Raw genomic sequence first — 54,979 nt, forward strand, 5'->3', positions numbered from 1 at the left:
TTGCTGCACCATCCCGTTTGCCGCGGCCGGCGCCCAATACTTTGCCCGCGCCCGCACAGCTTCCAGCGCCACTAGCGCCTGGCGTCCCCGACCTCGCCGCTTTTCCGTCCGTGCAATGGGGCAGGCTGCTGGCAAGCGCTGCCCGACACCTACCGGGCGCTGAGCTTGGGTATGACGCGCCATTCGGCTTGCCAGCGCTGGCCAAGGCCATCCTCGCCCATATCGCGGTGACGCGGGGAGTTGCAGCCGAGCCCGAGCAACTCTTAATATTTCCTTCTACCCGTGCGGCCATTGCCTTGCTGTCGCGTACGGTATTGCGCCGCACGGCACCGGACACCGCACCAGTTTGGATCGAAGATCCCGCCTACCCGAGTGCGCGTCAGATCCTGCGCGAAGCGGGCGCCCGGCTTGTGCCTGTACCAGTTGATGGAGAGGGGATCGACGTGCTTAAGGCTGCGGGATTGCCGCCGCCGTGCCTTATCTACGTCACCCCGTCACATCAATATCCGACCGGCGTGACCATGAGTCTGGCGCGACGCCTTAGCCTACTCGAGCTGGCGCGGCAGACCGGCGCGTTCATTCTTGAAGATGATTACGACAGTGAATTCCAGTTCGATGGTCGCCCGATCGCTGCGCTGCAAGGCATCGATCAGGTTGGCACCGTCATTTATCTCGGCACGCTTTCCAAGGTGTTGGCGCCAGGTCTACGGCTTGCTTACGCCATCGTGCCCCACGGCCTGCTAGCGGAGGTTCAGCGGGGCGTGCGGCTGGAGGGCCTCGCTGTTTCGGTCCATATGCAGGCGGCCTTTCTTGCCTTCCTCCGCGAGGGGCATTTTGGTGCACATATAAGACGCATGAGCACGCTTTATGCCGCTCGCATGACGCGTTTCCGGGAAGAGGTGCAACGAGCTTGCGGCGCGGTTGCCGAACTTGGCCCAGGTACAGGCGGGTTGCAACTGGCCCTATGGTTTAGGAACCAAAATGTCGGTGATGGCGCTGTTGCGGCAAGCATGCAGCGTCAGGGATACGCGCCGCAGCCGATTTCGCCCATGTATCTGGGGGCGCCGCGTGCGGGCCTGTTGTGCGGAATTGCAGGGCTGATGCCAGAACGTGCACGGACTGCTGCAGCCGATATCGCAGCCGCGGTCGCACTGTAGAAAGCTGCCTTTCTTCAGCATTAGAATCTAACACGACGTAGCTCTTAATCTGTTGCGTAGCGCATAAAATAGGGGCAATGGATCGATATTGCCGTGCCGAACATCTGGTACAACCAGCCGGTCGAGTGGAACATCGAGGCGATGCTGTTCTATGCGCGCCGGGCCGAGGAGCAGGCGAGCCACCTGGAAGCCGAGGCGGAAAATCCGCCGCACGGTGTCGCGGATCCGGACTGGCACCGCCGTGAACATCTGCTCCGCGCCGCGGACGCCCGTACCTCCGCGGCGCGCTGTCTCAGGCTGGTCGACCGCATGCGGGAAGAAGGTGTTCCGCTCCGGGAAGGTGCGCCCGAGTCACAGGATGCTGCTGATCCGGAGCCCGGCCCCTGAGACGGGCGCCGTTGCGCTAAACTTTTTTGTATCCGGTAGGCGGCGAGATCGTGTCGCCTGGCGTGGCAGGAGCTGCCCTGCCGGATGGTGGTGGGGCGGGCGGCGGCTTGCTTGGGGCGGCGTAAGGCTGGGTGGGTGCTGGCGAATAGGGTTGGGTTGGAGGCTCAGGTGTGCGCGCCTCAATCGCTGAGATGCACTTGCCGAAGACCTCGGTCGCACCGGCCGATCCAGCGAGGCTGATGACCCACGGCGGCTCGTTGCCGCCTCTGAAGGAAATCACAAGTTCGCGGCCTTGGGCAAACTCGCGCGCGTAGTTTCGAAGAACCCGACCCTGGATCCTCCACTTCACATTGTCGCCGGAGCCAGTGCCGACCGCCACGAAAGGGGCGTCCTCGTCGACTTGAATTTGAACATAGATATTGGTGCCAGGAGGAATAGACCAGCTCTTCTTCTGCAGATCGGCGACGATGAACGGCGTGCCCCTTACGCTCAGGTAGGCAATCGTCTTCTGGCCGCGTCCACCGACCATCATGCAGATTGGACGCTTCTGCGGTGACAGGCCGAAAAGGGTCGACCACGCGCCATTGGAATAGAGAATTTTGATGTTCGAATTTGCAAAAATCGGATTTAGCGCGGATGTGGTCATAATTCCGCCCAAGGCTCCGACCAAATACCAAATTCTTCTCATCACACTATCACTCCCATAGCCAACCTGAAAAATTCAATTTTCTTGAGGGGTAAAAGTCAGCTCACTTACTATTTTCATGAGAAATATAATTTCCCGTAAAATTTGCCAAGGGCGGTCGCATGAGCTGCACGTCTCGCCAGAGCGATCATAAAAGAAAATCGAATTTCCCGGCCGAAAGATTCCATAAATCCGGGCAGGCATTGTATAATATAATTGAAACCACTGTCCTCACATAGTATTCTATATGGCGATTGAATTTCCTATTTTGCTAGGATTTAGAGGGTGGCCAGGCTCTGGATTTTTTCCGACATCCATGCGGAGTTCCGGCGGGGCAAGACACCGGTCGAACAGCTTACGCGGCCGGAGCGCGCCGACATCGCCGTCATTGCGGGAGATGTCGATCACGCGAGGCACGCTGTGGCCACGGCCCGCCGCCTAGTCGGGCATGGCCTGCCGATCGTCATGGTTGCCGGCAACCATGAGCACTACGGAGCGCTGCAGACCGTGCCCCGGGGAATCTCACTGATGAAGCAGGCCGCGCTCGAGGACGGGAACACCTTTGTGCTCGAGAACGACGTCGTGGAGATCCCCGTTCGCGGAGAGCGAGTCCGGTTTATCGGTGCGACGCTCTGGGTGGATTTCGGGCTTTTCGGCGAGCCTGGACGCCATGCCGAATATGGCCGCCGTGGCCTGAACGACTTCTCCGAGATCATCAGCGAGGACCCGTCCCTGTTCGCCATCAGGCCGGTAGACATGACGCGCTGGTTCTCGGCCTCCCGCGCTTTCATCAAACGGGAGCTTGGGAAGCGCCACGACGGGCCGACCGTCGTGATCACTCATCACTGCCCCTCGATCCGGTCGGTCGCCCAGCGCTACCTGAAAGACCCGATGACGCCGTGCTTCGCCTCAAATTGCGACGACTTGCTGGATCTTGGCCCCGATCTCTGGGTGCACGGCCATACCCACGACAGCTTCGATTACCAGGCTGGCCGGACGCGGGTGATCTGCAACCCGCACGGCTATGTTTATGGCGGCAAGCTCGAGAACCGGTCATTCAACCCGGCCCTGGCCGTCGATGTCGGGCAATCGCCATGAGTCGCATGACAGGGCCTGCCAAAGCGGCGCCGCTCGGCGGCATCCTGTTTTACGGCGATCCTCACGGGGAGTGGCGTCCGCTGGTTCGCGCGGTCCTGGAACACCGGCCGGCCGCGGTCGTGATCCTCGGCGATTGCGGCCTGGACGTGCCGCTGCGCCAGAAGCTCGCCTCAGTCTGGGACCTGGTCCCGAGATGGCGCTGGATCATCGGCAACCACGACGTCGACAGCATCGCCGAATACGAGTTTCTGGTGGAGAGCCACCCGGATGGCGACCTGGGCGGGAAATGGGCGGAGCTCGACGGGGAGATCGTCGCGGGTCTTGGTGGCGTCTACGCGGCAAAGGTCTGGTACCCGAAATTCGGCGGCGATCATGACGATCCGCCAAAATTCCGGACCAGGCAGGAAATGATCAAGCAGACCGCACGGGCCGACCGGTTCAAAGGAGGCGTGCCGCGGTCATCGAGGGCGACCATCTTCCCGGAAGACCATGAGGCGCTGCGGCGTGTCAGGGCCGCAATTCTGGCCACACACGACGCCCCGACCTCCCACCGGCACGGCTTTGCAGCGATCGACGAGCTCGCGCGCGAGATGGGCGCCGGCCTCGTCGTCCATGGTCATCACCACCACAGCTATGTGGGGCAAACGGCGGACGGCATCCCCGTCCGGGGGCTGGACATCGCCGAGCCGTGGCTCTGGAAGGAGGGTGAATAACCGCATACTGGAGATGGCCTGAGCGTCGGAATCTATCCAGATCGGTGCCGTTCCTATTTGTATTGTATCAAGGATACTGTTTTTGTAATCTGACATACGCGCTCTGAAGCCAACTTCCATGGCGGAGCCCGAGGAACGCCCGGATGACCGTTTTCGTTGACGATGTCCGCCACCCGTTCGGCCGTATGGTGATGTGTCACATGTGGGCGGACACGCTCGACGAGCTGCTGGCCATGGCCGACCGTATCGGCGTTCAGCGGAAGTGGCTGCAGCAGCCGCCCAAGGCATCCTGGGTCCACTTCGACATCAGCCTCGGCAAGAAGGCCCAGGCAATCGCCGCCGGCGCGATCCTGACTGACCGGTTTGGTCCGGTTGAGCACGTGGCGCGGCTGCGCGGCGATCACGCCAAGATCGCGACGATCGAAGCGATACGCGCGAAGAGCAGGCAGGAAGCGGCCAATGCCTGACGACCTGGTGGCCGTCTGCGCCTTCGCCCGGAAGCACAACCTCCGCGCCATCGATCTGCACGGCCTCTCCATGCTCGTGGAGATCTACGGCCAGCCGGTGCCGGCTGTCTCGAATGGCGCGGCGATGCTCTGCGATCTCGCCGTCGCACTGGAGAGGAGTGGGCACCCCTGTCCGGGGGCGGACGACCCGCCCCCCGGTGGAGATGGTCCTAAACCTCCTAAACTGCCTAAACTGCCTAAACTCTCCAAGACGGCGGATCTCGGTGGCCACCACCCAGCGCCGTTCCTTTCACATCTGGCGCGCATGATGAGCGGAGCAGATCCTCGATGGAGGCCCGCATGCAGACGCCGCTCTCATACGCCGAAGTCGCCGCGAGAATACGGCTTCGCCCGTCTGCCCGTCCCCCCGATCCGTCCGCCGCGCAGAGCCTCGAGAGCTTCCGACGCTTCACGGCCGCGAGCGAGGCTGGCGACCTGGTGGCGGTGAGGAGCGAGAGCGGCGGCCAGGTCCGGTTCTGGCTGACGGGCATCGACGGGCTTTCCCGCGCGCGCGGCCTCCTCTTTACCGAGGACTGTCCGGAATTCGGCGACCATGCCTGGCTGCTCGCGACCGGACGGAACGCCTTCTGCCCGGACGGCCAGGACCGGCTGGTCATCCCGACCGCGGCGGTCATCCGCTTCATCGAGGAATTCCCGCACGGCGTCGCGATCGATGCGTCATCGAGCAGGGCCGCGCTCCTTTCGCCCGACATGGCCTCCGGCTAGGCTGGGCCATGGCCAGATCGCGCTCCCGTCGCCGCCGTTCAGGATCCGAGCCGTTCGCGGCCCTGGCCGGCCTTGTCGCCCTGGCAATGGCCGGCAAGGTTCTTGCTGCCATTCAGCATGATGGCGATCAGCTTGGTGCCGTTCTCCGGGGGCTTGAACTGCCCGCCATGGTCGCGCTGCTCATCATCGTCGGCCTGCTCGTGCTGGCGTTCCAGCTCCGCCGGCGCCGGCGGCGCGCCTACCGCGAGGCGATGCTGCGCATCGGCGGCAGTGACCCGCTCTCGCTATCGCCGGTCCAGTACGAGCATTTCTGCGCCTTCCTGCTCGAGCACTATGGCTGGAAGACCGAGACGACCCGGGCGTCCGGCGATTTCGGGGCCGACATCATCGCCCGCCGCGGCGGCGAGGTCATGGTCGTCCAGTGCAAGCGCTACGCCCAGCCGGTCGGCGTGAAGGCGGTGCAGGAGGCTCATAGCGCCGCGTCATTCTACGGCGCGGGCCGCACCGCGGTCATGGCATGTCGTGGCTTCACGCGCGCCGCGCACGCACTCGCCGGCAAGACGGGGACGGTCCTGGTCCAGGTGGGCGAGAACGACGCCGCCACGTTTCGCTGAGCGCCCGGATCAGGGCGCTGGTTCGGCCGGCGGGTCGTCGGCCGGGTCGCCATTCTGGTCTGAGGGTGCAGGAGAGGTGGGCAGCCCAGCTTCTGGATTGCACGGCGTACGTCGCGAAGGCGGCGGTATGATGTCGTCGATATCCGGCACGCTCATGGCCTCCTCTGTAATCTGCGCATCGTCGCTGTGCGCTTCCGGCTCCCTGATTTCGATGCCGAGATGCCGCATCAGGTTCAGGGCCAGATCGAGGTGGATGTTCAGTCGGCCGCGCTCAAGTTCGGATATTGTCGCCTGGCGTGTTCCAACCATGGCCGCCAGGTCGGCTTGACGGACACCGAAAGAGATGCGGACTTTCCGGATCAGCTGTCCGAAGTGGATCAGTAGATCTGCAGAGCTCTCTTGGTCGATCATCGCGCAGCCTCCATCTCACGGCTGAAAATACGTCGAGACGTATATGATATGATATACGTCTGGAAGTATATTCAATCACAAGCGCCGGGATGCTTGTGATCCGAAATCCCCGCAATCAGAACCCCGGTATTGGCCCGTCATCCTCCCGGTCGTCGTAGTGGACATGCTGGTCTGCCTTCTCCATCCACGCGGACACGGCGGCTTCGACGGCCGGCCCGGCCGCCTTCGCCAGGCGGCCCAGCCGCTCCCGGTCCAGTGTTTCGAGGTCGATGTCGTGGATTGGCGGGAGGTGCATGTCGGATCGGGGCGAGCTGCCGAGGTAGATCCAGTCGATGAGCGCCTTCTCGGGCGTTGCGATCGGCATGCGTCCGGGGAATGGCCGATTGAGGGCCTCCAGACGGTCCTCTTCCTCACCAGCCGCCAGCACCGCGGCGGGGATCCCCTTGAAGACGAACACGCCGGCCTCGGTCGCGCGGTGCCCAAGGGTTGGCGGCGGATGGCCGGTCCTGAGCGGCACGACCGCGGTGACATAGGCGGACGGGTTGTTCAGGATGCCGTGCGCGCCGAGGACGCGCTGCAGAGACACGATGGCCCCCGGCTCGAGGTGTTCGGCCGCCTCGTCCGGCCCGGCCGCCGGGGATGCCTCGCGGTTCAGGTAGAGCCGGCGGTTGACTGGCCAGATGCACCGGGCATCCGCAAGGTCGCCCACGAGCCGGCGGTATCCGCTCGTCGACAGCATTATGCCACCACCCGCGAAGAGATCTTCGAGCCCGCGGCGCGTGATGACGCGCGGAACCCCGAGCCCCCGGAGGAGCTCGATCGCGCGGATGACCGTGCTCATGGTGTCGGGCCTGGCTCCTGGTTATCCGGCCGGCGATCGGGGCTCCGGTCTCCGTCGGCCAGCCATTTCTCGACGGCGAGCGCGACCCGGACCTTCATCTCCTCGAACGCATCCCGGTCCAGCGCCTCCGCCACGCCGGCCGGCAGGGTCGGCAGCACCTCCTCGCGGAAGAGCTTCCAGCTCATGGTGTCCAGCTTGTCGAACAGCGCCTGCCGGGCACGCTCTGTGCGCAGGTGATCGATCATGTGCGGCGGCGGCTCCGCCCGCATGGTGATGAGGATGTCGAGGTCCCACAGGTCACGCGGCGCCAGCCGGTTCTCGCTGAGCAGCGCGATTGTCTTGGCTCCGGCCATGGCATCCGCGGAATAGGTGTCGACCATCACGAGGGCGCCGCCGATTTCGGCCGGTGGCTGCATCTCCATCCTGGTCAGGCAATCATCCCCCGGCATCGGCCGGCGCGACACTTCGATGGTGAGCGCGACCTGAGAACCTCCGACAGTCCGGCCGCCGATCTTCCACCGCGCCACGGTGTCGGTTTGCTTCGGCTCGCTGATCCGGACATCTTCGAGAATGCCCGTGGCTACGGCGTTGCGGATGGCCGACCGGATCAGCGTCTGGGTGCGCGCCAGGTTGGCCCGCCGCGCATCGTGCTGCAGGTCGATGTCCTTGGTGTGCCGTGCGCTCCCGAACAGCGCGCGCATGGCAAATCCACCCTTCAGCGCAATCTCCCGCTCGGTCGATTTCACGAATATGCTCCGCACAACCTCGTATTGAAGCAGTTCCCGCGCGACGTCGGCATCGTTCGGGGTATCCCTGATTAAGCTGGAAACAGTCATTTTATGCCCCTTTTCAGCTTAATCAACCGAGGCTACGGCCGAGGCTGGTGGAGCGGCGATGGGGCGAACGCGGCGGGTCAGCCCGATCCGGACAGCACCGCGCAGGCGGCGATCGATCCGGATCAGCTTTTTCAGGAGCCAGATTTCGGCCGGCGCGAGCCAGCCTGATCGTCTCAGGGTCACGGGTATCTCCGCTCGTTTTTCCGATCCTGGTGGGCGCGATGTGAAACCAACAAGCCGCGGGATGCCGGATCGCTGCCGTCGCCCGCCCGGCCCCTATGTCAGCTGCTCGAAGCGATAGCCGGCGGCGTGGTATTCGCTGGGGCTGGCCGTGGTCAGGTAGCGATCGTTCCAGTCAGATTCGCCAGCACGCGCGATATCTACGGGCCCGTTGATCCTGACAGCGAGCCGGCCTGCCCGTGCCCGGATGGCCTGGTCGCTCGGCGCCTGGACGAAAGTCCTGTCCTCGGGGCCCATCGCTTCATTCGGAAAGGCACGCAACTCGAATTGCAGCATGATGTGCTCCAGAGCCCGCCGCAGTGGCCGGCGGCAGGCGATTGAATGCCTGATATAGCAATACAACTATGATTCTATCGGTTCAATAAAAAAGGAGAGGAGCTGCCACCGCCTGACAGGGTGGGCGATACGCCGCGGCAGGTCTTGAGGACGCCGGCATTTCGGGCATTAGGACCCGGGGCGCGGTCTCTGCCTGAATCAGAAGGCGGATGGTGCCTCGACCGGATCGCCCACCGCCCGCGTCTCTGTCGTCGCCGCGCGGTCATTCCTGGTCGGCTGATGCTGCAAGACCTCGAGATAGATCCCCGCGGCGCGCTTGTAGGCCCTATGTTGCAGGCGTCCCGCTTCGTCACCTGTCACCGGGCGCTGGATCTTGGCCGCGGCGATGACGAAGCGCCCGACGGACTCCATGAACTCGGCCAGGCCGGGCTCTCGTGCCTGAGCGGCGATCGACAGAGCCCGAAATGCCAGCCGGTCGCGAGGAGTCGGATTTTCGCAGTGTGTCCAGAGCTTTCCGGAGATTGCGGCGCACGCCGCCCCCTCGGAAGCGATCCTGTCCCGATCACCTGTCCCGAGCGCGGCCTCCATGTCGAGAAGGGCACCCCGGACAAGCCAGTCCTCCTGCCGGCAGATCGGCAGCAAAAGAGAACGGATGACCTGGGCGGCGACCATGCGAGCAACAGCCTGATCCGATCTGCCGCCGGGATCCCTTTCCTGGATCCGACGGATGAAGGATTCGGCATCGCCGGGGGCGGCGCTCATTCCTCTGAACAAGGCGCTTGCGGCGGCCCCGATGCGCATTGCCTGCCGGTCGTCCCGCCCGCCGATTATCTGGCCGAGATTCATCGTGGCACTCCTTCAAATGCTTCCCGGAGCTTGTTGACCAACTGCGTAACCAACAAGCCGGCCACGGGATTCCCCGGGGCAGAGGCATTCGCTTGAAAGTGCTCTCGATGTCTTGATTCGAGATTAAGATCGGCGCGCCTTCAGGGCGCAGGCATGTCATCCACTGCATCATCCGAGCGGGCAGCATCAAGGATTTTGGCCTGAGTAGCAGCTGCCGGCATCTGGAACAGGCGCGGGAAGATGAGATCGGCCTCCTCCAGCGGAAAGCCTATCGTGAAGGGGGCCGATCGACCTTCGGATTCAAGGAGGCCCCGCTCAACCAGCGGCGTGACGATGCGGCGCGCGTGCCGTTCGGACACACCAAGCAGGGTTTCGACCTCTCCCTTCGGTACATGCCCACGCAGATAGGCCAGCTCGAGAATGGCGAACGCCCGGGGATCGAGGCGCCCGGTCTCGGCCTCATGCTGGACGAACAGCCTGAGCCGCGGAAGCAGGGTGTCCGGAGCCAGCATGTCACGCATGAACCGGACCTGGTCGAGAGCGGTCACGAGGAAATACGCGCAGAACTCCGCGAGGCCAGACGCGGATAGCGTGCCGCGGCCATCGGTGCCCCCCTGTGGCGGATAGTCGGCCCGCGCAAGCTTGGCGCGGTAATCACCGAGCGTCCTGGCCAGGCCCCGCGACACCGACCAGAGATCCGCCCCCTTCGTGAAGCGCCTGAACCAGGCATGGGTGTAGAGGCGCGCGGTGCGGCCATTCCCGTCGAGGAAGGGATGGATCCAGGCCAGCCGGTGATGTGAGGCCGCTGCGGCGATCAGGGAGAAGGCGGGTCCGACGCCTCTATAGCCGGCCTCGAAATGTGCCATGAACCCAGGCACCATCTCCGGCGCGACCGCCTCGTGACGTCCCACCACCACATACAGGTTCCGGAACTCGCCCGGCACGACGCGGTGCCGAACTCCGTTCAGCTCCACTGACCTGAACGATTCCGGCATGTGCAGGTAGAAGTCCTTGTGGATCGACCTGATCAACTCCGTGCCGAGACCAAGGCGATCATAGGCTCCATCATCGATCCGTTCCTGGACCTTGATATGCGCACGCGCCTCCACCTGCTTGTCCCGGACGGCCGGATCAGACGAGTAATTCTCCGACAGGGCGCGCTGGATGTCTTTCGGATGGGTGTTATGGCCCTCTATCAAGTTGCTGTAGTAGCAATTCATCGCTCTAACGAGACGGGCAATCGCGAGCCTCGGCGCATCAGGTATCATCCCGCCCATTTCGGCCGCCTCAGATGTGATGCGGAAGGACAAATCGAGTAGGTGCCTGGATTCGGCACGCCCCTCCTCCGGCATCAAAGTCAGGGAACCAGGAAATTCACGCATCTTTTTGACCTATAATATGTCCGGTCTCTTGTCCAAAACTGGATATCATAATTCCCTGCATATTACTATTATTTTTTATTTTTCGGAATAAATTCGGCCGCTATGATGTCCGAATTTTTGACCGCAACAGACACTCGATTTCGGACGCTCATTGGCCAGGCGCCGGCATGTCGTCCACCTCGGGTCGAATCTCCGGCTGTCCGTGCACCCGGACCGTCCGCCCGACCGGCGCGTCACCCACCCCCATGCGGATATGTGGCCGGCGCCAGAAGATGGTCCCGCCACGATGGACCAGATGGCCGCGCACCCAGTGCGTCGCGCGCGGACCTGCCGCACCACCTGCGGCCACCCGCCGGCGCTCGGCACGCTCCTCCGGCGAGACGTTCATCGACACGACCAGGTGATCGAGCAGGGGGCTCCGGCCCGATTTCACCCTGGCCTTGTTGAGCCGGGCGCGGTCGACCGGGGCCGTTCGCACCGCTTGCCGGGCATTCATCATCGCCGCGGCGGGGACCAGCATGCAGTACTCCGACCAGATGTCCGCGACGGCGTTCGAGACGAATTCGACCGGATTGTAGTGGCCCAGATGAGCGATGAGCTTGGCGACACCGGAGTTGCTCCAGTCCATCATCATCGTGGCCCGTATCCGGTCCAGGTAGCGAGCTCGCCCTGGTTCAAGCTCATTGTTGAATCCGATCTCCGGGATGGGAATCCCGGTTGCACGCTCGAGGGAAGCGGCTCCGACCATGGCCCGGGCGTCGAGATCCTGCCGGTCGAGGTCGAAATGGATTGTGGGCAGGTTCGACATCACCATGCCGTCGTAGTTGCTCGTCAGGCCGCCTTTGCCGTCGGATTCCGGCACCGGCCAGAGCACGGAAATCTCGCCTCTCCGACCGCTTTCGTCGGTCTCGACGATGAAGCCGACCCGCTTCGGCATGAAATTGTCATCCTGAACTCGCTGGCGGACATGCGCACGCCGCCAGGTATCCCGGGCGAAGTCGTCGTCCCACTCGAACCAGGCGCACCGCCACGGAATCCGGATCGCATCGATGCAACCGGTGAGCGCCTCGGGGTAGTCGATCGAGCTGGTGATCAACGCCTCCGTTACGTCGTTGGCCAGGATGAAGCGCGGCGCCGAGGGCAGCGTGTCCGCGACCGAGACGATCCGCTGGATCGAGGCAGTCGCCGCTTGCAGTGCTCCCGGGACAGCGAGGATCCTGTTCCTCATCGCGACGACCTGATCACACAGAAGCATTCGACATCTCCCGACCATACTCGATAGAGCGGCGCGCTCACCGCACTTACAATACAAAATTGGTGAGTAATTATGAAGTTTCATCTTCGTTTTTTGCACATTCAGGATGTAATCTGGCTGGGAAACCCGGAGATGAATCAATGAGCGGTCAAAGCCAGTCCGGCCAGGCCCGCCCGGAAGCGGGCGATCGCGAGCACTATGCGTGGCACCACATGCGACAGCCGAACGGCTTCACCTGCGGTTCGACCTGCGTGGGCATGCTCTCCAGTATCCTCCTTGCCGGCGAGCCCGATCCGCCGCGCCTCCATCCCGAGGTCATCGCCGGCATGATGGGGACCAACCCCCGGACCGGGACGACCGAGGTCGAGATGAAGCGCGGTCTCGATCTCTATGGCATCCCGCACGAGCGGATGCCGCCGACCGCAGACGGTGCGGGGCCGGACCGGATGGAAGACCTCGTCGGCTGGCTGGAAGCGGGCAACATGGCCATGCTCCGATGCCTCGTCATCGGCATGAAGCACTGGATCCTCGCGACGCACGCCGACGCGCGCGGCATCCATGTTCTCGACCCGGCAGCCCAGAGCCCGGGCATCCTTTCTCCCAATCACGTCGCCTCGCTCATCCGGCCGCGCGGTTGGGAATTCTGGAAGATTCCGGCCAACGTGCCCTGCCGGGCACTGCATTTCGGCCGGCTGCCAAGACCCGGCATTACGACCGATGCGATGCAGGACGCGGTTGTTGGGCTCCTCCTCGATCATGGCGACCTCGAGCGGCGGATGATCCCGCCCGAGGCTGCCCGCTGGCTCGTCGGGCAGCTTATGCGCTCCGAACAGAGCTATGGCCTGTGGGCTGGCAACCGGCTCCTGGCTGCCCACATCGCCAGCGGCTGCCAGCCGTGGAAGGTCCTCGAGGATGCCGGCTTTACGGTCGACGAGGCGACCATGGAGCGTCTGCGCGTCCAACTCGCCCGCCTGCCCGGCGCAGTCTGTCATTCGCTCGCCACCGCGGTGCATCCGGACGTCGAGGAAAATGGCGGCCGGTGGCTGGTCGATGCCGCGCCCGGGCTGTTCGGCTTTGCCGGCGTCCACGGCATCGAGCGCGTGGATGAGGCAGCCGGCGAGGGGGCTGGTGCCACGCTCATGGAGATCCGCCAGGGCGAGATGCGATACTTCATCCGGGAGACACCGGATCTGGACGGCATGGTCGACCATTCCGAAATGGCAGTGGGTGCGATCCACGGGGCGCCCGATGATGATGCGCAGGGGCCCAGGCCATCTCCAGGGTAAGAAGGTGAGCTGGCCCTCCGGCCTGTCCCCTCATGCATCGCAGCCGAAGCGTCTACACCTCGGGTGACGGCGATCCGCGTGGCCGATCAAGCCCGTAGCGCCTGCGCATCAGGCCAGCATCGATCATGACATCGGCCAGCCGGTCATGATAGCCGATATCGGCGCCAATCCGGCACCCGAGCTCATAGCCGCTGATGGCCGCGGCCAGGCCGCCCGGTGAGTACAGGTGCGCTCCATACCCGTCATCATCCTCCAGCATCCTGGAATAGAGGGAGAGCTCGGCGCCGAGCCCCAGGCCCCGCCACTGGGGAGCGACGAAAATCATGCCATAACCTGAAACGGCGACGACGCCCCCTTCGTTTGCGCGGCATGCAATGAAGGGTATCCCAGTCTCGGGGTCGCGGGCATCGGCAAGGCAGATGGATATTCCCTCCGCCCCGCAGGCATCCGACGAGAGGACCTTCGTCTCTTCCACCTGCCGAAAAAGGGGCCGCAACATCCGCTCCGCAGAGGCCGAGTACGTCTCGCCAATTTCGAGCCGTGAGAGGCTCCCGTGCCTGCCCAGCAGAAATGCAGGGGCACCAGTCTGCCACGGGGCGCGCCCTGACGCTGCCGCCGCGGCGATGGCTCGGGCGAGGTGCGGCCGGGCGAAAGCCGGCGTCACGGCTGCGGCTCGGGCCCCGGCTCCGGCGTGACCTCGTCAAGATGTCCGATCTCCTGGCTGGCCTCGTCAATGAACTGCGCCATCAGGCTGTCCGTGCTGCCGCGGAAGATCGACTTCGGCGTGACCAGCATCGCGCTGCCGCCAGTGGCCTGCGGCTCAGGCTTGCTGCAGGTCCAGGCCGCCGTGATCCGGATCATCCGCTGGGGCAGGCGCGCGGAGATGTCCTGCAGCACCGCCAGCCACGCGTCCTCGTCGATATCGACCGTGACCATGTCATCGTCGCCGCTGCCCCCAGCCGCCGCGGCTTCCAGTGCAGCGGCGAGGGTGCGGCCGACACCGGTGGCCTTGTCCGGAAGGCTCTCGAATGCCTTACGCAACTCCGAGAGACGCATCTCCAGGAAACCCCCGGCCGTCTCGCTGGCAAACAGATGAATCAACTCACCGTCCGGCTGTGCATCCTGAAAGGCGGCGTCCAGGATCTCGCGCTCCAACGTGGAAAGCAAAGCCAGCGGCAGCGGCTCATGAACGGCGACGGTGCTGTAATAGTTGGGCATGATGGTTCTCCGATGGCTTCTTCGTGCTATAGAAATCGTGGGACATTTTTCAATGTATGATTGATTTTTGTCGGGTCGCCGCCCATAATGCCGGACACCGGGTTCTCCTGCGCTGGAGAGGTGCCAAGCAATGTCGTTCGCCATCCCTCACGAGCCCCTCAGCCGGGGCTGGCTCCCCTTCGAGCATGTCAGCGGGGAGGAGGCCATCACACATGAGACCGTGGCCGAGGCGCAGGCGGCATGATGACGAGCGACAAGCCCCGCATCTATCTCGCCGGGCCGGACGTCTTCCGGGCCGATTCCGATACTCATGGTGCGCACCTTATCCAGCTCTGTGCCGCGCACGGCGTGACGGGCGTCTACCCGGCGGACAATGATATGGTCGCCGGCATCGACACGATGCTGCGCGCCGGCCAGCCACCTTCAGAGGTCGCGCGGGCGATCTTCCGAGCGAATGCCGATCGCCTCCGCACCTGCGACGCGGTGCTTGCGAACATCGACCCCTTCCGCAGCCCGGGCGCGGATAACGGCACGGCGTGGGAGATGGGGATGGCCTATGGCCTCGGCCTCCCGGTCTTCGCGTACACCTCAGACCTGCGGACGACCCGCGAGAAGATCTCGAACTGGCATTGCGCGCCATTCTCGGTGCAGGACGGCATCATCCGGGATCGCGATGGCATGATGGTCGAGGATTTCGGCGAGGTCGACAACCTCATGCTCACCTGCTCGGTCGTCGGCGAACGCGTTCACCCCGACTTCCTCTCCGCGCTCCGCGCGGCAGCCGCTCACCTCGCCTGACACACATCACCACATGTTCTCATCTTGTTCTGAATGCGCGCAATATATTGTGGGCAACGGGCGCGCGCGACTGCTTGTTCGCTTGCTTTCGCCCTGGCCGTCTGTTTGATTCGCGGCGTGGGCGCTGCATTCGGCATGCGCCCGATCATAACTGGCGGGCAGATTTAGATGACCAAGGCTTCCGGCAATCCGACCGACGATATCAGCGGCTTGCTGGAAGATGGAATTGGCGTTTTCGACGACGCCGGCGAGCTTCACGTGCCCCTGCGCCGCGGGCGTGGCGGCGCGCCGGCGGCAGGCACCCGAGGCGACTGGGGGCTCGAAGAGCCGTCCGCACCACCGATTGTCCAGTCACCCGGCATGAATGACCGGGTCTCGAACTGGGCGGCCCGCAACATCATTGCGCCCGCGATCCTTGCCATCATCCAGCCCACCGGGCTCGACCGCGAGCAGGCCGGGCGCGTGCATGACGCCGTGCGCCGGCTGATCCCGGCCGGCCTGCCGCCGGGGGCCCTGAACCTGCACGGCGCGGTCAAACTGCTGTTCGGCATGGAGTTCCGCTCGCTGCCGCTGAAGACCCGCTGCGAGACGCTCGAGATGTTGCTCGCGTGGATGGGGCTCACCGAGGAGGTCGGCCTCGAGTTCTTCGGTGAGGACATATGGCGGGCGTTGCCGTTCCACTGGAACCAGCGCGTCGCCGAGCTGGACACGAGCGACGACGCGGTCGCACCGGTGGAGGTGGCTGCCGGCGCGACCGACGCCAGGCGGGATGTCGCCACGGGCGTCATCGTTGTGCGCGAGATCGGCAACAGCGACAATGACAGCGCGAAGCGGGCGGACAAGGCAGTGACCAGCCTGGTGCAGAAGCCGCTTCCGCTGTTCCGCTCGAACCGCCTGGATACGTTCCGCGAGCGGATGCTGGCCGACTTCCCTCATGCCGCCACCGCGATCGACGATCTCTACTGGGACCTGACGACGCGCGATCACGTCGCATGGACGCCCCGGATCCTGGTCGGCAACCCGGGGGTCGGCAAGACCAGCTTCGTCGAGGCGGCCTGCCTGGTGCTGGAGATCCCCTACCTGAAATATCCGTGTGGCGGCGATACCGACTCCGTCTCGTTCCGCGGCGCCTCCCGGAAATGGTCCACCACCTCGCCGTCGCTGCCGCTGAGCCTGATCGCCTCGCACCAGATCGCCAATCCGGTCATCATCCTCGACGAGATCGAGAAGGCCGGGACCAGTCGCTACAACGGCAACCTGCTCGACGTATTGCTGGGCATGATGGACCGCAAGCAGGCGTCCGGCTGGTATGACCCGCATGTCGAGGCCCCGATCGACCTCCGCCATGTGAACTGGCTGGCCACGGCCAACTCCACGAAGGACCTGCCGCCCGCGATCCGTGACCGGTTCCGGATGGTGAGCCGCATTGCCGATCCGTCTGCCGAACACGGTCCCCACCTGGTGAAGGCGCTACTCCGGCAGGTCGTGGCCGAGCGCGGTCCAGGAGCTGCGATGATCGAGCCTCTCGGCCTCGATGAGATCGAGGCGATCACCGGGATCTGGGGCGGTGGATCCGTCCGGCAGCTCCAGACGGTGCTGGAGCACTGGCTGCGTCAGCGGGACCGGTCGGCCAGCCGGCACTAGGCTGGCCGACCCACCCCTTCGCCCGGCCGTCAGTCGTTGACCGGCTGCAGAACGCGTCCCCGTCGCACCTTGGTCCGGCCGTAGACCGAGAGCTGCGGATCACCGGGCCGCTGAAGCGCACGGCTCACGGCATCGTTGTCAACCCAGCCCCCGGGCCCCGCATCACGCGAAAGCAGGGCTCGCATCTCCGGATTACGCCAGCTGATGCCATCAGCGTGCACCGCATCGCGGATCACTGCCTCCAGCGTCGGCCGCAGGTCGGCGGTCGGCAGATGGCGGTCCTGCCAGTGCTTCGGTGCGCGGGCCAGGCCGAAGCGCGCGAGGAGCGCCAGGTGCGAGGCCGGCGTGTGCATATCGCGCTGGTTGGTGGTCCGTCCGATCAGCGTCCAGGATATCTCCCCCATCCACCATAGGGTGATCATGGAGGCGAGGAACCGGTCCGCCGGCGGCAGGGCATACTCGTCCGGCTGCTCGGTCTGGTGATGCTGCTTGCGATCGGACATCTCGGCCTTGACTGCCTGCCACCGTGTGATTTCGTCCTCCGCGATCGGCCACATGCGCGGATCGACTACGTCGAAAAGGGCTCCCGCGACCTTTTTGTTGGCGTGTTCGGCCGCCCAGCGGGCCAGCCGGTATTCAAATGCCATGTCCCAGATCGGGTAGATCCGCGCCGCGGCCGGCGATACGCGCCTGGCATCGGTGTATGCCCGGACGATCCGGTCGGCGAGGAGCACCTCCGGAAGTGCCCGCCGCGGGTCGGTCAGCTTCGGCAGTTGCTCGACGAGCCCGTAGATCCCCGGCGAAAGGTGCACGAAGTTCGGGTTCATCTTCATGATCGGCTGGGCACCGCTGAGCGTCTCGCTGCGCGACCCATAGTTCTCGGGCAGGGTGAGTTCCGCGAGATCCAGCGTGCGGATGGGGCCGTGGCGGGTGATCTGGCCATGCAGGAAATGGGCAACCGTGTTCTCGCCGAACGGCCGCCGCCAGATGGAGGTCTGCGACATGTCCGGCCGGATCGTGTAGGGCAGGGGGGCGTGCCCGGCCGGGCGTTCAGGCAGCTTCTCCTGTAGCGGGAACCAGATCCGGTCGATCACATTGAGGAACATGCCCTTCGCCCCGGCAATGGCGCGCGGGACGCAGTTGGGCATGTTGTTCTCTTCCGGCGTGGCCGCCGCATAAGCCTCGCAGAGGCGCGTCAGGTCGAACGGCGCGCCGTTGTCCAGCTTGATCGCGAGGTCATAGAGCTGATAGGCGCGGCGCTCGTTGAGCTGGTCGATGTCCCGGATGATGTGGCGGCCGACGATCGCGGCGCCGGGAACCATGGCGACGGCAGCACTGATCTCGCTCGTCGTTGCGCCGGCCGCCTCCATGGCGTCGGACACCAGGATGGCGTTGCGCCGGCCGCGCAGCCTGGTCGATAGCAGCTTGCTGGTCGCCTGGGCCCGCCCGCGCGCCTTGTCGTCGAGGCCAAGCAGCCAGCCATTGCCCTGCCGGGTGCCGTACCGGTTGGCCAGGTCCGACGCGCTCGGGAACAGGGCCTCGAGGCCCAGTACCACGGTTCCCGGCACGCCGTGGGCGATCATCGCCTTGCGGTTGATCTCGCCGGATGCCTCATCGGGCAGGTAGCCGGTTCCCTCGGTCAGGATCTCGATCAGTTGAGGCAGATGCGCCTCGATGATCGGCTCGACCTTCTGCCGCGAAGGCTCGCGGCCGAGATGCTTGACCGCCTCCACCTCGATCTGGCGCACGCGCTCCTTGGTGATCCCGACGGTATTGGACACGACATCGAGCGTCGCCGGCTTGTCGAAGAAGCCGTAGCGCATGGCCAGGATCTGCGCCTGCTTCTCATTGCGCATGATGACGCCGGGGAAGCCGGGAAGCTCGGTTGCGCGGTTCTTCCGCCCGTGGTTGCCACCGAGAAGGTGATGCGCGGGTTCAGCAAGGAAGGCTGGGAGCGCGTCGCGGACCTTGTCGAGGTCGGCGCGCCCGATCATGTGCTGTAGCGGAACCGGAATGTCGCCGGCCAGGATGCCGGCAAGGTTCAGCCGTTCGGTGGCGACATCCTTCTTGCTGACAACGCTGGCCACGGCCTCGGTCGCGCGCAGGAGTGCGCCGTCGACCAGCAACTTGAGGTCTGTCGTGCTTTTGACCCCGAAATTGTCGGCTTGCTGGAGGCGGGTCATGATCCCCTTCCAGTCCGAGAGCAGGTCGGCCAGCGTGCGGACGCCAGCCCGCCAGTCATCCTTGCTGTCCCGTGCCGCGACGAAATCCTCGAGGATCCGGCGCAGCCGGATAGCGGGGTCCGCCTCCAGCAGCGCTTCGGGGAAGGGAACAAGGGCAAGCACGCGGAAAACCGCCGCGAGAGCCGCGACGCGCGCGTCGTCTTGCTGGCGCGCATTCATCTGGGCCCGGGCCGCACCGGCATGCGAGTAACCCGCCTCGTCGAGGTGGCTGAAGATCTGCTTGAGGATCGGCACGGAGAAGCCTCTGAAGGAGACCTCCCGGCTCAGCAGCGCGTTTCTGAGGTCGAGTACGTTCGCGACGCTCATGGTCATCAGCGGACTGTCGGGATTCTCCGAGACCGCCTGGGCGGTCGGTCGGGCCAGCTCGATCTCGTCCAGGGCGTCTCGAAGCGTCGTGCCGGAAGCGTTCATGTGTTTCAGCCTGCTGACCCTCTGGGGTAGATAAAAGGGGAATATATAGAGAATGTATTTAGATCAACGAATTACGCGACCTCATTTTCAGAAAGCCGATTTCAACATTGAAATTTACATGATCCTGCTCCGATTCGCCAACGGTTCCGATTTTTCTGGAAACCTCTCGGCCCCATCCATTGTGTGCTATAGAAATGTCATTTTCTGATTTCCATAAAAAAAATTGACCTGAAGGATATTGTTGCAGGCCCACGTGCGTCATTGAACCCATTTAATGCGCTAAATGAAAGGATTACCGGCTGCCGCAGGACATGCTCACGGCCCTCCTCTGGCGGCGATTCCGATCCGAAAATTATGCGGCATTTTTTAATTTTGTTTTGAAGAATAATTTTTGTATTGTCACAATCATACGTCAGGATGAAAGAACCGATGACCGAAAAGAACAAGGCTCTGGATGCTGCTCTGGCCCAGATCGAGCGTGCTTTTGGTAAGGGCGCCGTGATGAGAATGGGTCATGGCCAGGCTGTCGAGGCCGTGCCTGTGGTATCATCCGGCTCGCTCGGCCTCGATCTCGCGCTGGGCATAGGCGGCTTTCCACGCGGTCGCGTGATCGAGGTCTACGGCCCTGAGTCCTCGGGCAAGACCACCCTTGCCCTGCACGCCGTGGCCGAGGCGCAGAAGCTCGGCGGCAGTTGTGCGTTCATTGACGCCGAACACGCTCTCGACCCGATCTATGCCCGAAAGCTCGGCGTGAAGGTCGATGATCTGCTGATCTCCCAGCCCGATACCGGCGAACAGGCGCTCGAAATCGCCGACACACTGGTTCGCTCCGGCGCGATCGACGTCCTCGTCGTCGACAGCGTCGCCGCCCTCGTTCCCCGCGCCGAGCTCGAGGGCGAGATGGGCGACAGTCATGTCGGTCTTCACGCAAGACTGATGAGCCAGGCGCTTCGCAAGCTCACCGGAACCATCAGCCGCTCCCGGACGCTGGTGATCTTTCTCAACCAGATACGCCTGAAGATCGGCGTCATGTTCGGCAACCCCGAGACCACCACCGGCGGCAATGCGCTCAAGTTCTATGCCTCCGTCAGGCTGGATATCCGTCGGACCGGCCCGATCAAGGAGCGCGACGAAGTGATCGGCAACACGACCCGCGTGAAGGTGGTCAAGAACAAGCTCGCGCCGCCGTTCCGCCAGGTCGAGTTCGACATCATGTACGGCCAAGGCATCTCCAAGGTCGGCGAGCTGCTCGACCTCGGCGTCAAGGCCGGCATCGTCGAGAAATCCGGCGCCTGGTTCTCTTGCGACAGCCAGCGCATCGGCCAGGGCCGCGAAAACGCAAAACAGTTCCTGCGCGAGAACCCCGAGATCGCACGGGCGATCGAGGTTCAGATCCGTGAGCGGGCTGCCGCGGTGACCGATATCGTCCCCGGCGAAGGGGAAGCCGACAGCGAGGACGCCGGAGAAGCCGCCTGATGAACGACATGTCGATTGATCCGGCCGGCGCCACCCGGGAGATGCCCCCGCTCCCAGGAGCCATGGCGCATCTGGATCGAGATCGCCGAGGCTATCCGATCCCGTTCGTTGTCGCCCGGGGTGACGACGGAACCCCGGATTTCCGGATCAACGACTTCGCGCGGGTCGATCGCTGCCTGGGCGAGGGACTGTGCGCAATTTCCGGCCTGCCGCTCGCCGACGACGATGTCTGGCTGGTGGGCGGTCCGAAAGCCGCTTACGACCCGCGCGGCGCCTATCTCGACCCGCCGGCCCGGAAGGACTGCCTAGTCTGGGCGCTCCAGGTCTGTCCGTTCCTCGTGGCCCGGCGGTACCTGATGAAGAACGCTCCCTCCCGGTTCACACCACCGGCTGGCATGTACTTCGTTGCCCATGCCAGCGCCGACCCGGTCGTGCCGGAGATGTTCGTAATGGCGCGCACCGACGGGATCGCCCTGGATCTGTCGCCGGACGGCCAGATCGTCATGCTGCCCAACCGACCGTGGCTCGAGGTCGAGCACTGGCGGGCCGGCCGCCTGATCGAGGTCAGGCGGCGCGCGCAGACCCTGAAGGAGCTGCGCGCCTGGAAAGCGGCATGCACCGACGAAATCCCGATCCATGTCCGCAAGCGCAACCGGGGGGAGGGGCCCAAAGCCTTCCCCTGGAGCGACAGCCGTGGCAGCTGATCCGCAGGAGATCTACCGCCTCGCCTCGTCCATCGGCTGCCCCCGGCACGTGCCGCGGTTCTCGGCATGCCGCTACGACGGCGGCGAGCCTTGCGAGTGCCGTCTCATCATCGAGGCGGCCGAGAGTTCAAACCGGCGCCCCGGCGCCCCCGCAGGAGAGCATTTCATGCCCGATCCGAATTCCGTTACTCACCAACAGGTCATCGCCATGATGGACCTGCAGGACCAGATGAACCGTGTCGTGGACGAGAACTGGATCGAGCTACGCCGGCCCTGGTACCGGGCGGCCTGGATCGAGGCCGGCGAGCTGATGGGGCACCTGAAGGTCTGGAAATGGTGGGGTAATCCTCACCCCGACTACGAGCAGGCCGAGATCGAGGTCGTCGACATCCTGCACTTCATGATCTCCAGCGCGATCGAGAGAGAAGGTGGTCTGGAAGTCGCGCAGCGCTCTGACATCGTATCCAGCCTGGTCCTGCCGAATGAGGCAGCGCCAGACACCCACGATGTCGTGTTGAATTCGGTAGAAACTTTCGTGAAGGCCGTGCTGCTCGATGAGTGCGCCTCGCCGCGCGTGCTGGCCACCTTCGTTGACATGGCATCCCGTATCGGCGTCTCGCAGGGTAGGGCCTACCGGCTCTATGTCGGCAAGAACGTCCTGAACGTGTTCCGCCAAAAGAATGGCTACAAGACCGGCAGTTACGTGAAGATCTGGGACGGGCGAGAGGACAATGAGCATCTCGCCGAGATTCTGTCCGGCATCGATCTCGCACGGCCGGACGCCGCCGAGACCATCATGCGTGGGCTCGGCGACCGTTACCGCGCGATCGTGGCCGCTTGAGCAGGAGAAGCCATGCTGCCGGATCGCCCGGCAGTATGGCTGACCCGAAGGATCACACCTGGCTTAGAGTGACGCCCGGCCGAGCAGTTGAGATGGAGGGCGAAAGCCCGGTTCGGCCTTAGCGATCAGCCGCTGCCATCATCACCACGGCTTGCGGGCTGTTCGGGCTGACCGAAACTCGGCCACCCCCCGATGTCGCCGCGTTAACCAGAAGGCTACTGAAAAGGACCAGAATGAAGCTGCTGAGGGCGATTGAGCCGATCAGGCGGTCCTGGGGGGCGGTGGCGTGATTGGGCATGGCAACCTCCTGTCTCGCAAGACCGATTTACAAAATTAAATGACAAAATTCAATTAAATTCTTTGGGCTCAAATCAGGAGGGGCGGACATTGGAAGACTTGCATGAGCCACCTTGATCAAGAGCAATTCAAGGGCCGATTTCATCCATCTATCCCGCGGATTTGGCTTCAAAGGAGCGAATAATACTTGATCCGATATGCCGAAAAAAATATTCTAGGCACATATGAAACAGGTGCCGCATGAACTCTGACTTCACTGTGACCTACCGCAACGGTTGTGCGTTGCTGCAAACGCCAGACGACGGGATTCCGCCGATGGCCATGAGCGCGCTGACGGCTCTGGTCGGAATGGATGTGGTCGCCGACCGCAGGCTTGCCGACATTACTGGCGCAAGCCTTGTGACCGGATCGAGGGAGGCTCTTGCCAAGCTCCGGACATGTCCGGACATCATTGCCGCAGCAGAGACCGCAGTGGCGCCGGCGCTTGCCGGGCTTACGATCGAAATCACGCCAGAGTTCAGGGACTGGCTGGTTTTCGGCATCCGGCACCCGTTCACCGATGCGATGTGTCGCGCACTGACCGGCGTCGATCTCGGCGGCGACATGTCGGTCGCTCATCCGACCAGGACATCCCATCTCCTCGCCTGCCGCCTGATGCTCGACCGAATGCCCGCTCTGCAAGCGCGCTTCGACACTCTGGCCAGCTTGTCGCCGGAATGGCGGGCGATCGTCGTGAGTTGGGACCGGCTGTGCGCCGCGGCCGATGTCGATTATCCCGAATGGCGGCAGCCCCGGAAAAAGAGGGGCCCCGGCCGACCGCCATCTCCTGGCACCAGCTGCCAGGAGATGCTGGACCAGATCCTCGCCAACCCCGACGCTGTAGCCGAGTCGGATACCGTCCAGGAGGCCGCCGAATGAACGACGCGCGCGCCACGGACCGGATCGGGTCGATCCTGGTGCTGGACGGCGATATTGCCGATCAGCAGATCCGTGAGGTCGCGCGCGAATTCGCCATGACCTCGGCGCTTCCAGGCGAAGAGGTTCACGCCGTGGGCTACGGCAGGCACAATGGTGTCGACGTCCCCACCGGCAGCCAGATGATCGAAGCTGCGGTCGTCCGCGGCGAGCAGGTCTTCTACCGCTTTGCAGGCATCGAGGGAGAATACCCGGCAGACTTCTTCTATCCACAAACAGTAGGGGAGAATCTGTTCGGCGTCCTGGTCGGACGGGCGGGCGATCTTTTCTTCGTGCCGCTCCTGGTCAACCGTTCCAGCGATGGTGAGTTTGACCCTCTTTCGCTACCCCCCGAGAGGGAGGCGTTCCGCGTCGACCTGTCAAAGCTGAACCGTATCGGGCTTGCCGCGTTCGGCCTCCCCTGCGGCGAGCTCGACCCCTACGGCTACGTGCCACCACACAGCACCACAGAGAGCCTGATCACCGAGCTTTCAGGTGACCCGGCCTGTGGCGAATTCTATTTCATTGCAGGCAATGACGGTCCGGTACTCCATACGTCACCATGGAGTTCCTCCGCTGACGCCGAGGAGATCGGGTTGGCGCATGCCGGTATCGACCGGCTGCTCGCAGCCGAGGAGGAAGCCCGCACACTGGGCGCCGCCCCCTCTGACTGCCAGACGCCTCTCGCTCTCAATTTCGGAGGCTGAAATGTCGGACAGCACGGCGCCCTCCGGACCCGACCTGGCCGGGCTGGGGATCTGCGGGGACTCCTACGATACGTTGATCGCGAGTGCCGAGCGACTCGGCTTCGAATGGATAGGCGAAGGTGACAACGCTACTGTCTTCACCCACCCGGATCATCCTGACATCGTCGTGCGCATCGCGGCCGAAGCCGATGGTTTCCTGCTCCTGGCGGTAATGGCTGCGGCCGGACTCCCGTCGGGTGTAGATCGCGCCATGCTGCCGGTTGTCCACGATGCCAGATTGCTCGATGGCGGCTCGACGATCACCGTGGTCGAATGGCTGCACGAGCTGGGCGGGCGGTACGAGGAGATCGAGGACGTCGCCAAAGCCTACCCTGATCAGGCCACCCGCTTGATGGAAACGGCCAGTCAACTTCTGCAGGCGCTGGACCGATACGGCATTGGCTTCGACATCTGGGATCTCGGGACCGGCAATGCCGGCTACAACATCATGCAGCGGAGCGACGGCAAGCTTGTCCTGTCGGACCCTCTGGGCAACGTGCTGAGAGAGCCCCACTGGCGCATCATCGCCGGCATGGCGGGCGCCACGGCGAGATGGCCGTCCTTCGCGAACTGCCTCGAAATTGTGTCCCGGCTTGCGGCGGGCGGAGTTGCAGCTGCTGTAGACCAGGCCGCTCCGTCCACCACATCATGAAGAGAGGTGTCAGATGAGCCAGGATCCGCCGGCTGATGGAGCACGCGATCAGCTGATCGCTCGCATCAATGAGCTTGAAGCCGCACTCCGGCCCTTTGCGATGATCGGCAATGCCACACCGAGCCTGCCACGCTCGATTTTCCGGGATGCTGCGCGTGCGATGCCCGCCGCTCGGCCCCCTCTCGCCGTGGTGCCGGCTCCTGGCAATGGCCCCGCGGCGGTGGAGCCGAACGAGAAGGTGCTGAATGACACCGACCTCTCGGACCTTGTAGCGCTGATCGTGCGCAACCGAAGCCGGGCTGAGGCGGGTCCGTATTCCGAATTCATCGAAGCCCTCGTGGAGGCTGTCGGCGCGAGCACATGCTCGACCGGGCGCGTCATCGAGAAGCCGGGCGAGAGCGGGGAGGGGGCTTGGCGGTTTGCTTTTCGGGCCTGCCAGGGGGGCCGAGCTGCACGGCTGGCCAATGTCGATGGTCGACGGAAGTGTCCCGTTCAGCAGATGGATCGACGGCATCGTCCAGGACGGAGACGACGCCGTCTGAATCCCGATCAGGGCGACGGTTCGAACGCCGGCGTTTCTTCGACAGTCGGCTCGAAAACACCCCGACCCGCGAAGAGCGGTAGTGTGGGGATGACCGAGATTGCCTGAGCGCGCTGGAAGTCCCGCCATGCCATCTCGGTGTCGAGCATCGGGATAGCCGCATCCTGGTCGCGATGATCATTCAGACGGCAGAAGCGATCGACCGCGATCCGCCAGGCGTCGATTTTCATCGCAGCGAGGACAGCGCTGGGCGCGACGATATCGGAGCCAGAACGGACAGCGATGGAATACTCGTCCGGGTCCAGCTGAAGAGCCAGGATTCCGCTCATGAAGGCGTCGCCATTCCGGGCCACGTCATCACCGATGATCACGACACCCTGCTTGCGGGGGTGGCTTGCCTCGATCTTTTCGTAAGTGCGGGCTGCTTCGTCATCCAGGGTAGCCCAGTCGAGCGCCAACCCGTCCTTGTTGATCAGTCGGTGACCAATATGAACGCCCGAGACCGGGCTGTCGATGAGGCGACCGTTGGCATCGCATTCGACCACAAACATTTCGAACGCGTCGACGTGGTCGGCGAGGCCAGCGGCAGCGAGCTTGTCGCGCCGTGCACCGGTCGTGTGGACGGCAAAAAGCCGGAAGCGAAAGTCAAGCATGGTCTCTGTCCCGAATCTGGATATTTCCGGCAACCATACCGATGAGATGTGTAAGCGACTCCGCACGAGCCCTATGGCGATTGATTATTGGACTTTTATCCACCGTTTTTGTATTTTGGGGGAGATGAATCAGATAGACACCCAGCAACAGATTCCGATCGCTTCGAGCACAGAGTGGGTGCCCGGCCTGCAGTTCCGCGTCTCCGGCCGCCTGACTATCGACGAGTTCGACATGATCGCCCAATCCGCGGCGCGCGCAGATGTCTCCGACATCTCGGTCCAGGTGGGCGAACCGGTCTGGTTTGAGCGTCATGGTCGGTGGCACCGCGTCACACATCGCGCCGTCACCGTGAACGAGGTCAATGAGCTGATCCGGGTCATGTACGGGGACAGGTCAGGGCCGGGGCAGGTCAACCAGCAGGGCAGGCCGCTTGATTTCGCCTATGTCGCGTCCCGACAGTGCGAAGCCGACCGCCCTCTGCGTATGCGCGTGAACGCGACCGCCGGGCGCAACCCGGACTCCGCCGGCAAAAGCATCAGCGACGGCGTCCAGTTGTCGCTACGCGTCTTGCCCGGCTCTCCGCCCCGTCTGACGGACATGAACGTCGAGCCCACGATCATTGAGCAGTTCGGCAAGCTGTCCGGTCTTATGTTGGTCACCGGCCCAACCGGATCGGGGAAGACGACCCTGATGGGGGCGGGTATCCGCCACATCGGCGAAAACCCGGAGAACTCGGTCAAGATCATCGAATATTCGGCGCCGATCGAGCTGGTCTACGACGACCTCGTTTTCCCGAACTCACCGGTCCATCAGGTCGAGGTTGGCCGCGATATCCGGTTGCGGGCGGAAGAGGGCGGCTCGCGGTTGATCTGGGCGGCCTCCGTCGCCAACGCGATGCGCCGCAAGCCTGGCCTGATCGTCATTGGTGAAGCCCGTGACGGTCCGACGATCGAGGGCCTGGTCACCGCGGTCACTACCGGCCACCCCTGCATCTCGACCATGCACACGATCGGCGTTTCGGAAACCGTCCGGCGCGCGATCATGGCCATCAGCCCGGATCAGCGCGCCGGCATCGGCGTCGACCTGATCGACGTGGCGCGCTGCTTCATCACCCAACTCCTGGTGCCCAAGATCGGGGGCGGGCGGATCGCCGTAAGGGAGTATCTCGTCTTCGATGCGGCTCTTCGGCGGCGGATCATCGAGGCCCCGATGGAGCAGTGGACGGTGATGATCCAGGAGATCATGGCCCGCGGCGAGGCCGAGTGCTGCCGGATGATCGATAGCGCCCGCAAAGCCTTCGAGGCTGGCCATATCGCCGAGGAGGACTATGAGAAGCTGGCTCTCCGCCAGCGTCAGGTTGAGCGGCAATCCGCCCAGAACGTGATCGACCCGAATGGCCGCGCCGTCAGTATGGGGGGAGCCCCCGTTGTCGCCGGCGGATTTGATCCGGAGCTCGACCAGCAGGTCGCAGAGGTTTCAAATGTGGCGTAATTCCTATTGCCGCCCGAGATTGCTCGGGCTCGATGCCCGGCTCTTCGTGATCTTCATGATGGGGCTGCTGCACCTGCGCGAATGGGTCTTCATCACGCTGGGTGTGCTCGTCGTTGCCATGGTCTTCATCGAGATCTGGCGTGGCGTGACCATTGAGGTATGGCTGAAGATGATCCGCTCAGCTCTGGCTGGGAACCGTCGCCCCGGGTGGAACGGGCAGGATCGCCGCGTCGCGATCGACTACGGGGCGGCTGAGCAGCGAATATTCGACTGAGGCCGGGCATGGCCATTGGGAGGGGTAGTGTCTCGTTCTTCCCGATCGGTCATATTCCAACTGATCCAGCTCAATTTGGCGATATTTCTTACCGATCAGGAAGAATTGGATTGAAATTCCTCCGAATTCCCTTTATCTTACCGACCGGGATGACGGAGTTGGGTTATGATCAATGATGCGCGAATTTTTGGTGAGCTTGTCCAGGCGCGCAGGAAGTCGCTCGGTCTGACCCAGCGCCAGCTTGCGCTGGCGATCAACTCCGGCGAACGCTTCATCGTCGATCTCGAAGCCGGCAAGGCGACCTGTCAGCTGGGCAAGGCGCTCGCAGCGGCAAGTGCTGTGGGGATTGAACTTGTCGACGCTGGATCGCCGGCCGCTGCACCGGAGCTTGGTGAGGAAGAGTTCGATATTCCCGAGGTCGGCTTATGAGCGACCACACACCGGTTTTCTATGAGAGCATACTGGTCGGCACGATCCATACGGACGCCAGTGGCTCCCGCTTCACCTATGACGAGAGCTGGCTGAATCTGACTAATTCCTTTCGCATATCGCTCGCGATGCCTCTCGGCATCCAGCAGGTGCCCCATGAGGTCATCATCCCCTGGCTCATGAACCTTCTGCCGGAAGGAGATGCCGCTCAGACAATGGGAAGGCGGTTTGGGATCGCCAGCGGTGACATCCTCGGGCTTCTCGGAAAGGTTGGCCGTGACACAGCGGGCGCACTGAGTATAGGTCAGCCACGCAGCCGACATGGCGCTGAATTCATACCGATTCATGGGCAGTCCGCCTTTGAGAAAATTATCGAGGATCTACCGAAAAAGCCGTTTCTCGCTGGCGAAAATGGTGTCTCGATGAGCCTGGCGGGCGCACAGGAAAAGCTGCCAGTCGCCTTTCAGGGGAGTGAAATCGTGCTCCCCATCAACGGGGCACCATCGACCCATATCATCAAGCCTGACAATCCGCGACTACCAGGCATCGTGCAGAACGAGGCTCTGTGCATGGTGCTTGCCAGGCGGATGGGACTGGAGACCGCCAGTGTCACAACCGGCCAGGCCGGGGCACGATCCTATCTGCTCGTCGAGCGCTACGACCGGCTTCTGCGGAACGGCGTATGGCGCCGGCTGCACCAGGAGGATTTCTGCCAAGCACTGTCGCTCCCGCCGGCGGCGAAATACCAGCACAATCGCAGCGGCATCCCCGGGCCTGGATTGGTCGACCTTTTCAGGATCGTCAGGATTCACATGACGGCTCGCGATACGATCAGGCTACTCGATGCGGTGATCTTCAACGTGTTGGCCACGAATGTGGATTCCCACGCGAAGAACTATTCGATCATGCTGACCGGTCGTCCGCAGATGGCACCGCTCTATGATCTGGTTGCCGGCGATGTCTGGCCTGAGATCACACAGAACCTCCCCCAGGATATCGACCGCAAGAACCGCGGCCGGCACATCAATCGCCGTCATTGGCGCCGCATGGCGGAGGAGTGTGGTCTCAGCGCCAATTCCGTCGTGCGCCGGGTGAACGAGATGGCTAAGGCGCTGCCGACCTTGCTCGACAAGGCGGTCGACGAGGTCCGGGCAATGCCCGCCGGAGATCATTTTATCCTTCGAGAGGTTGCCGAAGCGATACGGCGTCGCTGTGCAACGGTGATTTCCAATATGCATATCGAGGACGACGTCCGTCCGGTGCCAGATACCGCCGGCCAAACCATGGACGATATGGCGCCGCCCAGCCCCTGACAGCCACTGGCTGAACGCGCCACCCCGCCTTGAGCCGCGACATTCTGGGCGCCCACGCACGGCGCGTGGTTTTATATGGAAATCGAGTTCCTGTTTTTGGTATTCTTGACGGCAAGACATCCATCTGACAGGGACACCGACATGAGCGACGCAATCCAGGAGGCTCCGCAGAAGGTCCGGCCGCGCAAGGCCGAGCCCGTGACGGACGTAGCGACGGGGCTTCTCGAGGTCGCGATCGATGACGGCTACGCGCAGATGAAGCTCTGCGGCCGCACCCATGATGGCAGGATCCGCGTTCTCAAGATGCCGTCCATGATCCGGGCGGCGCGCGCGGGCGCCATGATCGACTTCGATGGTTCGATGGTGGGCGTGTACCGCACCGCCGAGGGCCAGTCCTTCGTCTGCGGCGACGACGTCAGGGGCGAGGACACGCGCGTCCCCGATTTTCACGTCAGCCAGATGAACCGGGTCCTCGTTCACCATGTGCTCCAGGCCGCCGGTTATGGCGAGGCGCGCGTGCGGCTGCTTACCAGTCTGCCGGTCGATGAGTATTTCGCCGGAGATTCGGTGAACCGTGACCGGATTGCCGCCAAGACCGCCAACTTGCGCGAGGGTGTCCAGGCGGTAGCCGGCCCGGGCCTCGCGGACATCGCCGACGTGAAGGTCGGCTGCCAAGGGCTCGCCGCCTATTTCGACCTCCTTCTCGACGACGCGGGCCGTGAGCGCATCGGGCGGCTCGATGCAGTCGCGGTGGTGGATATCGGGGGGTCGACCACCGATATCGCCGTGGTCCTGAACGGGTCGAAGATCGACTCTGCCGCGAGCGGCACTGCCCGGGTTGGTGTACTCGACCTGCAGAACGACCTCGCCCGTCGCCTGAGTGCTCGATTCGGCTTCGAGCCCAAGCGTCTCGATCAGGCGGTCCGCACCCGGACGGTGAATATCTGGGGCGAGAAGACAGATATCGGTGCCGAGCTCGACGCTTCGGTGGACGAGATCACGGCACAAATCGAGCGCGAGATTAGCCGGCGCATCGGCAATGCTGGCAACATCGACAAGGTGCTTTTCGTCGGCGGCGGCGCCGTGCTGCTGAGCGGGCTCGTTTCCCACTGGCGCAACGCGGTTCTCGCCGAGGACCCCGAATTCGCCAACGCCCGCGGCTTGCTCAAGTATGCGGCTCGCTTCGCCGCCTGATTGCAGCCCCCCATGGAGCCCCGTCGGATTTCCGTCCTGCTCGATCCCCGCGTACCAAGCGAGGCGCGGGCGATCGAGGCGTATGAACGGATCTGCTCGGGACTGCCGGCGCGGGCCCGGGCGACACTGCTGCGCGAGATCATGATCGAGGGGGTTATTACCGCTGCCGGGATGAAGGAGCAGCCTCGTCGCGGGCGCCCCCGGGCGCCTACCCCTGAGCAGGCGGCGGCGATCCGGCTCGATGCACTACCCGCGGTCCCCGCCATCACGGCCCAATCACGCCCGGCCGCCGAGGCGCCACAGCCAGCGCCTACCCCGAAAGCGGCGAAGATCGTCCGCCTGCAGACCACCAGCGCACCGCAGCCAGGGAAGTCGCAGTCGGGACGGCAGGAGGACGATCAGTCTGACGGTGGCCCACTCCAGACCGATGACGAAAATGCCGATCCCAGCAGGGGAATGATGTGGTAGCGCGCCGACTGCCGCTGCTGGCGAACCTCATGATTCTGTTGCCGCTCGTGGGCTCTCCATTCGGCGCGCGCGCGGCCGGCTTGACGCAACCATGGCCGGCTGGCCTGACGCCTCCCGCCGCGGCAACGCACGTCGCCCCTTCACGCGAAACCGATGCGGGGCCGATCGTGAACATGATGCTCGGATCCGGCGCGATCGAGACGCCGGCCACGCCGGCGCTTCAGGCGTCTCAGGCTCAAGCGTCAGCGCCACACGCCGGACGCCTGAGGACGGTCGCATCATTCCTTGCTTGCGTGAGGCATGCGGCCGCACTTCAGCATGTGCCCCCTGGTGTGGTTCTCGGGATCATCCGGACGGAATCCGGGTGGAATGGCGCCTCGATCCGCAACACCAACGGGTCACACGATCTGGGCATCATGCAGGTCAATGGACGGACATGGATCCAAGTCCTGGCCCGTGAGGAATTCGGCGAGGCTAGCGCATCGGCCGATGCGGTCATCCGCCAGATGCTGCGATACGACGACTGCTTCAACATCAATGTCGGGTCCTGGATCTTTGGGATGTACCTCGACCAGGCTGCCGGCAACGTGATCCTGGCAGTCGGCTGGTACAATTCCCACGACCCCGTCTCGATGCACGCTTACCAGCGCCGCTTCAGGGCAAGCTTCCTGGATCTGTTCGGTGCTGAACTCCAAGGGAGCCGCAGCCATGGCCAAGGATAACCACGCAGCAACCAGCGAGGGGATGAAGATCACCCTCAGCATCCTGATCCTCCTGATCCTGGTTATTGTCGGGATCTGGATGGCGAACCGGGCCCTGATCATTGAGCCGATCTATGCTGCCTTGTGGGTGGAATATCGCATCGTATTCCTCCTCTCTGGCTTGCTCGGGCATCTCGGACTGCATCTCGACGGCCAGATGCTTCGGCAGGACTATCTCTATGTCACCGGCGTTCTGACTGGGGTGAACAGCCCGCGCGCGGTGACCGTCGGCGATATCGGGCTCGTCCACGACAGCCTTGCGCCGGCCATGGCCATTATCGACATGCCGCTGATCGGCGGGATGATCCTGTTCGTGCTGACCAGGCCAAGCCAGCGGGCCGCGATGCGGCGTTTTGTCTTCAAAGGCACTAGGAGTGCCAAGGTCTACCGGGTTGCCGGTCGGGTCGTCAGCAAGGAGACCGCCGGCCTGATCGAGAAGATTACCCGGCCCTTCGGCGTGAAGCCGGTTTCGACCCGGATCGAGAACGTCAGGTCTGGCACCAGCTTCATCGGGTTTCAGTCCAAGCGCTGGAGATCGACAGCGACATCCGCCATGTTCGACCCTGATCTGGCGGATCCGCGCTGGCGGCCAGCCGAAACCCCTCTGGAATTTTGTTTGCGGCACAAGATCACCTCGACCGTAGGCGAGGCGTTCGATCAGAAATTGACCGAAGCGCTCTCTAGGCAGATCGGCAAGCGGATCGACACGATCGATAAATTCCCGGTCCATGCTCGCGCCGTGCTCGCCTTGGCCTGGCTCAACCGGATGCGGAAGGTTGAGGCGGGGCAGAACCTGGCCGGCGATCTCGCGGAACTGATCAAGCCGCACGATACGCTGGAAGCCTTCCGGACCGTGACAGCGGCCAAGGTCCGCGCGCTGGTCGATCCGGTTCTGACCCCGAAAGCCACTGCCTTCTTCAACCGCAGACTCGAACAGCATTACGGCTGGCGGGTAGCGATGGTGGCGATGGTTGCCGCCTGTGGGCCGCTGACAACCTGGGGCGGCGGGCGCGCCGGCGTGCTCGCGCCAAGCACATATCTGTGGCTCAAGGGGGTCGATCGGGTTCTCTGGTACTGTCTGACCAATATCGGCATGGGCAACTTCCACATCGAGGGCATCGCGGCGATCGAGCAGTATCGCTTCGAGAGGTTCAATACCCCCGACCCCAACCCGCATGTCGCAAACGCGATTCGCGGCGTGAGGCAGTATTTCGCGAGCTGCAGCGCCACCGATCTCATCGCCTTCCAGGAAGAGCGGATCAACCTGACGAGCTGAACACATAATTGAAAAAAGTATTTTAATTTGTAATGCACGAATTTCGCAGCTGATTGGATCATTTTACCAAAAACCTTTTCTCGATCTCAGTGTTATCGCCTATGATTTATGTAGCCGGGCACGTCGGATTGCAGCCCGGCGGCGCGATCTGTGAAAGGCTGGGCGATGGCTCACAATACAAATTCGTCTGATGATTCCAATGACGCCGCGTCGCGGCGTCCTTCCGTTTTCGGACGGGTTGTGGGCGAGCTGTTCGCCGCCCGGGAGACCGTCGCCAATATCCGCGTCCCGCTTTCGCTCATGGCGGGCTCGGCGCGGCGAACGGCCGGCTACCTCTCTTCGGTTGTCATGCGCACCCCGGGCAAGCGGTTCCATCTCGATGGCATCGACGAAGCGCACGAGCGCTTCGAGGAGGCGCTCCGCCAGTCCGGCAACGCCATGGTGCTCGACAAGATGCACCGCGCCATCAATCGGCGCTTCGAGCTCTGGGCGATCGCAGCACTACTATTCTTCACCTTCGGGCTGATGGCCGCCGCTCCCGCTGGCCCGGTCCATGATTTCGTCCTGGGTGGCGATCACGCAGGCGCACATTATGCGCTGATCCTTGCGTTGCCGTTTCTGCTCTCGGCTCATTTTCTCTCGCGAGCTGCGCGCTGGAGCTTCTGGTCATACCAGATATCGTCGAGGCGCCTGTGCGGCCCGTCCGAGTGGATCCGCAAGCCCTCCTGCTGGGCGCCGGGGAGCCACAAGTTCGGCACCGCGGCCAAACTGCTGATTGTCGGCGCGGTCTCGAGTGCGGTGATCCAGCACACCGGCATCGGTATCCACGAGGCATTCGCCCAGTCCGCCAACGCTCAGAATCTCGGCAGCCTGGCAGGCACCTCCACCGGCCCGACCCCCGGGAGCACCAACATCATCGAGTCCCTTTTCGGTGCACTTGCGCAGAATGACCTTTCCTTCAGCTGGATGGTGCGACTGTTCCCGAGCTATTTCAATGCGCAGTCGGGAGTGTCCTACCAGTCCGACGCTGTGGCGCAGATGTTCAACGTCATCAACGCATCGCTACTCGGACTCGGCACAATCATCCTGACCTGGCACACGGTCTACGGCCTGTTCCAAACCGCCCATGACGGGCAATTTCTCGGTAATCGCTGGCATTCGGCCATGGCGCCGATCCGGATCGGAATGGGCATCGCTGGCACTGTTCCGATCAAGGGCTTCTGCGCCGCGCAGATCATCATTATCAAGGTGTTCCTGGCCGGGTTCGGCCTCGGCAACATGATCTGGTCGACCTATGTCGGGGCCGCGACCGGCCAGACTGCCGGGATTGTCTCAGTCACGGTGCCGCCGCTGACGATGAACGAAACCAATACGTTCAACGCGATCGTCGGCTCGGCGTCATGCTACGAGGCCGCGCGGTATTTCTACCGCCCGGCGGCCCAGCCGGGATCGTCGAACGGACCTCTGCAGGACAGCCAGATGACATCCGTTCTCGCGCCGCAGCGCGGCTGGTCGGGCGCTCGACCGCTGTTTCAGGATCCGATCCTCAATACCAGCAGTGTCGCGTCATCCCCGGTCACGACCGGCCTGTTCGATTTCGGGCAGGTCTGTGGCGGCGTGCAGCTGCCGCAGGACAACCTGACGACCTATCAGACTGACGCCCAGCAGGCCGCGAACTCGGTAGTCCAGCGGAACCCTTATTGGCAGGGGCGCTTCGGCACCTTCCTCACTCAGGCCCAGCAGAAGAGCGGCCAGCAGGGGCTGCAGACCACAACGGCCGCCGAGACGGCCTTTCTTCAGGCGCGCAACCAGGCATTCTTCCACTTTGTCCAGCAGATGATGAGCTCGCCCTACATCACCGATGTGGCGGCAGGGAATGTGCCGGGCGGGGTAACGCTGCAAGGTGTCGACCTTGTCTCGTACCTCTCGCAGATCCGCGGTGATTACGCGCAGTACGAGCAGGCTGTGTTGAAGGCGGCAGGGGGGATGCAGGCCAAGCTGAATTCAACGACGCTCAAGGACCTCGCCTTGCAGTCGGTCGCCCTCGGCTGGGCGAGCGCGGGGGCGATGGAACCGCAGATCCTCTCCCAGGAGGTCAATGTCGACAATCTGGTATCCGAGAAGCCGACAATCATCCCGGTAAACCTGGGTGCACTCGGTGGCTCTGTTTTTCCCGGGATTGAACAGAAAATTGCGGGTGAAACGGCGAATGCCGAGGACATTGTGTCGTATGGCTCGATCGGAAGCATCGAGGCCAGCAATCTGGCCGGCTCCGGCTCAACCGGTATTGCTCTGACGGGCAGCAGCCAGCTTGACTCGTCGCTGCAGAAGGTTGCCACCACTCGCGACCAGATGATCGCCGAAGCCAAGAAAGATCCGACGAACTTCCTTTCCGCACTTGGCAAATACAACGGGTCGATGCTGGAGCGCTATCTGATCGGAGTCAGCTCGATCGACCCGATCAACCCGATTGGCGAGATCAGCAACACCGGTGTCTGGGTGAAAGGGCTCGGCTACGGCGTGTTCGCCACCTATGAGAGCATGCTTTGGTGGGCATCGTCAGCCAAGGCCGAGGCAGGTAGCACGCTGCCTGGTCAGGTGGCCAGCTTCTTCACCTTTGGTGCGACGACTGCAGCTTCCTCCGGTGTTGCCGCTGTCGTGAAATCGATGTCCCTGCTGGCTGATGCACTTGGACTCTGGCTCGTCACCGTCGGGATTGCCATGGAGTATCTGATTCCGATGCTCGGCTACACCATCTGGATCTCGGCGCTGGCGGTATTCATGCTGTTCATCGTCGAGGCTGTCGCCGGCGCGCCGTTCTGGAGCTTCAGCCACATCCGGGCCGACGGCCAGGACCTGGTCAACCAAGAGCAGAGCTACGGCTGGAAGATCCTGCCGGTTGCCATTCTTTACCCATCGATGATGGTGGTCGGCCTGGTGCTGGCCAATGTCGCCATGTCGGCAATCATCAACCTCGTGAATCACACCTTCCTGGTTGCGACCAATGCGATCGGCGCGGTCTATGATCCGTTCGGCCTGGCCGCGGTGCTGAGCATCCTGTTCGGCATCTACTACAACGTGATCCAGCGCAGCTACCGCCTGATCACCTGGATCCCGGAGTGGGTGATGTCCTGGATGGGCAGCACTAGCGTGAACCGCGGTGATGGCCACGGCGAGGGCGTCGGGATCATTGACAAGAGCAGGCAGGGCGGGGAGGGGAATCTGCGGAATATGGGCGCTCGGTTCCAGCAAAACACGGCCGCGCTAAGAAAAGGCGCGGGTGGTGATAGATCGGGTGGAAAGACTGGCGGAATTGGAGAAGGAGTGAATTCTAGTGAAACGGACAAATAACAATCCGAGGCCAGATGGCCTCGGATTGCCTTTTTTTCTACCTCCCCCAGGAGACTACTTCTTGCTGAAGGCTGTGTGGAACGTGGCCGGATTCGCGTCTGCACCAAACCGCGCCTTGATTTCTCTCGTGTAGGCGTCGCGCCAGATTTTTTCAGCGAACGTTATTGGTTGGCCTTTTTCATCAACCTTGCCCGTGTCTTGGAAAAGTGGGCTCTTGGGACACATGGCCTCAAGTTCGAATCTGAATATGTTGCGCTGTGCAATGATGGCTTTAACGAGAGCGTCTTTCGCCGCTAGAGCCCGTTCGAGTTCTTCTATCCGACGCCTCAAGCTTCTCTCATGATTAGCTGCGAGGTCGGCATCTATGCGTTGCTGGCGCCGTGCCAGATCGAGATCCTGCTGGGCTCTCGACCGAGCGCCACCGTTGTCATAGTCGACCAGCGATCCGATAATTCCGCCGAGGATGGCCATAATACGAATTCCTTCATCTGATGATGGAGGAATTCCGGTGCCTGAGCATTTTTACCATTTTTCACCCCACCAATGGAATTGCTTAGCATTTTCCGGCCAAGGCGGGAAAAAATCAGAATTTTGAATTTTAATATACAAGGATGCGCAAGATTCATAATTCACGGAATCGGTTGAAGCGCGCTTCCATCGCATGTAATTGGCAATTTCGCCCAGATTTATCCTTCTGAGCGAATCACCACCGAAATCAATTCGCATTTTGATATACAAAAAATGGGGTTTCTATCTCGCATCGTCCCTCTTTCCGACCATTCAGATTACAAAAAATTAATGTGAGTTTTTCAAACTCTTCTCGGATCGGACCCTGCTAATCCCGCATAATTCGAAAATCGGAGGCAATTTGCCGCTGTTAATTCAAGGGCTTGAACAGTTTTCTTGAATACTATTCAATTATATACTATACTAGTCATCATGAACAGATTGGTTGGCATTGGCGAGGCTGCTCGGATGCTGGGTGTGTCGATCACAACCCTGCGGCGCTGGGAGGCAGCAGGAAAGCTGGTCGCCGACCACACCGCGGGCGGCCATCGCCGCTACGACATCGCAAAACTCCGGCCGGATCTATTCCATGCGGAAGACGAGGCCGACCGCCGCACCATCGCCTACGCCCGCGTGTCAAGCCACGACCAGAAGGATGATCTGGAACGGCAGAAGCAGGTGCTCGAACTCTATTGTGCTCGTCAGGGCTGGAAATTCGAGATTGTCGCCGACCTTGGGTCAGGCATGAACTACCGCAAGAAAGGGCTTGAACAGTTCGCTTCCAAACTACGCAAAGCTATGCTAATATTCCCAAAATGGAGAGAATGGTAGGCATAGGTGAGGCTGCACGGGCGCTGGGCGTGTCGATCACGACGCTGCGGCGCTGGGAGGCGGCGGGTAGGCTGAGCGCCGAGCACACGGCGGGCGGCCACCGCCGCTACGACCTGGCGAAGCTGCGCCCGGAGATGTTTCGCGCCGAAGATGAGGCAAGCCGGCGCACGGTCGCCTACGCCCGCGTGTCCAGTCACGACCAGAAGGACGATCTGGAGCGGCAGAAGCAGGTGCTCGAACTCTACTGCGCCCGCCAGGGCTGGACGTTCGAGGTCATCGCCGACCTGGGCTCGGGCATGAACTATCACAAGAAGGGCCTCAAGCGGCTGCTCGACGCCGTGATCGACGGCGAGATCGGTCGGCTGGTCATCACACATAAGGACCGGCTGCTGCGCTTCGGCGCGGAACTGGTGTTCGCCATCTGCGAGGCGAAGAACGTCGAAGTCGTGATCTTGAACCAGGGCGAGGACACGACGTTCGAGGAAGACCTCGCCAAGGACGTGCTGGAGATCATCACCGTGTTCTCGGCGCGGCTGTACGGCAGCCGCTCGCGCAAGAACCAGAAGTTGCTCGACGGTGTGCGGGCCGCCGTGGAGAATGCGGCATGCTGATCGCCCACCGCATCGCGCTCGACCCGAACAACGTGCAGGCCACGTATCTGGCGCGCGCGGCGGGCACGGCGCGCTTCGCCTACAACTGGGCACTGGCTGAGTGGAAGCGGCAGTACGAGGCGTGGAAGGCGGACAACAGCCTGCCGAAGCCCTCGCAGGCCGCGCTGCGCTGCCAACTCAATGCCGTCAAACGCGAGCAGTTCCCGTGGATGCTGGAGGTCACGAAGAACGCGCCGCAGATGGCGATCATCCAGTTGGGGCAGGCGTTCCAGAACTTCTTCGCGGGCCGCGCCCGGTATCCGCAATTCCGCAAGAAGGGCGTGCACGACCGCTTCACGCTCACCAACGACCAGTTCGACATCGACGGTTCCCGCATACGCATCCCAAATCTGGGCTGGGTGCGCATGCGCGAGACGTTGCGCTTCGCTGGCAAGATCATGTCGGCCACGATCTCCCGTGTGGCCGACCGCTGGTTCGTCAGCATCGCCGTGGACACGCCCGATAGTTCGCATCTGCCGAAAGCCGAAAACCAAGGCGAGGCGGGTGTCGATCTGGGCGTGTCGGCATTGGCTACGCTCTCGACGGGAGAGGTAATCCCGGGTCCGAAGCCCCACAAGGCGCTGCTGGACCGCTTGCGCAGGCTCTCGCGCAGCCTGAGCCGCAAGCAGAAGGGATCGACCAACCGCCGCAAGGCCAAGGCCAAACTGGCGAAGCTGCACGCGAGCATCGCCGCGATCCGTTCGGACGCTCTGCACAAGCTCACCACGGACCTCACGCGCCGGTTCCACACCATCGGCATCGAGGACTTGAACGTGCGCGGCATGGTGAGGAACCGGCATCTGGCACGCTCCATCGCCGACATGGGCTTCTTCGAGTTCCGTCGGCAGTTGGAGTACAAGGCCGCGATTCGCGGCGGCCAGGTCGTGGTGGCGGATAGGTTCTACGCCAGCAGCAAGACGTGCTCGGCGTGTGGACACAAGCTGGACAATCTGCCGCTGCCGGTGCGCGAGTGGACGTGCCCGTCGTGTGGCACGGTTCACGACCGCGACGTGAACGCGGCGGTGAATCTCAAGAACATGGCCGTGAGTTCCACGGTTGCAGCCTGTGGAGAGGAAGGCTCTGGCGCGCGCTGCAAGGCGCGCGTGAAACCAGCCTCGGCGAAGCAGGAAGTCAGCGGCAGATTTGCTCAGCAATGAGCAGGTCTGCGCAGGTCTGACGGAACGGCGGCATGAAGGGGGAGCGCGGCAGGCCGGGCGGTTCTGGCGGCCCCGGCGGCATGCCGGGTGCTGGGGGAGCGGGCGGCGGGAAGGATGCCGCACCGAGGGGAGAAGAATAATCCGTGGCCATTTGGCCTCGGATACCCTGGTGACTACTCCTTCCTGAACGCTGTGTGGAACGTGGCCGGATTGGCATCTGCACCAAACCTCGCCCTTATCGCTCGAGTAAAAGCGTCACGCCAGACTTTTGTTGCGAACGTGATTGGCCGCCCCTTCTCATCAACCTTTCCAGTGTCTTGAAGAAGCGGGCTCTTGGGGCACACGGCTTCAAGCTCGAAGCGAAGCATGTCGCGCTGAGCAACGAAGGCTTTTACGAGAGCGTCTGCGACAGCTAGGAGCCTGTCCTGGTAATCTTTACGGCAGCAATTATCTGCATTAGCCCCGTGTTTTCATTTTCGGCGCTCCCCCTCAAGCGGTGAGTTTTGCGAGGTTATGGGCGGTGCAGATCATTGCCCATTCTGCTTTGACCTTATCGATACCGCGGAGGAGGAACTGCCGGAAGCCTCTGGCCTGCTTGATGTGTCCAAACACGGGTTCGACGGTGTATTTTCGGATACGGTACCGGCTTCGATGTCCACCTTTTCGGAGTCTGGCGCGCATGGCCTGAACCAGCTTGCCACCTTTTTTGCCGCTGCCTGGCGAGCTTGCGCGCCCTGCCGCGACATAGCCGCGAACCGTGCGCGCGTTGAGCCCCTCAAGATTTGCTTCTGAACAGAAACCGTTATCGGCGGAGACTTCATTGGGCATCTCGCCGGTGTTGCCCTCGATCGCATCGAGCAGCGTCAGCAGGGCGTCTTGATCAGAACCGTTGTTGGTGAGCCGGTGCGCCACGATGATCTGTGCGCCGGCATCGACCGCGGCCTGCGCATTATACGCCTGGATGAAGCCATCGCGGCCTTTCATGATCCGGCTTTCCGGATCGGTGAAATTGCGCTGCGCCTTGGGCTTTGGTTTGCCTGGCTCGTGTTTTGGGGTTCTGCCCGGCCGGGGTTTGGCACTGCCGTCAGGGTTTGCTGGCGGCGGCGGCCGGGCGGCTTCCGCGGCGCGGGCTTCGGCCTCGAGCTCAGCCTTGGCGGCACGGATGCGCGCCAGCCGCGCCTGCTTGTCACGCATCCAGTCGGGCGGTTCATCACCGCGGCGCGTGCTGCCGTGCGCGGCGTCTTCGGCCGCATCCTCGGCTGCCGCGCGTGCCAGCCACTCGTTCACCTCGCGGGTAAGTTCAGCCTCGGCTTCCACCATGCGGGCGTAGCTCATCGCCTTATGCTTGGAGGCATTGGCTTTGATCTTGGTGCCGTCAACAGCAACATGAGCCAGTTCAGCCAGACCCGCCTTGCGACACAGCGCCAGCACCTGCACGAACAGACCGGCCAACGCATCCAGGTGGCGCCGGCGAAATTCACTGATGGTCCGGAAGTCCGGCTGGTTGAGCGCCGTCACCGCCTGAAAATCCAGCCGCTCCTCGCAGCCGCGCGCGATCCGGCGCGACGAATAAACACCGCTGCGATAGGCATAAAGGAGCAGTGCCACCATCATGGCCGGATGATAAGGCGGATAGCCCTTCATCTCGGTATAGGCACCCATGATCGCGGAAAGATCAAGCTCCTCGCTGACCAGATCGCGGATCAGGTGGGCCGGATGGCCGGCGGGGACGAAGTCCGCCACCGAAGGCGGAAGCAGCCAGACTTCATCGGTCTTCCAAGGGCGAAACACTTTGCTCATCAAAAAACAGAATCACGACGCAACCATCTTGTCGAGTGAATTTAGCCCGTTACCGGGACAGGCTCCTAGAGCACGCTTTGTTTGCGCAAGCTCCTGCTCGAGCTGCGCGATACGCTCGCGGTCCGACTGCACCTGTTTCCTGTTTGAAATCTCAGCCGCCCTATCCGCGTACTTCTGAATCTCGTATTCGCGTCGAGCTGCCGATGACACGCCACCGTTGTCGTAATCGACCAGCGATCCGATAATTCCGCCGAGGATGGCCATAATACGAATTCCTTCATCTGACGATGGAGGAATTCCGGTGCCTGAACATTTTTACCATTTTTCACCCCACCATTGGAATTGCCTAGCATTTTCGGGCCAAGGCGGGGAAAAATCAGAATTTTGAATTTTAATATACAAGGGGGCATGAGATTCATAATTCACGGAATCGGTTGAAGCGAGTTTTCATGGCATGTAATTAGCATTTACAGGCAGACCTTTCGACCCGTACCAATCGGGCGCCTAATCAATTCGTTTTTTAATATACAAAAAATGGGTATTCGGTCTGGCGTCTAGCCGCTTCTGTATCTTAAAGATTACAGAGAATTAATGTTGAATTTTCAAACTCAGATCGGGCTATTCCGGTCGGGCTTCGCCGCCCAGCTTGGGATCCATGGCGTTGGGCGGCGCCATGGATCCCAAGTGCAACGCGAGCCTCGAGCAATCCAGAAGCGGTCGGAAAGTGCAGGCCAAAGCTAAATCCATTCGATGGGATTTGAATCAGTCAGCGTGAATCTGGATATTTCATGTTGAATCGGATGCTGCTAATATATGGCTTTGTTTTATTGCAAGGAGCCACTATGTCCAAAGCGTTCATCGCCGGCGTTATTCAAGAGTCCACCGAGATCACAGGCGTCGCTGCCAGCCGGGCCGCTACCGATGTGATGGACGCCATCGTCAAGGAGCTGAAGAAGAACGGCAAGTTCACCTTGCCATCCTTCGGCACCTTCACCGTCCGCAAGACAAAGGCCCGCAAGGGCCTGAATCCGCGAACCGGTGAGCCGATCAAGGTGAAGGCCGGCAAGACAGTCCGCTTCAAGTCTTCTCCGACTCTGAAGAAGAAGGTCTGACTCGACCGCGCCGGCGCCGCCTCAAGGTGACGGTGCTGGCGCGCTCTCCCGCCCCTCCGCATCTGGACGCATCTCGGACTGCGGCCCGGCCAGGGTCGCGGCGGTGATCAGGCTGTCCGCCATCTCCGGCGTTTCGTTCGCCGCGCGGTGCTGCGCCTCGAGCAGTGGTGCAACGATTGTCGAAAGTCCCGGAATTTCGCCGACCGCAATGAGGAAATCGCCTCCAATCGCACGATCGAGCGCCGCATGGCCGGCGTGCCCGGTAAGCGACCGCCAAGCCCCAAGGGCGCGGACCCCGTCGCTATAACCAGCCTCTCCGAAATCCGCATTCCGGAGATCTCGGAGCGGGATGGCCTCCAGGCTTGGCGCGCCGCCCGCGACACCGTCTGTGGCGGACAGGACCGCCGGACCACTTGTCGTATCGACCAGTCCGATCGGCAACACGACCCTTCCGTCGCTCCACCCCCCAGCCTCACTGTAGAACACAACGGGGCAGCCTGGACGCAGGCCGACATAAGGCCGGACGGACGGCAGGATGGCACTCGTAACAGGGCGGCAGCCGCGGGCCATCAGAATGCCGCACGCCTGATCGCAGAGATCAGCGAGCTGCCAGGCCGGGACGACATCGCCCGTGACGCGCCACACGGTTGATTCAAGGTGGGCGCTCAGCGCTGTGATCGTGATGCGCTCGATGCCGGCCCGGCCGATGCCGGCGACCGCAAGGACAAGATCGAACGGCGTCATCGGGTCGACGCCGAGGCGAAGAGATACGACCTGCTCACCGGTATCGGTGATCACCACCGCACCGGCGGCCGCGATCCGGGCGGCGAGACCGCCATTTTCAAAGTCGAGTGCCACTGGGGGCCGTAGGCCGTCGGCGTCTCCAGCCAGCCGGCCGTGCTTTCTGGACGACATTGCGCGCTCCTCACATGCCGGGGGCCGGGCCGGCCTCATCCATGCCGCGCCGGTCCGGGGTGGTTGAAGACTCTGCAACAGCGCGCTGCTTGCCTACCAGCTGTACCCGCATGACCGGGTTCTGCCAGTTCAGCACGAAGAAGTCGGAGACCATGTCGATCGCATCGCGGTCGGTGTCGCTGATGGCTTCGGCGAATCTGTGATCCAGCGATGTCGCTGTCATTACCGCGGTGCGCAGAACCTGGGCGATGGTCAGCTGGTATTGTGTCGTCGCACCCCAGCCCCATCTGGCGCGATCTTCGCTGAGGTCGGACTGAGTAATGGATTCACGCACCGCTGCGCCGGGAAGCGCGGCCATGGTCCGCGGCATCTGGTCGAGGACGCTACCGACCCCGTAGGTCATGCTCACCAGCCGGCGCGAGAGGTCCTTCATCAGCACCCGGTCGAACGCGGTGATGTCGGGACGGCGGGCATTGCGGTCGAAGAGGAGTGCGAGCCCGGCGAGGACTTCGCTGGTCGAGCGCCACTGGACGTCCTGCTGGCGGGAGTTGCGGTAAATCTGGGCCATGGAAACCTCGGTTGAACGGGCTGCGTTCTCTCGAGGCTAGTGCCGAGGTGTGAAAGCAACGCACCGACCGATTTTCGGACCGCATACCTATCGGTTAGGCCATGCTCAGCCAGGCGTCGCGAAGTCTGGCGAGGGCTGCTTGCAATGCAATAATTATGACCCATATAATACCTACAAAACGGGTTGGTGTTACTTAAATGGTGCGATCTTGAAGAGGCTTGTGCTGCTGTCGCCGCGAGAAGAAGACGCGATGGAGACCCTTGGTCGCCGCGTCCGGCTCGCGCGGCTGCGCCGCAATCTGACGCAGGACGAGATGGCGTACCGGATCGGCGTCACCCGGAAGACCTATGTTGCCTTCGAGCAGGGGCGCGAGACGGTGAACATCGGTGTTCTGGTGAAAGTGATGGCTGTGTTCGGGTATGTCGATCGCATCGCCGACCTGCTCGCTTCGGATCCGCTAGGTGAGGACCTCGAGGAAATTCATGGTCGAAAGAGAGCGACTCGTGTCGGAGCCTGAGGCCGCGTGGAAAGCCGATACTCATGGGCGGCTGCTGGAAATGAGCGTTTTCTCCAGGGCGGAGGGGCAACCGGTCTTGGTCGGAACGCTTTCGTTCCAGGCCAGCCGGCGTGGCGTTCGGCAGGGTACTTTTCGGTATGATCGGGATTGGGTTGGGAGTGGAGTTGCCGCCCCACTATTTGCGGCCGGCCTTCCGCTGCGCCGCCCGACCCAAAGCAAGCCGCCATTCGAAGTCCCACTTCCGTTTTACGATGCAAGTCCGGACGGATGGGGCAAGGCGTTGCTACGCATGGCGTATCCCGATGTCGACTTGGGCGCACCCGAATACATCGCGGCATCGGGCAATAACAGGACCGGAGACCTTGTGTTTGGTCCGGACGGATCTGGTCCGGCCGTTTATACCCCGTCAACTGCAATGCTGGATCTTCCTCAGGACGATGACAGGCTGGGAGATCTGATTGAGGCCGCCGAGGCCGTCGAGAGCGGAATTGCAACCCGATCGCATCTCGCGCGCCTTCTCCAGAGTGGCGCTGACATTGGCGGTGCCAGGCCGAAAGCCCGCATCATGTTCGATGGAAGGCCCTGCATCCTGAAAATGAAGGCGGCCGATGACGGCGTCGATGTTCAGAGGTTGGAGGCGGCTTGCCTGTCTGTTGCCCGCTCGGCGGGCATCGAGACACCGTGGCACACTGTTGTTGAGGTCAACGGCCAATCTGCGTTGATCATCGAGCGCTTCGACCGGGATGGGGAAATCCGTGTCCCCTTCACGAGTGCAGCTACCGTCATGGAGGAACCACCCTCTTCATATGACAACACCGGAGCATCCTATGCATCAGTTTCGGTCATGGCGAGACGGGCCGGCATTCTCGATTGCTCACGGGATCTCTTCCGCCGGCTGCTTCTCAACTGCTTCCTGAACAACACGGACGATCATCTCCACAATCACGGCTTCATCCGCGTGGGAGGACAGTGGAAGCTATCGCCCGTCTTTGATGTGGTCACACAGCGCAGACGGGCATTGGTCCTCCGTCCCGCGAAGGACGTTTCAGCCGAGGCCAACCCCACAACAGCTCTGACCGCCCACACGGCATTTGGGATAGACCGGGACGAGGCGCAGGCGATCCATGACGAAGTGAAAATGGCAGCTGCGGATTTTCGCGATTGGCTTCGGCATTACGGTGCGAATGACGCCGACATTTCCACCGCATCGAGCTTGGCGCCCCATGCAGTCGCTGCCGAGACGCCTTCAAGAAGTCGAAACATCATTGATGATGAGCCAGCTTCTCCAGAGCCATAACGCGTCCTCGTTGTTGGTTACACGACCGGATTCCTAGCCTGTTCTCGACGGGATTCCCCCGCGGAGATTCGGGCCATGACATCGATACAGATCGAAGCAAGCAACATCGAGGCGCTGAAAGCGCGGATCCGCGCCCTGGCCGATGCCGCCGGTGATGCCGGCTGGCTCGAGATCGCGGTCGATGGCATCGACCGGCCCGTCATTAGGGTGCCGCGCGGCGCGTTCGAGCAGTGGTCGGTCGGATATGCCAGGGCTCCAGGCGTCGCGCCGTGGACAACCGTGTGCCCGATGGGCCTGAAGCAGGGCTTCGACGATCCGCTTCATAGCGACTGGATGCTGGGCGCGGGCCTGCCGCTCGATGCGATGAAGTCGAACGACGATCTTTCGGACTCCATCTACCGGGCGCGCGCCAATGTCGAACGGCGGCTGCTGCAGCGGGAGGCGTCCGTCCTGCTTGCCGGCCCCGATGTCGAAGAGGGCGTCTCGATCCACCCCGCGGATCCCGCGGACATGGACTGCCTCGACCGGGCTGCGGACAAGTTCGGGCGTCCTGTTTTGGTCCTGCCCGATCTCAGGCCGGACTGGCTACCCCTGGTCATCGCAGCCTTCGAGAGGGGTGGGGCCGTGATTGCCACGCGTGGCGGCGCCATGGCGCATCTGGTGACCGAGGCCCGGGCCGCGGGGAAGGGGGGCATACTGCGCCTCGACAACGCGTGGGCACTATTCCCGGATGGCGTGCTGCTCCGCATCGAGCCGGCGGCAGGTCGGGTGACTTTTGTGCAGGCGGAGGAATATCGCCTCGCAAGGCTGGCGGCAGCACTGCAGGAGCGCCCGGCGCCTGTCCAGGACCGGCGGCATGACACCGATCACGCGCCTGCCCGGGTCGCGGAGACGGAGATACGGATGTCGGTCGCACCATCGGCCATCGCAGCGGCCGATCGCTGCCGGGACCTGATAGCGGCCGGCAAGCTGGACATCCCCGGCATCGGCCACTTTGCCGCCACCATCCATTCGAGTCGCGACAACCTGAGGGGTGAGCCCGAAGGTGTTCTGCTCGTCCATGGCTTCAGCGATGGCGCTTCATCCCGCCGCCTGGGCACCGCGGCCTCTAATTTCAGGACCTGGCAGTCAGGCGATATCGCTCGCGCCACCCGTCAGGCGGCCAGTCTTCTTTGCCCTGAGCTTGACCAGGAACTGGCCGAGCGGCGGGCGCGCGCCGAAGCCGCACGACAAACTCGTATGGAGCGCCGGCGCGCCGCAATCTCGCGGATGGGTGACACGGATCTTGCGGCCGAGATGCAGTATCTGCTCCAGCAGCGGGAAGGGAACTATCAAGTTAGTTCAACAAGCACCAGATTTGGTGCTGATGTCTGACCTGACATCCGGGCCGTGATCGTGTTCGTCCCACCGAAGTAGGAGTTAGACGATCTCGGGTCGGCGGTGGAACCCTTCCCACCGGATCGGGTGCTGCGCACCCTTCGCTCGCGGAATTGGCGCACCAATTCGGCGAGGACTGACGCCTTCGACTGGAACACGGAACCGATAGACAGCGCACGGCGCTGCCCGATGTTCCGTGCCGCATTGACATCGGCGTGCATGTTTGAGCCACACCACAGGCACTTGAAGGTGCTCTGCGATGGGCGATTTCTCTTGTCCACGTAGCCGCAACAGGAACATGTCTGCGACGTGTAGGCCGGGTTCACCTCTTCCGAGGTGATTCCGAAACGATCATTGAAGTCGGCCAGCTTGGCCCTGATGACGGAACGACCGCAGTTCTGGATGATGCGATTAAGCCGACGCGATAGGGCAGGGTTCTGGAAATTCAGTCGTTCCAGAACGATGGCAGCGGGCCGCTTGGCGGCGACAAGGGCGTTCAGCACGCGACCGACTTCAGTTCTGATCCAGCCGCGAAGCGCCGCAACGGCTTTGCGGTAGCGAGCACTGTCTCGCGGCTTGCGTCCGTGCCGCTGCTGTCCACGCGCAATTCTGGTGATGCGCTGGTCATAAGCGCGAAGCGCCTTGAGCCAGTCCTTCCCGAGAAGCTGTCCTTCGTCTCCGGCGAACAGCGTGGACAGACCAAAATCCAGCGCCATGACCTCGCGCTCGGGCTGGTAAGCGGCGCGGCTGGCCTCACAATCTGTGCCGATGTCGGAGACGACGCCGAACGACAGAGCGCCGCTCTCCAGGTCCTCGGTGACGAGCACACCGTTGCACAAGCGGCCACCGCGTCTTTCATGCCGTTCGTAGGTCAGAAGCGGGACTGCGATCTTGGTGCCCTTGGTCATGGTGGACATGTTGATCCACCAGCCGACGCGATTTTTTTGAGTGGCCTCGGTAGGTGTTTCCAAACACGCAGCACGGTGATCCAGCCGCATCGAAATATAACGCATATCAGGGCGTCGATGCTGCCGCATGACGTGGCGGATGATCGAACGTGCCAGACTACGGATCGCATCCGGCACGATCTCGCCCGTGTCCTTCATCGCGATTTCACGTCGAGAAAACCACGCTCCAAGTCGATTGATGACGTGCAGCATGTGCTTCGTGTCGGGATCGAGTGAGCTTCGTGTGACGATGTCCCGGAACTCGTTGGCTCGGTTGCTCAACCATGATTCAAGCTGGCCCACGACCTGATACCGGCACATCTGCACCCGGTTGGCCGCGCCAATCACCGCCGAGAATGTCGTCTTATCTTTGTCGTGGTGCTTGTTGAACCGTCCCGACTCGAAGAACAGCCGCCATTGCTCGCTCGCCAGCATGACCGCTCCGTGCCGGTAGGCAACAAGAACAGCACGAACTTGCGCTTCCTTCGTCGCCGTCATGTTCGACGCCAACAGGTCTGTGCGCATCACGGAGCGTGCTCCGGCGGTCGGCTTCCTCCGCGTCATCAAGCTGTTTTCCCGGTCAGGAACGCATACGACAACAGCCGACCTTCGCCGTTGCGGATCATCCGGGTCATGCGGTCAAGGCAGGAATCGGTCTTCCGGTTCCAACGGAATGTCGCCTCTCCGGTATAGCGCCCGAGATGCTTCACCGAAATCGAATGGAACACGCCGGTCACTGCCCGACGCATGAAACCATTGAACGACTCAACCCGGTTGACGTGGACACGATGGCCCGTTGCCTCGTCAGTGCGCGCGTATTCGCGGGCAGAATGGTTGACCGCCAGATGCACCTGCGTCTTGCCAATATGCTTGTAGGCCGGAAGGCCATCCGTCATCACTGCGGCGGTCCCATCGAGAACGCCTTCCAAAGCCGATGCAATGGCCTCTTTGCCGTGCGTCGGGATCACCTTCCCAACCACGTCACCACCGCGCTTCGCGGCCACCAGCACCAGCGGTCGCTTTGTCCCGCGTCCTTTGCGATTTGCAGGGGGCGCATCGTCATCATCGTGATCCCGAGATGATTTCGCCTGCTTCCGAGGCGGCGCACCGGCATACATCTCGTCAAGCTCCACCACGCCGGACAGGATCGGATTTGCCTCTGCCATCATGGCCCGCACGCGATGCCCGAGATGCCATGCCGATGGATACGAAATGCCAAGCATCTCGCTCAACTTCACAGCGGAAATGCCCTTAGATGACGACACGATCAGATAGATGGCGTGCGCCCATGTCAGAAGCGGCAAATGTGTCCGATGCATCGGCGTCCCCGCCGTCACCGAGAATTGCTTCTTGCATGACTTGCAATGCCAGAACTTGGTCTTCGGCATATACGCCGCATTGCCGACCGCACCACAATGATAACACTCGGGTCCGTGCGACCAGCGCGACCTCTCAAACCAAGCACGCGCCGCGTCCTCGTCAGGAAACATTTCATTGAACGCGCGAAGGGTCATGGTCATGCTTCGTTCTACACCTAGCTGTCTATTTAGTCAACTTGATAGTTCCGAGCGGGAATACATCGAGGTGGCCATCGACCGGCAGGACCCGTTCTATGTGGGTGGGAATCGGTTCTCGGACCTGGAGCACACCATGGAGGAGATTCGTGTCCATGAGGCCGAGATCGAGCGGCGCGGCCTGGCGATGCCGAATCAGGCCGAAGACATGCCTGCATTCGAGCCATAGCGTCTGGTGCGGCTGAAACCAATGACAGGACACTCTCGCTCGCGCGGGGCATGCTAATCGGGCGTTCAAAGCTTATTTGCAGGAAATCGGGGGATGAGCGCGCGAAACTTGCCAAAACAGCGCCACCAAGTTCCATAACGTTTATTCTGCGACCGACCAGAGCGCCTGATTTGCCGCCCTCCGCGGCATTGCCATCTCTGCTCTTATCGACGATTTTTCGCCGATGAATATCCCAGCCCCCCCAGCTGCACAGGCCGCCGGCATCAGACAGAACACCTGCATGACCTGCGGCGCTGTCGCGGTGTTCGGTTTCAACACGAGATCCGGCATGGTCTGGACATGTCGAGAGCATCGCGCTGACGGCGACGCGGTGGTTGAGCCGCCCCCACCGATGACTCGCGGCTCCGCAGGATAAGCGCGATCTCGATCTTCAGGCTGATCAGCCGGGCGCCATCTCTGGCATGGCGGTTATCTCGGGTCTGGATGTGTGACGCACCTTGTTGAGGGTCGGAGCGGGCACCGGCATCGGCCTTACGGGCCGGGACGGGAAAGCCTGAAGGCCGCCTTTGATGGCAAGCGCACGGGCAGTCACTTCGGCTTTGAGCGCGACGGCCAAACCAGCGGCAGTACGATCGTGAAGTGCGTCCATCGAAACCGTGCGACGCCTGTTCAGGCCGGCCGCCTCCAAAAGCCCCGCCGCGAGAAGCAGCCGCACCGGATCGGCCTCTTCCTCGACCAGGATCACGCCGGAATGGAGTGCAACACCGCCGGCGGCGCCTGACATTCGCTGATCGCCCGCCTTGTAGATCCGCTCGATGACGAGCGCCGTATGCGTGCGCACCACATCAAGAACACCGGAAAGCAGGAGGTAGACTCTAGGTATTGATTTTATGCTCGAAAGTGCCTAAAAGTGCCGTATGCGCTCACCGTTTCCTGCCTTCATGTCCACAGGCGAAGCCGCTGCCTATCTCGGGCGTGGCGTGAAGACGCTTCAGCGGTGGGACCGCGAGGGCACGCTTTCTCCGGCCGGCAGGACCAAGACCGGGCGGCGGGCCTACACGCGGGAGCAGTTGGACACGTTCCTTGGTCAGCAGATCGGACGCCCCGAGCCGCACCGGGTCATCGCCTACTGTCGCGTCTCGTCGGCGGCGCAGAAGCCGGACCTGAAAAATCAGAGGCGCGTTCTGGAGGAATTCGCTGCGGCACGCGGCCTTGTGGATGTCGAGTGGATCGAAGAAGTCGGCGGGGGCCTCAACTTCAACCGCAAGCGGTTCCTCGAAATCATGGACGCCGTATCACGCCGGGAGGTGCGGACTATCGTTCTGGCACACAAGGATCGGCTGGTGCGGTTCGGCTACCAGTGGTTCGAGCATCACTGCAAGGCGCACGGCTGCGACATCCTCGTGCTGAACAACGAAAGCCTGTCGCCGGAACAGGAGATGGTCCAAGACCTGATGACCATCGTGCATTGTTTTTCAAGCCGGCTCTACGGTTTGCGCAACTACAAGAAGAAGCTCAGCGAAGCCATCGGCCAGGATGTGAAGCCATGATCCTGGCCCACAAGATCGCATTGGACCCGACCGTCGAGCAGGCGATTCACTTTGCCCGCGCCGCCGGCACCGCGCGCTTCGCATGGAACTGGGGCCTTGCGGAATGGAAACGCCTATACGAAGCCGGTGAGAAGCCAAGCGCCACGAAGCTCAAGGCGCAGTGGAACGCTGTACGTCGCACGGAATTTCCCTGGTCGTGCGACGTAACGAAGTGCGCCAGTGGTCAGGCAATCATGAACCTCGGCACGGCCTTCGGAAACTTCTTCCGTGACCTGAAGAAACCCAAGGGCCAGCCCAAGGCCGGCTACCCGAAGTTCAAGAAGAAAGGCCAGCACGACAGCTTCGCACTTTGGAACGACCAGTTCGAGGCGCACAGCTGTCGTGAACGGTTCGGCAAGGATCGGGGCGAAATCCGCATCCCGAACCTCGGCTGGGTTCGGATGCGCGAACCGCTGCGGATCGGTGGGCGCATCCTCGGCGCTGTCGTCAGCCGCGAGGCCGGGCGCTGGTTCGTGGCGATCCAGTGCGAGATGCCGGACGCAGAAGCCGCACACCCTGCGCCCGGCTCCGTCGTTGGTGTCGATCTCGGCATCTCGGCGCTGATGGCGTTGTCGCGCCAAATGCCGGATGGGCGCACGAAGATCGAGAACCCGAAGGCGCTGCGCAAGGCGATGCGGCGCGTCAAGAAGCTCTCCCGGCGCATCAGCCGGCAGGAAGAGGCCCGGAAGAAGCGGGCCGCCAAGACGAGCCGCCGGACGCGGAAGCGCCGCGCTCAGCTGGCGAAGCTGCATGGGCGCGTGGCGAACATCCGCCGCGACGCCATCCACAAGGCAACCACGGCAGTTGCCAGCACCTTCGAGACGATCGTCCTCGAAGACCTGAACGTCGCCGGCATGGGCAAGAACCACGCCCTTGCCGGCTCTGTCTCCGACGCGGCTTTCGGTGAGATTCGCCGGCAGTTCGAATACAAGGCGCGGATGCGCGGCGGCCACGTGTATGTGGCTGATCGCTTCTTCCCGTCCAGCAAAACGTGTTCGGCCTGCGGCTGCGTCGTGGACAAGCTGCCGCTCTCTATCAGGTCGTGGGCATGTGCCGAGTGCGGCACCGTTCACGACCGCGACGAGAACGCGGCGATCAACCTTGAACACCTCGTGGTAGGCCCGGCTTGGGCCGAACCGTCGCCGGGCATTCCGGCGGCAACGCTCGGGGAGATTGCGGCGCTGGCCGCCTCGCAAGAGGCGGTGAAACTGCGGTCAGTGAACCGAGAGCTAAACCCGTGCGCACATGTGCGCACAAATTAGGAAGCAGGTCTTCGTGCCGCTCCCCGCCGTCGTCCGCAGCCTGAAGGGCCTTCCGCTCACACAGGAGAGCCCGTCTCACCAGGTGATGATCGAACTCGTCCTGGCATCCCGGAGTATCTGGCCATCGCTCGAGGAAACGCCGGACCTGGTTGCCTTCTCTATCGGCCTCGCCTCGGCCGCACAGGCTCTCAGCTACGAGCCGAAGGTCGCGCTGGCCCATGACGCGGCGAGCCATGACCTCGTGGCGGCGTGGGTCATCCTGGAGGACCGGGCTTACGACATCGGCGGCGAGATCAGCGTCGCCCGCCCCGGCACCGCGCGCCGCCATGACGGCAGCCCCGTCGCTCCCGGGGCGCATGCCGCGGCATTCGAGCTGGACGACCCCGCCATTCAGGAGATCTCCGCACTGCCGGGTGGTGCCGATCCCTCGATCTATCTCGAGGGCCTCAGCAGGACGATCCAGCAGCTCGAATCCACCGGAATGGCGGCTGATTTCCGGCCCTCCTGGGACATGAGCTGAGGCATAGGCAGTTTTTCCGCCACCGGATACACCGAATCGCTGAAAATACTGGATATATGGCATATCGGAATTGTATAGTCCGACAATGTCCCAGCGCGACCTCATCATCAGTGACATGGATATCGGCAACCCCGAGGACGACGGGTTGTTCTGGATGCCCGCAAAGGAAGTCTCTGGAATCGTCTGTGAAGCCGTAGGGAGCGTGTGGCCCGGGGCGGAGTGGTCGATGGATGGCGGGCAGATCAGAATCAGCACCAGCCAGCTGCTCGACGAATACAATGCAGGACCGGTCATCGCATGGCGTGCCGAGCAGATGTGGGAGCTGATCGGGCGGGTGATCAGGGGCAGAATGGTCGCCGATATCTGCGAGCACCCCACAACCACTTTCGGAGCCCGCCTTCGGGGGTATCGCTGCAACCGGCCGCAGGTGCCGGTCATCGCCACGATCGGTGTGCTCTCGATTGCCCGAGAGGCGGGCGGAGGCATCGACGAGATGATCGGCCGGTTCCTGCGTCGCTTCGACATGCCGCTCGACAATGACCGGGCTTGAACGGCGCCGGCGGCTGCCTGCGCCACAGCAGCTTGACGAGAGCCAAGCGCCGGCCAGTCGCGAGGCCCGACTGACCTTCCAGCGTGCGCTGACGACATTCGCTCCGATCATGGACCTCATGCTGACGGGTCGCATCGACGAAACGGAGGCGGCCGCAATGATCGCGCGCGGGCGCAAGACCGTTGCCATGGCGCTGGAGCAGACGATCGGCGCCACGCCGGCGCCGATGCTCGGCGATGTCATGACGATATGGTGCCGCCACGCGGCCGAGGGCCGGGAGCTCGACGAGGCCGCTCTCAGGTCCGCCATTGGGGTCGCCATCTCCGGGATGGTTACCGTGTGGGGCAACAGCACCGAGGTCAGGAGCTTTCCCTTTACCGACCGGACATTCATGGTTGCGGCAATGGCGGATATCGCCGCCGAACTGGACAGCGCGATCGCCGAGACAGGAAACCAGAATCCGGCCCTGCTGCCAGGCGCGCTCGATCACATCGCTGGTGCCGCGGTCAATGCAGCCAGGAATTCACTGGCTGACGCTGGCGGCGCGGCCACTCCTCGCGATCTCTACAACCTGGCCCAGAACTTTGCCCGCAGGATCGGCCGCGCCGCCGCAGCTGAGGTCCGGCGGCAGAATGACGCGGC

60 protein-coding genes (2 of these 60 cut by a window edge) are annotated in these 54,979 nt (G+C 62.7%); 38 read left to right on the forward strand and 22 right to left on the reverse strand.

What is annotated here, in order from left to right; genetic code table 11:
* Both HUW10_RS02590 and HUW10_RS02595 read left to right on the forward strand, forming a co-directional pair.
* Nucleotides 1-1,157: the 3' portion of a PLP-dependent aminotransferase family protein gene (locus HUW10_RS02590; RefSeq protein WP_236656173.1), read on the forward strand. It extends 238 nt beyond the left edge of the window; only the last 1,157 of its 1,395 coding nucleotides appear in the window; the start codon falls outside the window, past its left edge; its stop codon occupies nt 1,155-1,157.
* Between the two features lie 93 nt (nt 1,158-1,250).
* Nucleotides 1,251-1,544 (forward strand): hypothetical protein, encoded by a 294-nt coding sequence (locus HUW10_RS02595; RefSeq protein ID WP_174502060.1) that lies wholly within the window; start codon nt 1,251-1,253, stop codon nt 1,542-1,544.
* 16 nt (nt 1,545-1,560) lie between these two features.
* Here HUW10_RS02595 and HUW10_RS02600 read toward each other — a convergent pair whose 3' ends face one another.
* On the reverse strand, nt 1,561-2,190 hold the full coding sequence (locus HUW10_RS02600) for a hypothetical protein (RefSeq protein ID WP_174502061.1): 630 nt from the start codon (nt 2,188-2,190) through the stop codon (nt 1,561-1,563).
* Nucleotides 2,191-2,514: 324 nt separating this feature from the next.
* On the opposite strand from HUW10_RS02600, the gene HUW10_RS02605 reads away from it, so the two are divergent.
* The 5 genes from HUW10_RS02605 (at nt 2,515) to HUW10_RS02625 (ending at nt 5,886) form a co-directional block, all read left to right on the forward strand.
* Entirely contained in the window at nt 2,515-3,327 is an 813-nt protein-coding gene (locus HUW10_RS02605) for a metallophosphoesterase (RefSeq protein ID WP_174502062.1), read from the forward strand.
* Nucleotides 3,324-4,040 (forward strand): metallophosphoesterase, encoded by a 717-nt coding sequence (locus HUW10_RS02610; protein ID WP_174502063.1) that lies wholly within the window; start codon nt 3,324-3,326, stop codon nt 4,038-4,040. Before HUW10_RS02605 ends, HUW10_RS02610 begins: the two co-directional genes overlap by 4 nt.
* A 143-nt stretch (nt 4,041-4,183) precedes the next feature.
* Nucleotides 4,184-4,507, forward strand: coding sequence for a DUF4031 domain-containing protein (locus HUW10_RS02615; protein WP_174502064.1), 324 nt, complete (start codon nt 4,184-4,186; stop codon nt 4,505-4,507).
* Between the two features lie 339 nt (nt 4,508-4,846).
* Nucleotides 4,847-5,272, forward strand: a complete 426-nt coding sequence (locus HUW10_RS02620) for a hypothetical protein (RefSeq protein WP_174502065.1) — start codon at nt 4,847-4,849, stop codon at nt 5,270-5,272.
* An 8-nt stretch (nt 5,273-5,280) separates the two neighbouring features.
* Nucleotides 5,281-5,886 (forward strand): restriction endonuclease, encoded by a 606-nt coding sequence (locus HUW10_RS02625; protein ID WP_174502066.1) that lies wholly within the window; start codon nt 5,281-5,283, stop codon nt 5,884-5,886.
* Between the two features lie 9 nt (nt 5,887-5,895).
* Here the strand turns inward: HUW10_RS02625 and HUW10_RS02630 are convergent, their stop codons facing one another.
* From HUW10_RS02630 to HUW10_RS02665, 8 genes are all read right to left on the reverse strand, one after another.
* The gene (locus HUW10_RS02630) at nt 5,896-6,297 is read right to left on the reverse strand and encodes a helix-turn-helix transcriptional regulator (RefSeq protein WP_174502067.1); all 402 of its coding nucleotides are present in this window, start codon (nt 6,295-6,297) and stop codon (nt 5,896-5,898) included.
* A 115-nt stretch (nt 6,298-6,412) separates the two neighbouring features.
* Complete coding sequence (locus HUW10_RS02635) at nt 6,413-7,138, reverse strand: hypothetical protein (protein ID WP_236656174.1); 726 nt, start codon at nt 7,136-7,138, stop codon at nt 6,413-6,415.
* Entirely contained in the window at nt 7,135-7,974 is an 840-nt protein-coding gene (locus HUW10_RS02640; RefSeq protein ID WP_174502068.1) for a nucleotidyl transferase AbiEii/AbiGii toxin family protein, read from the reverse strand. The genes HUW10_RS02635 and HUW10_RS02640 overlap by 4 nt, the downstream gene beginning before the upstream one ends.
* 18 nt (nt 7,975-7,992) lie before the next feature.
* Entirely contained in the window at nt 7,993-8,157 is a 165-nt protein-coding gene (locus HUW10_RS02645) for a hypothetical protein (RefSeq protein WP_174502069.1), read from the reverse strand.
* A 93-nt stretch (nt 8,158-8,250) separates the two neighbouring features.
* A complete protein-coding gene (locus HUW10_RS02650; protein ID WP_174502070.1) occupies nt 8,251-8,490 on the reverse strand; it encodes a hypothetical protein in 240 nt (79 codons plus the stop codon).
* Between the two features lie 198 nt (nt 8,491-8,688).
* Nucleotides 8,689-9,336 (reverse strand): hypothetical protein, encoded by a 648-nt coding sequence (locus HUW10_RS02655; protein WP_174502071.1) that lies wholly within the window; start codon nt 9,334-9,336, stop codon nt 8,689-8,691.
* Nucleotides 9,337-9,476: 140 nt separating this feature from the next.
* Nucleotides 9,477-10,718 (reverse strand): Fic family protein, encoded by a 1,242-nt coding sequence (locus tag HUW10_RS02660; protein WP_174502072.1) that lies wholly within the window; start codon nt 10,716-10,718, stop codon nt 9,477-9,479.
* Nucleotides 10,719-10,866: 148 nt separating this feature from the next.
* Nucleotides 10,867-11,946 (reverse strand): hypothetical protein, encoded by a 1,080-nt coding sequence (locus tag HUW10_RS02665; RefSeq protein ID WP_236656175.1) that lies wholly within the window; start codon nt 11,944-11,946, stop codon nt 10,867-10,869.
* Nucleotides 11,947-12,113: 167 nt separating this feature from the next.
* On the opposite strand from HUW10_RS02665, the gene HUW10_RS02670 reads away from it, so the two are divergent.
* Nucleotides 12,114-13,259: a hypothetical protein gene (locus HUW10_RS02670; protein ID WP_174502074.1), complete on the forward strand. Its 1,146-nt coding sequence runs from the start codon at nt 12,114-12,116 to the stop codon at nt 13,257-13,259.
* Nucleotides 13,260-13,311: 52 nt separating this feature from the next.
* On the opposite strand, the gene HUW10_RS02675 is transcribed toward HUW10_RS02670, so the two are convergent.
* Nucleotides 13,312-13,758, reverse strand: a complete 447-nt coding sequence (locus tag HUW10_RS02675) for a hypothetical protein (RefSeq protein WP_174502075.1) — start codon at nt 13,756-13,758, stop codon at nt 13,312-13,314.
* Nucleotides 13,759-13,919: 161 nt separating this feature from the next.
* The gene (locus HUW10_RS02680) at nt 13,920-14,477 is read right to left on the reverse strand and encodes a hypothetical protein (RefSeq protein ID WP_174502076.1); all 558 of its coding nucleotides are present in this window, start codon (nt 14,475-14,477) and stop codon (nt 13,920-13,922) included.
* A gap of 240 nt (nt 14,478-14,717) precedes the next feature.
* Here HUW10_RS02680 and HUW10_RS02685 point away from each other — a divergent pair, with 240 nt between their 5' ends.
* Complete coding sequence (locus HUW10_RS02685; RefSeq protein WP_174502077.1) at nt 14,718-15,275, forward strand: nucleoside 2-deoxyribosyltransferase; 558 nt, start codon at nt 14,718-14,720, stop codon at nt 15,273-15,275.
* A gap of 168 nt (nt 15,276-15,443) precedes the next feature.
* Nucleotides 15,444-16,919, forward strand: coding sequence for an AAA family ATPase (locus HUW10_RS02690; RefSeq protein ID WP_174502078.1), 1,476 nt, complete (start codon nt 15,444-15,446; stop codon nt 16,917-16,919).
* A gap of 29 nt (nt 16,920-16,948) precedes the next feature.
* Here HUW10_RS02690 and HUW10_RS02695 read toward each other — a convergent pair whose 3' ends face one another.
* Nucleotides 16,949-19,573, reverse strand: coding sequence for a sigma factor-like helix-turn-helix DNA-binding protein (locus tag HUW10_RS02695; protein ID WP_174502079.1), 2,625 nt, complete (start codon nt 19,571-19,573; stop codon nt 16,949-16,951).
* Between the two features lie 429 nt (nt 19,574-20,002).
* On the opposite strand from HUW10_RS02695, the gene recA reads away from it, so the two are divergent.
* The 3 genes from recA to HUW10_RS02710 are packed head-to-tail and all read left to right on the forward strand — an operon-like array spanning nt 20,003 to nt 22,594.
* Nucleotides 20,003-21,049 carry a recombinase RecA gene (recA, locus tag HUW10_RS02700; protein ID WP_174502080.1) on the forward strand — a complete coding sequence of 349 codons (1,047 nt, stop codon included), beginning with the start codon at nt 20,003-20,005 and terminating at the stop codon, nt 21,047-21,049.
* Complete coding sequence (locus tag HUW10_RS02705; protein WP_174502081.1) at nt 21,049-21,753, forward strand: hypothetical protein; 705 nt, start codon at nt 21,049-21,051, stop codon at nt 21,751-21,753. Before recA ends, HUW10_RS02705 begins: the two co-directional genes overlap by 1 nt.
* On the forward strand, nt 21,743-22,594 hold the full coding sequence (locus tag HUW10_RS02710) for a dUTP diphosphatase (RefSeq protein ID WP_174502082.1): 852 nt from the start codon (nt 21,743-21,745) through the stop codon (nt 22,592-22,594). Before HUW10_RS02705 ends, HUW10_RS02710 begins: the two co-directional genes overlap by 11 nt.
* 118 nt (nt 22,595-22,712) lie before the next feature.
* Here the strand turns inward: HUW10_RS02710 and HUW10_RS02715 are convergent, their stop codons facing one another.
* Nucleotides 22,713-22,892 (reverse strand): hypothetical protein, encoded by a 180-nt coding sequence (locus HUW10_RS02715; RefSeq protein WP_174502083.1) that lies wholly within the window; start codon nt 22,890-22,892, stop codon nt 22,713-22,715.
* A gap of 239 nt (nt 22,893-23,131) precedes the next feature.
* On the opposite strand from HUW10_RS02715, the gene HUW10_RS02720 reads away from it, so the two are divergent.
* From HUW10_RS02720 to HUW10_RS02730, 3 genes are read left to right on the forward strand one after another with little or no spacing between them, the layout of a single operon-like run.
* A complete protein-coding gene (locus tag HUW10_RS02720) occupies nt 23,132-23,809 on the forward strand; it encodes a hypothetical protein (RefSeq protein ID WP_174502084.1) in 678 nt (225 codons plus the stop codon).
* Entirely contained in the window at nt 23,806-24,552 is a 747-nt protein-coding gene (locus tag HUW10_RS02725) for a hypothetical protein (RefSeq protein WP_174502085.1), read from the forward strand. The genes HUW10_RS02720 and HUW10_RS02725 overlap by 4 nt, the downstream gene beginning before the upstream one ends.
* A gap of 1 nt (nt 24,553) precedes the next feature.
* A complete protein-coding gene (locus tag HUW10_RS02730; protein ID WP_174502086.1) occupies nt 24,554-25,243 on the forward strand; it encodes a hypothetical protein in 690 nt (229 codons plus the stop codon).
* A gap of 549 nt (nt 25,244-25,792) precedes the next feature.
* Here the strand turns inward: HUW10_RS02730 and HUW10_RS02735 are convergent.
* The gene (locus HUW10_RS02735) at nt 25,793-26,437 is read right to left on the reverse strand and encodes a hypothetical protein (RefSeq protein ID WP_174502087.1); all 645 of its coding nucleotides are present in this window, start codon (nt 26,435-26,437) and stop codon (nt 25,793-25,795) included.
* Nucleotides 26,438-26,510: 73 nt separating this feature from the next.
* On the opposite strand from HUW10_RS02735, the gene HUW10_RS02740 reads away from it, so the two are divergent.
* From HUW10_RS02740 to HUW10_RS02780, 9 genes are all read left to right on the forward strand, one after another.
* Nucleotides 26,511-27,929: a type IV pilus twitching motility protein PilT gene (locus HUW10_RS02740; RefSeq protein ID WP_174502088.1), complete on the forward strand. Its 1,419-nt coding sequence runs from the start codon at nt 26,511-26,513 to the stop codon at nt 27,927-27,929.
* A 19-nt stretch (nt 27,930-27,948) separates the two neighbouring features.
* Entirely contained in the window at nt 27,949-28,203 is a 255-nt protein-coding gene (gene icmT, locus HUW10_RS02745) for an IcmT/TraK family protein (protein ID WP_174502089.1), read from the forward strand.
* 165 nt (nt 28,204-28,368) lie between these two features.
* The gene (locus tag HUW10_RS02750) at nt 28,369-28,632 is read left to right on the forward strand and encodes a helix-turn-helix domain-containing protein (RefSeq protein WP_174502090.1); all 264 of its coding nucleotides are present in this window, start codon (nt 28,369-28,371) and stop codon (nt 28,630-28,632) included.
* Entirely contained in the window at nt 28,629-29,945 is a 1,317-nt protein-coding gene (locus tag HUW10_RS02755) for a type II toxin-antitoxin system HipA family toxin (protein ID WP_174502091.1), read from the forward strand. The genes HUW10_RS02750 and HUW10_RS02755 overlap by 4 nt, the downstream gene beginning before the upstream one ends.
* 75 nt (nt 29,946-30,020) lie before the next feature.
* The gene (gene parM / locus HUW10_RS02760; protein ID WP_174502092.1) at nt 30,021-31,139 is read left to right on the forward strand and encodes a ParM/StbA family protein; all 1,119 of its coding nucleotides are present in this window, start codon (nt 30,021-30,023) and stop codon (nt 31,137-31,139) included.
* A gap of 12 nt (nt 31,140-31,151) precedes the next feature.
* Nucleotides 31,152-31,607 carry a hypothetical protein gene (locus HUW10_RS02765; RefSeq protein ID WP_174502093.1) on the forward strand — a complete coding sequence of 152 codons (456 nt, stop codon included), beginning with the start codon at nt 31,152-31,154 and terminating at the stop codon, nt 31,605-31,607.
* A gap of 29 nt (nt 31,608-31,636) precedes the next feature.
* Nucleotides 31,637-32,329: a lytic transglycosylase domain-containing protein gene (locus tag HUW10_RS02770; protein ID WP_174502094.1), complete on the forward strand. Its 693-nt coding sequence runs from the start codon at nt 31,637-31,639 to the stop codon at nt 32,327-32,329.
* Nucleotides 32,316-33,644, forward strand: a complete 1,329-nt coding sequence (locus tag HUW10_RS02775; protein WP_174502095.1) for a hypothetical protein — start codon at nt 32,316-32,318, stop codon at nt 33,642-33,644. The genes HUW10_RS02770 and HUW10_RS02775 overlap by 14 nt, the downstream gene beginning before the upstream one ends.
* Nucleotides 33,645-33,884: 240 nt before the next feature.
* Nucleotides 33,885-36,995, forward strand: a complete 3,111-nt coding sequence (locus tag HUW10_RS02780; RefSeq protein ID WP_174502096.1) for a DotA/TraY family protein — start codon at nt 33,885-33,887, stop codon at nt 36,993-36,995.
* 54 nt (nt 36,996-37,049) lie between these two features.
* Here the strand turns inward: HUW10_RS02780 and HUW10_RS02785 are convergent, their stop codons facing one another.
* The gene (locus tag HUW10_RS02785) at nt 37,050-37,466 is read right to left on the reverse strand and encodes a hypothetical protein (protein WP_174502097.1); all 417 of its coding nucleotides are present in this window, start codon (nt 37,464-37,466) and stop codon (nt 37,050-37,052) included.
* Nucleotides 37,467-37,934: 468 nt separating this feature from the next.
* Between HUW10_RS02785 and HUW10_RS02790 the strand changes: the two genes are divergently transcribed.
* Genes HUW10_RS02790 through HUW10_RS02800 form a run of 3 tightly spaced genes read left to right on the forward strand, consistent with a single transcriptional unit; the run spans nt 37,935 to nt 40,140 of the window.
* Entirely contained in the window at nt 37,935-38,333 is a 399-nt protein-coding gene (locus HUW10_RS02790) for a recombinase family protein (protein ID WP_255540009.1), read from the forward strand.
* The gene (locus HUW10_RS02795) at nt 38,318-38,944 is read left to right on the forward strand and encodes an IS607 family transposase (RefSeq protein ID WP_174502098.1); all 627 of its coding nucleotides are present in this window, start codon (nt 38,318-38,320) and stop codon (nt 38,942-38,944) included. The genes HUW10_RS02790 and HUW10_RS02795 overlap by 16 nt, the downstream gene beginning before the upstream one ends.
* Nucleotides 38,938-40,140, forward strand: coding sequence for an RNA-guided endonuclease TnpB family protein (locus HUW10_RS02800; protein WP_174502099.1), 1,203 nt, complete (start codon nt 38,938-38,940; stop codon nt 40,138-40,140). Before HUW10_RS02795 ends, HUW10_RS02800 begins: the two co-directional genes overlap by 7 nt.
* A gap of 489 nt (nt 40,141-40,629) precedes the next feature.
* Here the strand turns inward: HUW10_RS02800 and HUW10_RS02805 are convergent, their stop codons facing one another.
* Nucleotides 40,630-41,940, reverse strand: coding sequence for an IS1182 family transposase (locus HUW10_RS02805; protein WP_174502100.1), 1,311 nt, complete (start codon nt 41,938-41,940; stop codon nt 40,630-40,632).
* A gap of 12 nt (nt 41,941-41,952) precedes the next feature.
* Nucleotides 41,953-42,204 carry a hypothetical protein gene (locus HUW10_RS02810; protein ID WP_174502101.1) on the reverse strand — a complete coding sequence of 84 codons (252 nt, stop codon included), beginning with the start codon at nt 42,202-42,204 and terminating at the stop codon, nt 41,953-41,955.
* 578 nt (nt 42,205-42,782) lie between these two features.
* Here HUW10_RS02810 and HUW10_RS02815 point away from each other — a divergent pair.
* On the forward strand, nt 42,783-43,052 hold the full coding sequence (locus HUW10_RS02815; protein ID WP_174502102.1) for an HU family DNA-binding protein: 270 nt from the start codon (nt 42,783-42,785) through the stop codon (nt 43,050-43,052).
* Nucleotides 43,053-43,073: 21 nt separating this feature from the next.
* Here HUW10_RS02815 and HUW10_RS02820 read toward each other — a convergent pair whose 3' ends face one another.
* Complete coding sequence (locus HUW10_RS02820; protein ID WP_174502103.1) at nt 43,074-43,967, reverse strand: hypothetical protein; 894 nt, start codon at nt 43,965-43,967, stop codon at nt 43,074-43,076.
* 10 nt (nt 43,968-43,977) lie between these two features.
* Entirely contained in the window at nt 43,978-44,535 is a 558-nt protein-coding gene (locus HUW10_RS02825; protein WP_174502104.1) for a hypothetical protein, read from the reverse strand.
* A gap of 208 nt (nt 44,536-44,743) precedes the next feature.
* On the opposite strand from HUW10_RS02825, the gene HUW10_RS02830 reads away from it, so the two are divergent.
* From HUW10_RS02830 to HUW10_RS02840, 3 genes are all read left to right on the forward strand, one after another.
* A complete protein-coding gene (locus tag HUW10_RS02830) occupies nt 44,744-45,052 on the forward strand; it encodes a helix-turn-helix transcriptional regulator (protein ID WP_201712574.1) in 309 nt (102 codons plus the stop codon).
* A 289-nt stretch (nt 45,053-45,341) separates the two neighbouring features.
* On the forward strand, nt 45,342-46,349 hold the full coding sequence (locus HUW10_RS02835) for a type II toxin-antitoxin system HipA family toxin (protein ID WP_174502105.1): 1,008 nt from the start codon (nt 45,342-45,344) through the stop codon (nt 46,347-46,349).
* Between the two features lie 75 nt (nt 46,350-46,424).
* Complete coding sequence (locus tag HUW10_RS02840; RefSeq protein WP_174502106.1) at nt 46,425-47,723, forward strand: hypothetical protein; 1,299 nt, start codon at nt 46,425-46,427, stop codon at nt 47,721-47,723.
* On the opposite strand, the gene HUW10_RS02845 is transcribed toward HUW10_RS02840, so the two are convergent.
* Entirely contained in the window at nt 47,681-49,171 is a 1,491-nt protein-coding gene (locus HUW10_RS02845) for a zinc ribbon domain-containing protein (RefSeq protein ID WP_174502107.1), read from the reverse strand. The genes HUW10_RS02840 and HUW10_RS02845 overlap by 43 nt on opposite strands.
* Before the next feature lie 65 nt (nt 49,172-49,236).
* Nucleotides 49,237-50,193 carry an IS1595 family transposase gene (locus HUW10_RS02850; protein ID WP_174502108.1) on the reverse strand — a complete coding sequence of 319 codons (957 nt, stop codon included), beginning with the start codon at nt 50,191-50,193 and terminating at the stop codon, nt 49,237-49,239.
* 64 nt (nt 50,194-50,257) lie between these two features.
* Here HUW10_RS02850 and HUW10_RS02855 point away from each other — a divergent pair, with 64 nt between their 5' ends.
* Nucleotides 50,258-50,416 carry a hypothetical protein gene (locus HUW10_RS02855; protein WP_174502109.1) on the forward strand — a complete coding sequence of 53 codons (159 nt, stop codon included), beginning with the start codon at nt 50,258-50,260 and terminating at the stop codon, nt 50,414-50,416.
* Between the two features lie 439 nt (nt 50,417-50,855).
* On the opposite strand, the gene HUW10_RS02860 is transcribed toward HUW10_RS02855, so the two are convergent.
* The gene (locus HUW10_RS02860) at nt 50,856-51,260 is read right to left on the reverse strand and encodes a hypothetical protein (RefSeq protein ID WP_174502110.1); all 405 of its coding nucleotides are present in this window, start codon (nt 51,258-51,260) and stop codon (nt 50,856-50,858) included.
* A 97-nt stretch (nt 51,261-51,357) separates the two neighbouring features.
* Here HUW10_RS02860 and HUW10_RS02865 point away from each other — a divergent pair, with 97 nt between their 5' ends.
* The 5 genes from HUW10_RS02865 to HUW10_RS02885 all read left to right on the forward strand — a co-directional run.
* Complete coding sequence (locus HUW10_RS02865; RefSeq protein WP_174502111.1) at nt 51,358-51,966, forward strand: IS607 family transposase; 609 nt, start codon at nt 51,358-51,360, stop codon at nt 51,964-51,966.
* On the forward strand, nt 51,963-53,267 hold the full coding sequence (locus HUW10_RS02870; RefSeq protein ID WP_174502112.1) for an RNA-guided endonuclease TnpB family protein: 1,305 nt from the start codon (nt 51,963-51,965) through the stop codon (nt 53,265-53,267). Before HUW10_RS02865 ends, HUW10_RS02870 begins: the two co-directional genes overlap by 4 nt.
* A 13-nt stretch (nt 53,268-53,280) precedes the next feature.
* Entirely contained in the window at nt 53,281-53,787 is a 507-nt protein-coding gene (locus HUW10_RS02875; RefSeq protein WP_174502113.1) for a hypothetical protein, read from the forward strand.
* 85 nt (nt 53,788-53,872) lie between these two features.
* Complete coding sequence (locus HUW10_RS02880; RefSeq protein WP_174502114.1) at nt 53,873-54,337, forward strand: hypothetical protein; 465 nt, start codon at nt 53,873-53,875, stop codon at nt 54,335-54,337.
* Nucleotides 54,324-54,979, forward strand: partial view of a hypothetical protein gene (locus HUW10_RS02885; protein WP_174502115.1) — the 5' portion only. 154 nt of this gene lie beyond the right edge of the window; only the first 656 of its 810 coding nucleotides appear in the window; the start codon lies at nt 54,324-54,326; its stop codon lies beyond the right edge, outside the window. Before HUW10_RS02880 ends, HUW10_RS02885 begins: the two co-directional genes overlap by 14 nt.

Origin of the sequence: Acidiphilium sp. C61, from assembly GCF_905116885.1 — a bacterium.
Classification (GTDB): domain Bacteria; phylum Pseudomonadota; class Alphaproteobacteria; order Acetobacterales; family Acetobacteraceae; genus Acidiphilium.

What these genes read in the sequence shown, in the direction of transcription:
- HUW10_RS02600 (WP_174502061.1), bottom strand. Translation starts at nt 2,190, where the DNA reads ATGACCACATCCGCGCTAAATCCGATTTTTGCAAATTCGAACATCAAA.
- HUW10_RS02610 (WP_174502063.1), top strand. Translation starts at nt 3,324, where the DNA reads ATGAGTCGCATGACAGGGCCTGCCAAAGCGGCGCCGCTCGGCGGCATC.
- HUW10_RS02615 (WP_174502064.1), top strand. Translation starts at nt 4,184, where the DNA reads ATGACCGTTTTCGTTGACGATGTCCGCCACCCGTTCGGCCGTATGGTG.
- HUW10_RS02620 (WP_174502065.1), top strand. Translation starts at nt 4,847, where the DNA reads ATGCAGACGCCGCTCTCATACGCCGAAGTCGCCGCGAGAATACGGCTT.
- HUW10_RS02625 (WP_174502066.1), top strand. Translation starts at nt 5,281, where the DNA reads ATGGCCAGATCGCGCTCCCGTCGCCGCCGTTCAGGATCCGAGCCGTTC.
- HUW10_RS02630 (WP_174502067.1), bottom strand. Translation starts at nt 6,297, where the DNA reads ATGATCGACCAAGAGAGCTCTGCAGATCTACTGATCCACTTCGGACAG.
- HUW10_RS02635 (WP_236656174.1), bottom strand. Translation starts at nt 7,138, where the DNA reads ATGAGCACGGTCATCCGCGCGATCGAGCTCCTCCGGGGGCTCGGGGTT.
- HUW10_RS02640 (WP_174502068.1), bottom strand. Translation starts at nt 7,974, where the DNA reads ATGACTGTTTCCAGCTTAATCAGGGATACCCCGAACGATGCCGACGTC.
- HUW10_RS02650 (WP_174502070.1), bottom strand. Translation starts at nt 8,490, where the DNA reads ATGCTGCAATTCGAGTTGCGTGCCTTTCCGAATGAAGCGATGGGCCCC.
- HUW10_RS02655 (WP_174502071.1), bottom strand. Translation starts at nt 9,336, where the DNA reads ATGAATCTCGGCCAGATAATCGGCGGGCGGGACGACCGGCAGGCAATG.
- HUW10_RS02660 (WP_174502072.1), bottom strand. Translation starts at nt 10,718, where the DNA reads ATGCGTGAATTTCCTGGTTCCCTGACTTTGATGCCGGAGGAGGGGCGT.
- HUW10_RS02665 (WP_236656175.1), bottom strand. Translation starts at nt 11,946, where the DNA reads ATGAGGAACAGGATCCTCGCTGTCCCGGGAGCACTGCAAGCGGCGACT.
- HUW10_RS02670 (WP_174502074.1), top strand. Translation starts at nt 12,114, where the DNA reads ATGAGCGGTCAAAGCCAGTCCGGCCAGGCCCGCCCGGAAGCGGGCGAT.
- HUW10_RS02675 (WP_174502075.1), bottom strand. Translation starts at nt 13,758, where the DNA reads ATGTTGCGGCCCCTTTTTCGGCAGGTGGAAGAGACGAAGGTCCTCTCG.
- HUW10_RS02680 (WP_174502076.1), bottom strand. Translation starts at nt 14,477, where the DNA reads ATGCCCAACTATTACAGCACCGTCGCCGTTCATGAGCCGCTGCCGCTG.
- HUW10_RS02685 (WP_174502077.1), top strand. Translation starts at nt 14,718, where the DNA reads ATGATGACGAGCGACAAGCCCCGCATCTATCTCGCCGGGCCGGACGTC.
- HUW10_RS02690 (WP_174502078.1), top strand. Translation starts at nt 15,444, where the DNA reads ATGACCAAGGCTTCCGGCAATCCGACCGACGATATCAGCGGCTTGCTG.
- HUW10_RS02695 (WP_174502079.1), bottom strand. Translation starts at nt 19,573, where the DNA reads ATGAACGCTTCCGGCACGACGCTTCGAGACGCCCTGGACGAGATCGAG.
- recA (WP_174502080.1), top strand. Translation starts at nt 20,003, where the DNA reads ATGACCGAAAAGAACAAGGCTCTGGATGCTGCTCTGGCCCAGATCGAG.
- HUW10_RS02705 (WP_174502081.1), top strand. Translation starts at nt 21,049, where the DNA reads ATGAACGACATGTCGATTGATCCGGCCGGCGCCACCCGGGAGATGCCC.
- HUW10_RS02715 (WP_174502083.1), bottom strand. Translation starts at nt 22,892, where the DNA reads ATGCCCAATCACGCCACCGCCCCCCAGGACCGCCTGATCGGCTCAATC.
- HUW10_RS02720 (WP_174502084.1), top strand. Translation starts at nt 23,132, where the DNA reads ATGAACTCTGACTTCACTGTGACCTACCGCAACGGTTGTGCGTTGCTG.
- HUW10_RS02725 (WP_174502085.1), top strand. Translation starts at nt 23,806, where the DNA reads ATGAACGACGCGCGCGCCACGGACCGGATCGGGTCGATCCTGGTGCTG.
- HUW10_RS02730 (WP_174502086.1), top strand. Translation starts at nt 24,554, where the DNA reads ATGTCGGACAGCACGGCGCCCTCCGGACCCGACCTGGCCGGGCTGGGG.
- HUW10_RS02735 (WP_174502087.1), bottom strand. Translation starts at nt 26,437, where the DNA reads ATGCTTGACTTTCGCTTCCGGCTTTTTGCCGTCCACACGACCGGTGCA.
- HUW10_RS02740 (WP_174502088.1), top strand. Translation starts at nt 26,511, where the DNA reads ATGGCGATTGATTATTGGACTTTTATCCACCGTTTTTGTATTTTGGGG.
- HUW10_RS02750 (WP_174502090.1), top strand. Translation starts at nt 28,369, where the DNA reads ATGATCAATGATGCGCGAATTTTTGGTGAGCTTGTCCAGGCGCGCAGG.
- HUW10_RS02755 (WP_174502091.1), top strand. Translation starts at nt 28,629, where the DNA reads ATGAGCGACCACACACCGGTTTTCTATGAGAGCATACTGGTCGGCACG.
- parM (WP_174502092.1), top strand. Translation starts at nt 30,021, where the DNA reads ATGGAAATCGAGTTCCTGTTTTTGGTATTCTTGACGGCAAGACATCCA.
- HUW10_RS02765 (WP_174502093.1), top strand. Translation starts at nt 31,152, where the DNA reads ATGGAGCCCCGTCGGATTTCCGTCCTGCTCGATCCCCGCGTACCAAGC.
- HUW10_RS02770 (WP_174502094.1), top strand. Translation starts at nt 31,637, where the DNA reads ATGATTCTGTTGCCGCTCGTGGGCTCTCCATTCGGCGCGCGCGCGGCC.
- HUW10_RS02775 (WP_174502095.1), top strand. Translation starts at nt 32,316, where the DNA reads ATGGCCAAGGATAACCACGCAGCAACCAGCGAGGGGATGAAGATCACC.
- HUW10_RS02785 (WP_174502097.1), bottom strand. Translation starts at nt 37,466, where the DNA reads ATGGCCATCCTCGGCGGAATTATCGGATCGCTGGTCGACTATGACAAC.
- HUW10_RS02790 (WP_255540009.1), top strand. Translation starts at nt 37,935, where the DNA reads ATGAACAGATTGGTTGGCATTGGCGAGGCTGCTCGGATGCTGGGTGTG.
- HUW10_RS02795 (WP_174502098.1), top strand. Translation starts at nt 38,318, where the DNA reads ATGGAGAGAATGGTAGGCATAGGTGAGGCTGCACGGGCGCTGGGCGTG.
- HUW10_RS02800 (WP_174502099.1), top strand. Translation starts at nt 38,938, where the DNA reads ATGCTGATCGCCCACCGCATCGCGCTCGACCCGAACAACGTGCAGGCC.
- HUW10_RS02805 (WP_174502100.1), bottom strand. Translation starts at nt 41,940, where the DNA reads ATGAGCAAAGTGTTTCGCCCTTGGAAGACCGATGAAGTCTGGCTGCTT.
- HUW10_RS02810 (WP_174502101.1), bottom strand. Translation starts at nt 42,204, where the DNA reads ATGGCCATCCTCGGCGGAATTATCGGATCGCTGGTCGATTACGACAAC.
- HUW10_RS02815 (WP_174502102.1), top strand. Translation starts at nt 42,783, where the DNA reads ATGTCCAAAGCGTTCATCGCCGGCGTTATTCAAGAGTCCACCGAGATC.
- HUW10_RS02820 (WP_174502103.1), bottom strand. Translation starts at nt 43,967, where the DNA reads ATGTCGTCCAGAAAGCACGGCCGGCTGGCTGGAGACGCCGACGGCCTA.
- HUW10_RS02825 (WP_174502104.1), bottom strand. Translation starts at nt 44,535, where the DNA reads ATGGCCCAGATTTACCGCAACTCCCGCCAGCAGGACGTCCAGTGGCGC.
- HUW10_RS02835 (WP_174502105.1), top strand. Translation starts at nt 45,342, where the DNA reads ATGGCGTATCCCGATGTCGACTTGGGCGCACCCGAATACATCGCGGCA.
- HUW10_RS02840 (WP_174502106.1), top strand. Translation starts at nt 46,425, where the DNA reads ATGACATCGATACAGATCGAAGCAAGCAACATCGAGGCGCTGAAAGCG.
- HUW10_RS02845 (WP_174502107.1), bottom strand. Translation starts at nt 49,171, where the DNA reads ATGACGGCGACGAAGGAAGCGCAAGTTCGTGCTGTTCTTGTTGCCTAC.
- HUW10_RS02850 (WP_174502108.1), bottom strand. Translation starts at nt 50,193, where the DNA reads ATGACCATGACCCTTCGCGCGTTCAATGAAATGTTTCCTGACGAGGAC.
- HUW10_RS02865 (WP_174502111.1), top strand. Translation starts at nt 51,358, where the DNA reads ATGTCCACAGGCGAAGCCGCTGCCTATCTCGGGCGTGGCGTGAAGACG.
- HUW10_RS02870 (WP_174502112.1), top strand. Translation starts at nt 51,963, where the DNA reads ATGATCCTGGCCCACAAGATCGCATTGGACCCGACCGTCGAGCAGGCG.
- HUW10_RS02880 (WP_174502114.1), top strand. Translation starts at nt 53,873, where the DNA reads ATGTCCCAGCGCGACCTCATCATCAGTGACATGGATATCGGCAACCCC.